The 57,671-nt window shown below is 47.8% G+C and carries 42 protein-coding genes (1 of these 42 running past the window's edge); 14 read left to right on the top strand and 28 right to left on the bottom strand.

Annotated elements, in window-relative coordinates; translation table 11 throughout:
• The 5 genes from Q4488_RS08090 to Q4488_RS08070 all read left to right on the top strand — a co-directional run.
• Window positions 1-859, top strand: the 3' portion of a protein-coding gene (locus tag Q4488_RS08090; protein WP_303579970.1) for an NAD(P)/FAD-dependent oxidoreductase. 506 nt of this gene lie to the left of the window's left edge; the window shows 859 of its 1,365 coding nt (coding positions 507-1,365); its start codon lies beyond the left edge, outside the window; the stop codon is at window positions 857-859.
• A complete protein-coding gene (locus Q4488_RS08085; RefSeq protein ID WP_303579969.1) occupies window positions 852-1,670 on the top strand; it encodes a DUF1365 domain-containing protein in 819 nt (272 codons plus the stop codon). Before Q4488_RS08090 ends, Q4488_RS08085 begins: the two co-directional genes overlap by 8 nt.
• A complete protein-coding gene (locus Q4488_RS08080; protein WP_303579968.1) occupies window positions 1,651-2,991 on the top strand; it encodes a cyclopropane-fatty-acyl-phospholipid synthase family protein in 1,341 nt (446 codons plus the stop codon). The genes Q4488_RS08085 and Q4488_RS08080 overlap by 20 nt, the downstream gene beginning before the upstream one ends.
• 398 nt (window positions 2,992-3,389) lie before the next feature.
• The gene (locus Q4488_RS08075; RefSeq protein ID WP_303579967.1) at window positions 3,390-4,298 is read left to right on the top strand and encodes a hypothetical protein; all 909 of its coding nucleotides are present in this window, start codon (window positions 3,390-3,392) and stop codon (window positions 4,296-4,298) included.
• 169 nt (window positions 4,299-4,467) lie between these two features.
• Entirely contained in the window at window positions 4,468-5,376 is a 909-nt protein-coding gene (locus Q4488_RS08070; RefSeq protein ID WP_303579966.1) for a LysR family transcriptional regulator, read from the top strand.
• Between the two features lie 153 nt (window positions 5,377-5,529).
• Here the strand turns inward: Q4488_RS08070 and Q4488_RS08065 are convergent, their stop codons facing one another.
• Genes Q4488_RS08065 through Q4488_RS08045 form a run of 5 tightly spaced genes read right to left on the bottom strand, consistent with a single transcriptional unit; the run spans window position 5,530 to window position 8,610 of the window.
• The gene (locus Q4488_RS08065; protein WP_303579965.1) at window positions 5,530-6,045 is read right to left on the bottom strand and encodes a nuclear transport factor 2 family protein; all 516 of its coding nucleotides are present in this window, start codon (window positions 6,043-6,045) and stop codon (window positions 5,530-5,532) included.
• A 19-nt stretch (window positions 6,046-6,064) separates the two neighbouring features.
• Window positions 6,065-6,895 (bottom strand): SDR family NAD(P)-dependent oxidoreductase, encoded by an 831-nt coding sequence (locus Q4488_RS08060; protein ID WP_303579964.1) that lies wholly within the window; start codon window positions 6,893-6,895, stop codon window positions 6,065-6,067.
• Between the two features lie 40 nt (window positions 6,896-6,935).
• The gene (locus Q4488_RS08055; RefSeq protein ID WP_303579963.1) at window positions 6,936-7,535 is read right to left on the bottom strand and encodes a DUF3833 domain-containing protein; all 600 of its coding nucleotides are present in this window, start codon (window positions 7,533-7,535) and stop codon (window positions 6,936-6,938) included.
• 51 nt (window positions 7,536-7,586) lie between these two features.
• On the bottom strand, window positions 7,587-8,096 hold the full coding sequence (locus Q4488_RS08050; RefSeq protein WP_303579962.1) for a chalcone isomerase family protein: 510 nt from the start codon (window positions 8,094-8,096) through the stop codon (window positions 7,587-7,589).
• Window positions 8,086-8,610 (bottom strand): DUF2878 domain-containing protein, encoded by a 525-nt coding sequence (locus Q4488_RS08045; RefSeq protein WP_303579961.1) that lies wholly within the window; start codon window positions 8,608-8,610, stop codon window positions 8,086-8,088. Before Q4488_RS08045 ends, Q4488_RS08050 begins: the two co-directional genes overlap by 11 nt.
• Before the next feature lie 229 nt (window positions 8,611-8,839).
• Here Q4488_RS08045 and Q4488_RS08040 point away from each other — a divergent pair, with 229 nt between their 5' ends.
• On the top strand, window positions 8,840-11,416 hold the full coding sequence (locus Q4488_RS08040) for an EAL domain-containing protein (RefSeq protein WP_303579960.1): 2,577 nt from the start codon (window positions 8,840-8,842) through the stop codon (window positions 11,414-11,416).
• 354 nt (window positions 11,417-11,770) lie between these two features.
• Here the strand turns inward: Q4488_RS08040 and Q4488_RS08035 are convergent, their stop codons facing one another.
• From Q4488_RS08035 to Q4488_RS08015, 5 genes are all read right to left on the bottom strand, one after another.
• Window positions 11,771-12,253, bottom strand: a complete 483-nt coding sequence (locus Q4488_RS08035) for a hydrogenase maturation protease (protein WP_303579959.1) — start codon at window positions 12,251-12,253, stop codon at window positions 11,771-11,773.
• Window positions 12,237-13,703, bottom strand: coding sequence for a Ni/Fe hydrogenase subunit alpha (locus Q4488_RS08030; protein WP_303579958.1), 1,467 nt, complete (start codon window positions 13,701-13,703; stop codon window positions 12,237-12,239). The genes Q4488_RS08035 and Q4488_RS08030 overlap by 17 nt, the downstream gene beginning before the upstream one ends.
• A 65-nt stretch (window positions 13,704-13,768) precedes the next feature.
• On the bottom strand, window positions 13,769-14,398 hold the full coding sequence (locus tag Q4488_RS08025) for an NADP oxidoreductase (RefSeq protein WP_303579957.1): 630 nt from the start codon (window positions 14,396-14,398) through the stop codon (window positions 13,769-13,771).
• Window positions 14,395-15,096, bottom strand: coding sequence for a 2Fe-2S iron-sulfur cluster-binding protein (locus Q4488_RS08020; RefSeq protein ID WP_303579956.1), 702 nt, complete (start codon window positions 15,094-15,096; stop codon window positions 14,395-14,397). Before Q4488_RS08020 ends, Q4488_RS08025 begins: the two co-directional genes overlap by 4 nt.
• A complete protein-coding gene (locus Q4488_RS08015) occupies window positions 15,093-16,925 on the bottom strand; it encodes an NAD(P)H-dependent oxidoreductase subunit E (protein ID WP_303579955.1) in 1,833 nt (610 codons plus the stop codon). Before Q4488_RS08015 ends, Q4488_RS08020 begins: the two co-directional genes overlap by 4 nt.
• A 440-nt stretch (window positions 16,926-17,365) precedes the next feature.
• Between Q4488_RS08015 and Q4488_RS08010 the strand changes: the two genes are divergently transcribed.
• From Q4488_RS08010 to Q4488_RS07985, 6 genes are all read left to right on the top strand, one after another.
• Complete coding sequence (locus tag Q4488_RS08010; RefSeq protein WP_303579954.1) at window positions 17,366-18,841, top strand: hypothetical protein; 1,476 nt, start codon at window positions 17,366-17,368, stop codon at window positions 18,839-18,841.
• Window positions 18,842-18,930: 89 nt separating this feature from the next.
• Window positions 18,931-20,028, top strand: a complete 1,098-nt coding sequence (locus Q4488_RS08005) for a DUF6765 family protein (protein ID WP_303579953.1) — start codon at window positions 18,931-18,933, stop codon at window positions 20,026-20,028.
• Window positions 20,029-20,233: 205 nt separating this feature from the next.
• The gene (gene zwf / locus Q4488_RS08000; RefSeq protein ID WP_303580017.1) at window positions 20,234-21,730 is read left to right on the top strand and encodes a glucose-6-phosphate dehydrogenase; all 1,497 of its coding nucleotides are present in this window, start codon (window positions 20,234-20,236) and stop codon (window positions 21,728-21,730) included.
• On the top strand, window positions 21,717-22,421 hold the full coding sequence (gene pgl, locus Q4488_RS07995; protein WP_303579952.1) for a 6-phosphogluconolactonase: 705 nt from the start codon (window positions 21,717-21,719) through the stop codon (window positions 22,419-22,421). Before zwf ends, pgl begins: the two co-directional genes overlap by 14 nt.
• A 51-nt stretch (window positions 22,422-22,472) precedes the next feature.
• A complete protein-coding gene (locus Q4488_RS07990) occupies window positions 22,473-23,141 on the top strand; it encodes a bifunctional 4-hydroxy-2-oxoglutarate aldolase/2-dehydro-3-deoxy-phosphogluconate aldolase (RefSeq protein ID WP_303579951.1) in 669 nt (222 codons plus the stop codon).
• Between the two features lie 47 nt (window positions 23,142-23,188).
• Entirely contained in the window at window positions 23,189-23,662 is a 474-nt protein-coding gene (locus tag Q4488_RS07985; RefSeq protein WP_303579950.1) for a methylglyoxal synthase, read from the top strand.
• A 94-nt stretch (window positions 23,663-23,756) separates the two neighbouring features.
• Here Q4488_RS07985 and Q4488_RS07980 read toward each other — a convergent pair whose 3' ends face one another.
• The 4 genes from Q4488_RS07980 to Q4488_RS07965 form a co-directional block, all read right to left on the bottom strand.
• Entirely contained in the window at window positions 23,757-24,656 is a 900-nt protein-coding gene (locus tag Q4488_RS07980; RefSeq protein WP_303579949.1) for a D-hexose-6-phosphate mutarotase, read from the bottom strand.
• A 182-nt stretch (window positions 24,657-24,838) separates the two neighbouring features.
• A complete protein-coding gene (gene edd, locus Q4488_RS07975) occupies window positions 24,839-26,665 on the bottom strand; it encodes a phosphogluconate dehydratase (protein WP_303579948.1) in 1,827 nt (608 codons plus the stop codon).
• 299 nt (window positions 26,666-26,964) lie between these two features.
• Window positions 26,965-28,485, bottom strand: a complete 1,521-nt coding sequence (locus Q4488_RS07970) for a sodium:alanine symporter family protein (RefSeq protein WP_303579947.1) — start codon at window positions 28,483-28,485, stop codon at window positions 26,965-26,967.
• A 42-nt stretch (window positions 28,486-28,527) separates the two neighbouring features.
• Window positions 28,528-28,965, bottom strand: coding sequence for a universal stress protein (locus tag Q4488_RS07965; RefSeq protein ID WP_303579946.1), 438 nt, complete (start codon window positions 28,963-28,965; stop codon window positions 28,528-28,530).
• Window positions 28,966-29,355: 390 nt separating this feature from the next.
• Between Q4488_RS07965 and Q4488_RS07960 the strand changes: the two genes are divergently transcribed.
• Entirely contained in the window at window positions 29,356-30,228 is an 873-nt protein-coding gene (locus Q4488_RS07960; protein WP_303579945.1) for a DUF1989 domain-containing protein, read from the top strand.
• Window positions 30,229-30,465: 237 nt separating this feature from the next.
• Here Q4488_RS07960 and Q4488_RS07955 read toward each other — a convergent pair whose 3' ends face one another.
• From Q4488_RS07955 to Q4488_RS07915, 9 genes are all read right to left on the bottom strand, one after another.
• Window positions 30,466-30,789 (bottom strand): hypothetical protein, encoded by a 324-nt coding sequence (locus Q4488_RS07955; protein WP_303579944.1) that lies wholly within the window; start codon window positions 30,787-30,789, stop codon window positions 30,466-30,468.
• A gap of 154 nt (window positions 30,790-30,943) precedes the next feature.
• A complete protein-coding gene (arsB, locus tag Q4488_RS07950) occupies window positions 30,944-31,960 on the bottom strand; it encodes an ACR3 family arsenite efflux transporter (RefSeq protein WP_303579943.1) in 1,017 nt (338 codons plus the stop codon).
• Window positions 31,961-32,292: 332 nt separating this feature from the next.
• Window positions 32,293-32,640 carry a metalloregulator ArsR/SmtB family transcription factor gene (locus Q4488_RS07945; protein WP_303579942.1) on the bottom strand — a complete coding sequence of 116 codons (348 nt, stop codon included), beginning with the start codon at window positions 32,638-32,640 and terminating at the stop codon, window positions 32,293-32,295.
• Window positions 32,641-33,122: 482 nt separating this feature from the next.
• The gene (locus Q4488_RS07940; protein ID WP_303579941.1) at window positions 33,123-34,868 is read right to left on the bottom strand and encodes a bifunctional diguanylate cyclase/phosphodiesterase; all 1,746 of its coding nucleotides are present in this window, start codon (window positions 34,866-34,868) and stop codon (window positions 33,123-33,125) included.
• Between the two features lie 25 nt (window positions 34,869-34,893).
• Window positions 34,894-37,779, bottom strand: coding sequence for a response regulator (locus Q4488_RS07935; RefSeq protein WP_303579940.1), 2,886 nt, complete (start codon window positions 37,777-37,779; stop codon window positions 34,894-34,896).
• Window positions 37,776-42,911: a DUF4347 domain-containing protein gene (locus Q4488_RS07930; RefSeq protein ID WP_303579939.1), complete on the bottom strand. Its 5,136-nt coding sequence runs from the start codon at window positions 42,909-42,911 to the stop codon at window positions 37,776-37,778. The genes Q4488_RS07935 and Q4488_RS07930 overlap by 4 nt, the downstream gene beginning before the upstream one ends.
• 212 nt (window positions 42,912-43,123) lie before the next feature.
• The gene (locus Q4488_RS07925; RefSeq protein ID WP_303579938.1) at window positions 43,124-44,527 is read right to left on the bottom strand and encodes an efflux RND transporter periplasmic adaptor subunit; all 1,404 of its coding nucleotides are present in this window, start codon (window positions 44,525-44,527) and stop codon (window positions 43,124-43,126) included.
• 102 nt (window positions 44,528-44,629) lie between these two features.
• Window positions 44,630-46,783 (bottom strand): HlyD family efflux transporter periplasmic adaptor subunit, encoded by a 2,154-nt coding sequence (locus Q4488_RS07920; protein ID WP_303579937.1) that lies wholly within the window; start codon window positions 46,781-46,783, stop codon window positions 44,630-44,632.
• A complete protein-coding gene (locus Q4488_RS07915; protein ID WP_303579936.1) occupies window positions 46,780-48,039 on the bottom strand; it encodes an efflux RND transporter periplasmic adaptor subunit in 1,260 nt (419 codons plus the stop codon). Before Q4488_RS07915 ends, Q4488_RS07920 begins: the two co-directional genes overlap by 4 nt.
• A gap of 925 nt (window positions 48,040-48,964) precedes the next feature.
• On the opposite strand from Q4488_RS07915, the gene Q4488_RS07910 reads away from it, so the two are divergent.
• Entirely contained in the window at window positions 48,965-50,899 is a 1,935-nt protein-coding gene (locus Q4488_RS07910; RefSeq protein ID WP_303579935.1) for an FAD-dependent monooxygenase, read from the top strand.
• A gap of 597 nt (window positions 50,900-51,496) precedes the next feature.
• On the opposite strand, the gene Q4488_RS07905 is transcribed toward Q4488_RS07910, so the two are convergent.
• The 5 genes from Q4488_RS07905 to Q4488_RS07885 form a co-directional block, all read right to left on the bottom strand.
• Entirely contained in the window at window positions 51,497-52,945 is a 1,449-nt protein-coding gene (locus tag Q4488_RS07905; RefSeq protein ID WP_303579934.1) for an NAD-dependent succinate-semialdehyde dehydrogenase, read from the bottom strand.
• A gap of 282 nt (window positions 52,946-53,227) precedes the next feature.
• On the bottom strand, window positions 53,228-54,178 hold the full coding sequence (locus Q4488_RS07900; RefSeq protein ID WP_303579933.1) for an electron transfer flavoprotein subunit alpha/FixB family protein: 951 nt from the start codon (window positions 54,176-54,178) through the stop codon (window positions 53,228-53,230).
• Window positions 54,179-54,190: 12 nt separating this feature from the next.
• Complete coding sequence (locus tag Q4488_RS07895) at window positions 54,191-54,943, bottom strand: electron transfer flavoprotein subunit beta/FixA family protein (protein WP_303579932.1); 753 nt, start codon at window positions 54,941-54,943, stop codon at window positions 54,191-54,193.
• Window positions 54,944-55,005: 62 nt separating this feature from the next.
• A complete protein-coding gene (locus Q4488_RS07890) occupies window positions 55,006-56,967 on the bottom strand; it encodes an FAD-dependent oxidoreductase (protein WP_303579931.1) in 1,962 nt (653 codons plus the stop codon).
• Window positions 56,968-56,977: 10 nt separating this feature from the next.
• Window positions 56,978-57,337: an ethanolamine utilization protein EutQ gene (locus Q4488_RS07885; protein WP_303579930.1), complete on the bottom strand. Its 360-nt coding sequence runs from the start codon at window positions 57,335-57,337 to the stop codon at window positions 56,978-56,980.
• Window positions 57,338-57,671 lie beyond the last annotated feature (334 nt).

Raw genomic sequence — 57,671 nt, 5'->3', positions numbered from 1 at the left:
TCTACTACCTATGGGTGCAGCGATCTGGTCCACGCCGGTTAAGCAGATGCTTGACTATCCGGCCTTAAGTTTCCTTCGGTTCTGTAAAAATCACGGTTTACTGCAGCTTAAGGATCGACCTCAATGGCATACGATTCCCGGTGGCAGTATCAGCTATGTTAATAAAATAGCCTCCGCCTTAACGGGGAATATACGTCTCAATAGCCGTATCCATAAAGTGATCCGACAGCCTAACGGCGTCATTATTGAAGACCTGCATGGCGCGCAAGAACGCTATGACGATGTCGTGCTGGCCTGTCATGCGGATCAAGCACTCACCCTACTGGCTAATCCGACCGAAGCCGAACAGCGGCTTCTCAGCCACTTTTCCTATCAACGCAATCAAGCCTTCCTGCATCTCGATCAAAGCCTACTGCCAAACGATCCTAAAGTTTGGTCAAGCTGGAACTATATGGCCACGGGCAGCGGTCGCGATGATCGTCAAGTGTCAATCAGTTACTGGATGAACCGTCTACAACCGCTCGCCACAGAACAACCGATCGTTGTCTCATTAAACCCGCTTAAAGCACCTGCGGCGGATAAAATGATCCGCAGTTTTTTCTACGATCATCCTGCTTTTGATCGAGACTCTTTCGTCAGTCAGCAAAAGCTTTGGAGTTTACAAGGGCAACAAAACACCTGGTTCTGTGGTGCTTGGTTTGGTTACGGTTTCCATGAAGATGGTATACAGTCAGGTTTAGCCGTGGCCGAACAGTTAGGTGGCATCCCCCGACCTTGGCAGCTCGAGAACCCTAACAGTCGTATTACGGTCACCTCAACCATCGCCAACACCGAGCCAAAGGAGCGCGCTCATGGCTGAATATGCTTCAGCAATATACAGTGGCAAGGTGGTACATCAGCGATTTACCCCAAAGCAACACCGTTTTGTATATCGGGTTTTTTCACTGTGTATTGATCTCGATGAATTACCTCGCCTGAGCAGCGCTTTTAAGTGGTTAGGTATTAATCGCTTTGGCTTATTTTCCTTCCATGAGAAAGATCATGGTCGCGGTGATGGGCAGCTCAGACAGGAGATCACCGCACTGCTGTCATCGCGAGGTCACGCCACCGCCACCGCCAATATAAAACTCCTCTGCTACCCCAGAATTCTCGGGTATACCTTCAATCCCTTAAGCGTTTACTTTTGTTACAACGCGGCACAAGAGGTCGAAGTCATACTTTATGAGGTAAGTAACACCTTTGGTCAGCGACACAGCTATCTGTTGAAAAATGCTTCCACTAACGACAAAACCATCAGCCAACACTGTCAAAAACAGATGTATGTTAGTCCCTTTATGCCAATGCAAACCGCCTATCACTTCAATATACGAGCACCACAAGACAACGTCACCGTGTGTATTCAGCAAAGCGATCAAGACAGTGAATTATCACAGCCGATCTTTAACGCCACGTTTGCCGGTCAACGACAACCATTGACCGATCGCAACCTACTGACGCTGTTTTTTAGTCGCCCGTTAATGACCTTCAAGGTCATCGGTGCAATTCACTGGGAAGCCCTACGACTATGGCTCAAAGGTATGCAACTACAACCCCGTCATACGTCAAAGAGTTATAGCATCAGTTGGTTAGATAGCCATGGAGAACATCATTATGAAAACCTGTCACTATAAGACCGCCACAACGGCTGATTCACAGGTAAAATCAGGGACACAACAGCACTACCCACTTAGCAGTGGCGTCAATCAACCCCGCTGGTTAGAACAACGCGTACTCAATCGCCTACAAAAAGCACTGCAACATACTCGCGGTCGACTGCACCTCATTATGCCCAGTGGCTATCAACAGACCTTTGGTGAAGTATTAGAGGCGCATCAGCACAACGCATCGAGCGAAGCGATTCATGTGAGCGTCAAGCTAAACTCGCTTCGCTGCCTACTGCGACTCCTTACCGGTGGCATAACCGGTTGGTCCGAAGGCTATATTGCGGGTGAGTGGGATAGTCCCGATATCACCGCACTGATACGTTGGGCGCTACAAAACGAAGCCATATTGGATGACTTATCTAAAGCCAGTGTGATTAAACAGCTGCTTGATAACGTCTACCACTGGCGTAATCATAATAGCCCTCGCGGTAGCCGCCGTAATATTGCCGCGCATTATGATTTAGGCAATGATTTCTATGAGTTATGGCTCGATAAGAGTATGTCTTACTCTGCCGCCTTATTTACCAACGAGACACAGACCGAAGCACACGCCAAACCGCTGTCTCTCGAACAGGCTCAGGCGGCCAAATATCAACAAATATTGCAATGGATTCAACCCGCCGACGATGATCATATATTGGAAATAGGCTGCGGCTGGGGTGGCTTTGCTACTGAGTTATTAACCAACCATAATGCGCGCCTACACGGCATCACCTTATCACAACAACAGCGACACTGGGCTCAGCAACAGCTATCCGCCAAGCACCTCGATGAACGGGCCGATATCAGTCTGACCGATTATCGAGATCTCCTACATCAGTACGATGCGGTGGTATCGATAGAAATGTTTGAAGCCGTGGGTGAGCAATACTGGGATACCTATTTCACCACCTTAAAAAACTGCCTAAAACCTGGCGGTACCGCCGTGCTGCAAGTGATTAGTATTGACGAGCAACGCTTCGATACCTATCGCAAGCAGGCTGACTTTATTCAACGCTACATCTTTCCGGGGGGCATGCTGCCGAGCATACCGCGCTTAGAACAGAAGTTTGCTGAGCATGGCTTTAGCCTGCAACACAAACAGCTCTTTGGTAAAGATTACGCTGAAACACTGAGACTCTGGCGGCACAATTTCACTCAGCAAACGGATGCCTTAGAAAAGTTAGGTTATGGCGAGCAATTCAGACGCTTATGGCTATATTATCTCTGTTATTGCGAAGGGGGGTTCGAAGAAGGTTCGATTGATGTTGGCCTGTATCACCTAGTTAACGAGAATCCCTCACGTTAACAAGCCAAGCGGCATGACGGTTGCGCGACATGACCGCTTGATCCCTCGTTTATAGTTAAGCGCAAGAGGCGCGGGGTATTCATACGCACCTTCCCTAACTTTAGTGATGCTTAGACTATTTTTTCGATCGCTGAGATTGAAATAATAACAACGAAGATAGCGCCTTAGTATCACCTCATGCCATTCCTCAAAAACAGTTTATAACTCATTGATTCACCGCTCTCGTTTCAGTGTTCAGCGGTGCATAAACGCACCATCAACCAACATCGAAATAATCGATTTTATCTATTTAAATATTTAGTTTTTCTATTGCTGCTTTTTTCACTAAATTGTTATCCATGGCTTTTGGCCAACAACACTTTTATTCACATCAATAATGATAAAAACCGGATACAACCATGACAGAAGCAATCAATCCTACTAAACAAAATGCTGAGCCTCTTGATGTTGCACCATCGGTCATACCAACACTCGAAGACTTTGTTGATCTGGATAGATATCCTATTCACGATACAGCATCACCGGTACGTCAGGCGCTGATCGAGCAATGCCGGCAAGAACTGGATGCCGTCGGCTGCTGCCGGATTTCCGATATCATTCGTCCAGAATCAATTGAAAGAATGCGTCAAGAGGTTGAACGTCAACGTGCCAATATTTACTGGTCTGAAGACAGTCATAACCCTTATATGACCAAGGAAGATCTCAGCCTACCAAAAGAACACCCAGCACGTTTTTTTGCGAAGCGTTCCAGTGGGTTTGTTAACTCGGATATCCTCGAAGAGTTTTCCGATCTACGGGCGATCTATAATAATGATGTTATGTTGCAGTTTATATCCGATTGTTTGGGTGTTGCGCCACTATATCGTTGGGCTGATCCTCTAGGATGCAATCCTTACAGTGTTATGGATGAAGGCAATTATTTTCCGTGGCACTTCGACGGTAATGAGTTTACCGTGAGCATCTTGGTTCAGGAACCCGAAAAAGGCGGAGAGTTTCAATACTGCCCCGACTTACGCACGTCTGACAATGAGAACCTTGAAGCGGTGACACAAGTCCTGAAGGGTGATCCTTCGTTGGTACATTCACTGGCGCTTCGCCCAGGTGATATGCAGATCTTTAAAGGACGTTTCTCAATGCACCGAGTGACTCCCGTTGAGGGCAAGCGTTCCCGCTATATTGCTTTACCAACCTATATGCGTGATCCCGATACCGTTAACCGTCCGGAGCATGCTCGACAGTTCTATGGACGTGCCTTACCGATTCATCACGAACGTGAAGCCAATCGTCCCGATAGCTTACTCGACTGATCTATAACGAGACTTTTTCCCGTGATGTTTCGAGGGCGGCTTAATAAAAAGGCCGCCCTTTTTCGTATTACCTAGAAGTTATCTGAAAACGACTCAATCGGCGACATCGATTGATCACCACATAAATATCATTATATTGAATATCACAAGAAATAAACGGTGATGCTTTATGAATATCAATCACATGAAGGCCTTTCTCGAAGTTGCTCGCAGTGGTAGTTTTCAAGTAGCCGCCGACAATCTCCATATTACGCAATCAACCGTTAGCGCACGCATCAAGGTACTGGAAGATCAGTTAAACACGAGCCTGTTTAATCGCAAACGGGATGGCTCAAAGCTGACCACATCCGGACATCACTTTATTCGCTACGCCACAACCTCCGTCAGAGCCTGGGAGCAAGCCAAGCAGGAAATCGCGCTGCCTGAAGAGTTAGATGCCATGATCTCCCTCGGGGTACAACTGAACCTCTGGCAGCAAATCACCCCCTTGTGGATCGATCAGATGCAAAATAATGCTCCGGAGGTCGGTACTCGAGTGGTCATGGATTATTCCGATAGTCTCTTAAGACAGCTCATTGATGGCGAGTTAGATCTAGCCCTCACCTATGTTAATCGTCAACAATCCGAACTCCGCACGGAATTATTGTTTGAGGATACCTTGGTACTCGTTGCCACCAAACCCCGTGAAGTACAACAAGGCTGGATTAAGGATTATGTGTTTGTCGACTGGGGGAATGAATTCCGTGAGGCTCATGCCATGGTGTACCCGGATACACAGGCACCGCGGTTATCGGTTGGTCTTGGAATGACCGGCTTAGATTATATTCTTAATTATGGTGGCGCAGCTTACTTCCCAGAACGCATGATTGAAAAGCAGGTGAAGGAGGGACGCTTATTTTTCGTCAAGCACGCGCAAACATTCAATCGGCCCGTCTATTTATCCTACCCTAAAGAACCAATAAACGCTGAACTCTTGGAAATGGCACGTAAGAATCTGCAGCAGGTGTTACACAACCCTCTTGAAGAAGAGAGCTTGCATTTCATTCGCCCTGAAATCCCGTGCGAAGAGCCAGTCTGATGAACCCGATGAAGGAGCCGTCTGAGGGATCTCCTCGTTTCAAGCTTTAAGCAACAAGCGTACGCAGGGCATTACAATCTAAGGAATAATATAGCGCCGCTTCGATGACTCACGCTAGCGAAACAATTCGCAACAACTCGTAAAAACGTCACATCATGCTCGATACGCTGCGCGTCTGCGAATATAGCGGATCACGCGACCTAACAGCGGAAATTGCTCCATTAACAAACTCGCATCCCAAAAATCCTGATGACTGACCACCCGCCCCTGTTGATCAAACACCAGTCGGCTAACACCTTCGGTCTTAAAAGCGCCAGCAAGGGGGGACGTGGCAGAGAAGCGCCAATAAAGGTAACCGACTTCGCCCTGAACTTGGCACTCGAACACCTCAAAACTCACCTGATCTAATTGCTCAAACATATCCGCCATAATCCCCAGAAAAGCGCTTTTAGACTGCACTCGGTTGAATGGATCGGTAAAGCAGATCGTCTCGCTGACTAACATACCAAGCTCGCTAATACGCTCTGGTTTGAGCTGCGATAGCAACATGGCATAACGCTCTAAATGCTCAACATAGGGCGAGTTAGTAACACACGGCTCAGCATTCAACGGCTCGATATTCGGTGTCTCACTCTTCATGTTCTCCTCATTGATGTGTGTCTCATTCACCTCAGCCTCCTGTTGAAACTTAAGTTGTCGATCCCGTTATGCGCTTTATCAGCCAGAAATAGAGGTTGTAGGGCAACACTCTGAATAGCTTTAATAGATAAACGAAACGCCGAGGAAAGACAATTTCAAATCGCTGACTCAACAGCCCTTTGACGATACGCTGCGCAGCCTCATCAGCTTCCATTAAAGCCGGCATTGGAAAATCATTCTTATCCGTTAACGGCGTGCGCACAAAACCCGGATTAATAAGCTGTAATTTAACGCCTTTGCCCTGTAGCTCAAGCCTTAGAGATTCACACAGATTAATCAGGGCGGCTTTACCGGCGCCATAAGCCGCCGCCGTGGGTAAACCACGATAACCCGCCACTGATGCGACCACGGCCACCTGCCCACGCCCCTTATGCAAGCCAGTTAACTGCTCAGCGGTGTCAGATTCACCCTGCTGCCCGACATGCAGATAACGGTATAATACGGGTTCGAGACAGTTTAGTGTGCCCTGCAAATTAATATCTAACAGCGCTTTACAACGCGCTGCCGAAAACTCAGTGGCGGGAAAGGCATCATGACTGCCGGCATTCAAAACCACTAAATCCGGCATAAACCCCTGCTGATCCCACACCTGAAACTGTTGCTCTACGGCATCATGATCACGAATATCCAAGGGTACAGGGATAAGCTTACCAGGGCTCGAGGCAAGCGCCTGTTGCAGTTGCGTCAATTGTTCCAGCGTACGAGCCGAGCCATACACCGTCACCCCGTCATCACACAACAAGCGAGTTAAGGCCGCGCCAATACCCCGTCCTGCGCCCGTTATCCAGACGTTTTTCCACGGTAATACATCATTCTTCATACAGACCTCCCCGTATTCTAGCCATCACTGACGGTCAAGCTTATACCGCCGTATCATCGATAACACAGCTCGGCGTCGCAGGCCGATCAACACCCACTTCTTCTGGCTTTAACTTGCGAATATGCAACGTTAACTCACCCACTGGTAAGCCGAATTTTTTCATTTTTGTTCGATTGATTAAATTATTCTCATCAATCAGATATAGCCAATCATCCAAGGCGATATTCCAGACGCGACCCTTCACCGGCACTTGCAGCGTGTAGCGCCAATTCAGCGCGTTACCCTGCACCTCGCCGACGGCTTCGCCCACAATATCCTCCGCCGTACCACGGTAATGATTTCCCTGTTTAATTAAATGCCAACAACGGCTTTGTTGCTCGCCATCGCTAAAGCTAAAGTGTTCATCCAAGATGCCATGATCGCCTTCCCAGTGAGCGGCGATATCCGCCCTGAATCGGCGAGTCACCTTGCCTGAAAAGTCCTGCACCATGCCATACGCGACTAATTGCCCATTAAAGAAATTATTTAATTCCAGTGCGGGCTGTTGATCGCGATACTCATCCACCGAACGAGTACACCCCGGTAATATTAATAAAACGGGTAAAGCTAACGCCAATAACGAGAGTGTTGTCTGTGTCATGCTGTCCTCCTAAATAGGCTATCGAATGTTATGAGATGCTCTGTTTGAGGTTTAACGTCTACCGGTTAATGCCCGTGTTAATTGCGGAAAATCACTGTTATCGGCTAACCAGATAGCCAGAAAAGCCTGACTAAAGCGTCGCTCATGGATGGAGCCGATATAGCGTCGATTGTGATAGAAGTGCCCATCACCTTGGCTATCTTGATAAAAACTGAGGGAATCGTGTTGACGAATATCGGGCCATAGTTGTGCTAACGACGATAACCATTGCGACTGTTGCTGCGGATCAATAGCAGCCCGTTGCCATTGAGACTGTGTCTCATCTAATAACTGCTGCCGACTAATATCTCGGTGGTAATGGAGATGCAGTAATAACGGCATCGCCATCGACACATAGCGTCCGTCGGTATTTTCAAGCCGCGCACTATAGACACGAAACCACAACACCTTTAGTTCGGCTTGCCCCACCATTTTCATATTCTCCGGCAAGGGGGTGGCAAGCGTGTGACTCACACCGGTAACCAACAACACGAAGATGATCAACAGTCGATTAACCATCATGATTAGCCCGACGCATAAAGCTCATCTCACTGAATCGTATTAACAACGGAAATAGCAGCATCCAGATCAGCATCAACACCAGTCCACTCGATAACCATGGAAACCCCAGCGTGACGACCCCCAAATGGGCGGCGGTTAGATAGGTTAGGCTGCCAAAAAAACCGCCGCAGACCGCTGCAAGTAACAGCCGCGAGTGGAAAAAGCTAAGACTCTGCCGCAATGTCGCCGAGAAACAAAACCATAATAAAAGCAACCAAAACGGCGGAAAGTCTGACGCTTCAAACTGAAAAAAACCGATAACCGTCAACATCACATCCACGGCAAAGCCGGTTAATCCACACAGTAACAGCACAGAGGTTTCTATCACCGGTTGACGATGAAACAGTAGATGCAAAATCAATAAACTGAATAAAATAGGCAGACTGTGATGCGTCATTAAAATGGCACACCACCAGGCTAACTGAAACCCCAGCAGGTTAAGCCAAATATTGTCTGATCCCACACGTCGCATCATTTCAACCTCTTTTATGATGCTTACGCAAGCCAGCCGCAGAGAGATCAGTGAGACAAAATTTATTCTTAAAAGGCACTAAACACGACACACATCAAAGAAACTGCATATTGTTTTAATATAACGATGACTAGCAACCACTCGACGCTTTTCTTATCTATCTCGCATTTAGAGCAACTGCTAGGATTGGACTCATTTTGCGTCTCAATTTCTGGTAAAAGGGTTCTTTTTGATGTCCAGGGCTTCTCAGGTTAACAATCGATTACTCGTCAGGCATATTGCTCAGCCGAACTTGATCACCTGTACTTCAGATGACAGTGCTGACAAGCTGATTAATCTCATGGACGAGAAAAAAATTGGCTCGATTGTGGTGTGTGAAAAACAACGCCCCATCGGTATTGTCACCCGCCAAGATTTAATAAGACTCTGGCTTGAGCATGACGCAACCGCACCCGCACACCATTTTATGTCCACCCCCGTGTTCACAATATCCGAATGGAAATCTGTCGATAGTGCGAGTCAACTATTCATCACCCATAAAATACGTCATCTGGTCGTCACGAAAAAAACGGGAGAAGCCTGCGGCATTATTTCTGAAACCGATGTCGTCAATAGCCATACCGTTGAGCATGATCTATTTATGCGTTCTGTGGAAGAAATTGCCAATCTAAATCCGGTCACCGCAGATGGCAGTCTTACGGTTATTCGTGCCCTTAAAATACTCGAAGAATCTAATGCTTCAGCCCTACTGATACGGCAAAACAATAAAGTCACCGGTATTTTGACCGAGCGCGATGCCATCAACCTGTTAGCTCAGAATCGACAGCATGATCTGCTCATCGATATCTGTGACAACACGCTGATAACCATTAAACAAGATTTGAGTTTGTACCATGCTCGCCGCGTGTTTCATCGCCATCAATTTCAACATCTTGCGATCACCGACCATCAGGGAACTATCACCGGCTTAATCTGCTATTCAGATATTCTCAAAACCGTCGAAACTAATCATGTAGGCCGCCTGCGTGAATTACTGCATGATAGAGACCTTGCCTTAGAAAAATCACAGCACAACCTTAAGTTAGTCGATAAGGTCATTGAAGCCTCAATGGAAGCAATCCTTATTTGCGATCATCACGCCCATATCGTGCGCATCAACCCATCATTTACGGAGATTACTGGTTATACCAGCGCCGAAGTACTGGGTAAAAATCCCAACATTCTGAGTTCGGGACGTCATAGCCCGCAATTTTATCTCGATATGTGGCATTGCCTGACTGAGCAAGGTTTCTGGCAGGGTGAGATCTGGAACCGACGCAAAGATGGTTCGGTTTTCCCTGAGTGGCTCAGTATCACCTCAATTAAAGATGATAGCGGCAAGATAACCCAATATGCCTCAATTTTTACAGACTTAACCGAAATAAAAAAATCTGAGGCGCGCATCAAACGCTTGGCCTATTTTGACGAACTCACTCGCTTGCCTAATCGCAAGCTATTTCATGATCGTCTCCAAGTCTCTTTGGGTTATGCCAAAGAACATGAACATCGAGTCGCCGTTGCCTACATAGATGTCGATTTTTTCCAACAGATCAATGACCTACACGGTCATGAAATCGGCGATAAGGTACTTAAAGAGGTCGGTCGGCGAATTGATGAACAGCTGGATGAGGGCGACACCGTCGCTCGCTTTGGTGGTGATGAATTTAATCTGATCCTCACGGATGTCGATAAAAGCCCTCAGATTAGTGAGTTTCTTAACCGCATACTGCACACCGTCAATCAACCGATACTGATCGATGGAAAAGAACTCAAGACGACTGTCAGTATCGGCGTCAGCTTCTTTCCTACCGATGCCAGCGACGCCGAATCGCTGCTCAAATGTGCCGATTCAGCGGTACATTTAGCCAAAGACTTTGGCCGTAACAGCTTTCGTTTCTTTTCGTCAGAACAGCACCGAATGATTCAGAGTCGCTATCAAATGGGCAGTGATCTGCAAGCGGCGATCGATAACCAGGAATTTCAACTCTATTATCAGCCCAAGATCTGTTTGCAGACGGGCAAGCCAACCAGTTGCGAAGCATTACTGCGCTGGCTTCATCCTCAACTCGGCTTTATCTCACCGGCGGAATTTATTCCGCTCGCTGAAGACCTTGATCTGATCAATCGCATCGGCCTCTACGTCATCGAAGAAGCTTGTCGGCAAATTTCCAGTTGGAATCAACAGGGCGATACCATTAATGTCGCCATTAACGTCTCCGCCAAACAATTTCAGCAAGGCGATGTTGTTAATCAAATACTCAATGCCCTCAAACAACATCAGATTGCGCCGCAGCAATTGTCTGTCGAACTCACCGAAACCAGCTTTCTGCACTGCCCTGACGAAACCAAACAAGCGATCAACCGCCTCCGTAGTCATCATATTCAAGTGGCCATCGATGATTTTGGGACCGGTTACTCTAGCCTTAGTTATATACGGACGATGTCGTTAGATATTCTCAAAATTGATCGCAGCTTCTTAATCAATCTAGAACAATCAAAAGTAGACCGAGCCATCGTCACATCCATCATTGAGATGAGCCATGTATTGGGTTTGCAAGTGGTGGCCGAAGGGATCGAACATCAGGCGCAACTGGATATTCTGAAACAGATGAACTGTGATCAGATGCAAGGCTTTCTATTAGCCAGACCGATGCCGGCGGAATCCTTTCTGCAGTGGTATCATCTGCAAAAAAATAGTCAAACACCTCAGCCGTTATCATCGCTCTCACAGCCAAAGCAAACCATGCTACCGACTAAGCTTATGCGTTAGGGAAGGTGCGAATAAGTCAATTACGCCTCTGGCTTACAGAGAAGCTGAAGATCAAGGCAACTGTTACAGGCATACTGATTGTACGTCGAAAAATGTTAACGCTGAGATCCTGCTTCTCTGAAAGCCCCAAAGGGCGGATATTAGAATAGTCATCTACTTTGTCAGCCAGCTTGAAAAGGTCCAGACATTTCGCTGCACTGGCTTTCGCGTATCTGGCCATTCTAATGTCCGCAGAGAACATAACAGACTTATTCGCACCTTCCTTAGCTATAAAGCGACGCTTTCCTAATTCCAAGCCCGCTATGTTAAGGCTGCAATCGATGGCTAACGGTTGTTAGCCTTGTTGACCTCGTCTTAATCTGATTTACTGAAGTGCAGCACCGCTTGATCTAAATTGACTTGTGCATGCTCCGTTAGGCCTTCCTGTAAGGCCCACTCATATCCTCTGATCGCCAATACATACACATCTGGCTGGCGATCAAAACATAACTGACAGGTTGCCATGATGGCGGCGATAGAGATCGCATGAGAGGTAAAACTAAAATCCAGTTTTGCCTGCTCTTGATATAAGGCAAAGTGCTCCACCGTCATATCTTTGGTCGCATCCACAAACAGAACCCGCTTCTTGCGACTGATTAGATCGGCATCCTCGAGAAATAACTGATAATTGCGCACCGTTTCAGCCTTTGAACATAGACCTTGCGCCTCAATCCAGTCGATAAAAGCCCAGCCCAGCCCATCATCCTGACGGCCGACATTACCAATACCGTAGATCAAACAATCAGCGCTATTAAAATCCGTCAGCGATAAGCGATTAACCTCAGCGACACAGTTCATCAATGATGTTTCCCCGAGCATCGAATACAGAGATTTTGAGTGGCATCTGACCCAACGCATGTGTCGCGCAGCTCAAACAGGGATCATAAGCACGAATGCCTACCTCAATCGCATTCAGCATCCCTTCGGTGATCTCAGCCTTACCGCTGATATAATCCTGTGCCACTGATTGCACTGTCCGGTTAATCACCTGATTATTTTGCGTGGTCGACACAATCAGATTGGCAAAGGTAATGTCGCCTGTTTTCGCCGCCCGATAATGATGTAATAGCGTGCCACGGGGCGCTTCGACAACACCGATTCCCTCACCGGTCCATGCCGTATCCGCCGGTATCATCAATAACTCGGTGTTCTGTAGATCAGTATCATTGAGTAGCGCTTTGATCAGTTCTGCGGAATGAATAATTTCAATGGCACGCGCCCAGTTGGTATGCAATGTCATGTTATTCGATCGACCATTCGTGTAAGCGTGAAATTTCTTCAGCGCCGCCTCAGCCAAGGGTGTCGATAGAGTTTTAGTGACATTTAAGCGTGCTAAGGGCCCGACCCGAACGGAGCCTTTTTCCCGACCTAACGCTTTAAGGTAGGGAAACTTCATATAGCTCCATGCCTCAGTCGCTTCAGAAAAATGCTGTAAATAATCATGATAATCAAATTCCTGCACGATGTGCTTATGCTCATCGATGATACGTATCCGCCCATGATAGTAATCAACATTGCCCTCATCGTTTACCAAGCACATATCCAGTGCTGGCACGACGGCAAACTGATCGACCTGCTCTCGATGCTGCTCATGAAACTGATAAAAAAGCTCCAGGCCTTCCTGTGCATACTCGATCACCTCATCGATGGAGAGCAAGCCTTCCTCCCCTTGGAGAAAACGATCCCGCTCTTCAATACTGATATTTTTACTCACCCCGCCCGGCACCGAGCTAATGCCATGCATCCGTTTACCTAGCACCGTCTTAATCAATTCCTGACCCCATTTACGTAGCGCCACCACCCGCTTTACCAAGGCGGGATCCTGTTCCACCAAGCCCAGCACATTGCGTTGTTCCGGCGGGGCATCCATACCGAATAGCATCTCGGGCACCACTAAGTAGAAATAAGCGGTCACGTGAGATTGCAACTGCTGCGCATAATGCCCCAACCGCCGAATTTTTTCTGGCCCTGGTAACAGTCGGATATGCTGACCTAAGCCGACTCCGATCATGTCATCCAATGCCTTGGCGCCGCACAGGTGGTGACTGACGAAGCAGATACCGCAAATTCGCTGCAGTAACATCGGCGCTTCCCAATAAGGATGACCTTGCACCAGTTTCTCAAACCCACGGAACTCAACCACATGCAACTTAGCATCGGTGACTTGATTGTCATCATCCAATTGAATGGTTACTTTTCCATGCCCCTCAATACGAGTAACTGGATCGATTACCAGTTTCCGACTCATCTTCGTTTCCTCTGCTCAGTCTAACGTTTGATTATTAAAACGACCCTTGAGCGCCATGCAAACCATTAATCGTAGCGATTCATCGTCGTTGGTAGATCAAACTCACGTCCATTAACTAAGTCATCTAACACTTTTAAAATAGTGCCGCCATCGGGTGGACAGCCCGGAATAAAATAATCCATTTTGACCACTTCATGACAGGGATATACCTTAGTCGTTATTCGTGGAATATCTTCATGATAGGGAATCGTGGGAATGGCATTAGCGACCGCGGTGATGGAATCAACATAGGCTTCTTCGAGACAACTGCTCAGTTCGACCTCATTACGCATCGCAGGCACGCCGCCCCAAATCGCACAAGCACCGACAGAGATGAGAATATCGCAGTGTTCACGGTACTCTTTCAGGGTTTCGATATTCTCCTCATTGGCAACCCCTCCTTCGATAAAACCAATAGCACAACGCTGGCGAATCCGCTTAATATCCGTCAGCGATGAACGTAAGATCGTCACCTTATCGAGCAAGCCTATTAACGCTTCATCCATATCTAATAAAGATAAGGTACAGCCCCAGCAGCCACATAAACCGATCATCGCTACCTTGATTTTTTGATCCCGTGACGCTTGTAAAGCCGGATCCATAGGCGTAGCCGGAAGATCATGAGAGAAGAGTGTTTTTTTATGGCTATTCGTCATACATCATCCTCCAATGCCCGTTGACGCACCGATTTAATCTCAAACTTACGCTCACCAATAGGTCGATTAAACCCCACCCCTTTTTCAATAATACAGCCTACCGGACAGAGTTCAGCGGCTTCACGTACCTGCTCTGCTGACATCTGATCGGCTAGCGTCTTATCTATTTCTATGCGCGCGTTACTGCCCCGTCCCTTGATCGTAAAGATTTTCTGGCCGCTGTGTTGATCATGAATATAGTCGACACAACGCTGACAAAAGATACAGCGATCACGCTCTAACCAAATACGTTCAGCACCCACCTCTCGCTGATGCGGCGTGAACCGATAGGGGAAGCGTGGCACCAGCATACCCACATCATAACCCACTGCCTGTAAATCGCAGCGACCACTCTTTTCACAACTAGGACAATTATGATTGCCTTCGATAAACAACATCTCAATAAGCGCCTTACGCATATCCGCCAGCGCGGGTTCATCTACCGCCACGATCATGCCATCGCTCACCGACACGGTACAAGCCGCCGCTATACGGCCATTGACGCTAACAGAACAGATACGACAGGTCCCTAGACATGGCTTACCTTTCAGATAGCATAGCGTCGGAATATACACACCATGCTCGGCGGCCACGTCGACCAAATTAGCCCCGGCTTGAGTACTCACAGGCCGACCATCAAGGGTTATCTGAATACTCATTTCACCACCTCCTTGCTTGGCTCTGACTCGATTTGCATCACTTTAATTCTCGCCTGTTCATGCCCCTGCAGCGCCGCTTTAACATCAAAAGAGGGCAACAACGTTCCCTGCGACGCGATCAGCTTCGCCTGATAGAGTTGGTTAAATTGCGCAAGCGTGGTGAGTATCGGATTGGGTGATGTGGCCCCTAATCCGCAACGACTCGTGCGGCGGATGATCTCACCCCAACTGAGTAGATCATCGAGATCTTGTTGACACCCCTTGCCCGCGATAATGCGCTCTATTTTCTGCCGTAACTCAACATTCCCCACTCGACAAGGCGTACAGATGCCACAGGATTCAGTAACAAAAAATTGCATAAATTGATGCACAATATCAAGTAGATCCCGCGAGCGATTAAAGATCATCAGCGAACCGTTGCACACCAGATCATCATAACCAAAACGCCGTTCACCACTGAGTTCAACCGCCACACATTCCCCTGACGGACCACTCACCTGTATGGCCCAAGGTTCGACTGCGCCGACCTGTTCGAGTAATTGATTCAGCGTAAGACCCCACTCCACCTCATAAATACCCGGACGCGCGCAATCACCCGAGACACTCACCAAGCGACTACCGGCAGATGTTGCAAAGCCCAATCCAGCATACCAAGCGGCACCTTTTTCCATGAGTCGAGTAACCGCCGCCAAGGTCTCAACATTATTGACCGTAGTTGGCATCCCTAAATAACCCTGTTGAGCCGGAAATGGCGGTTTGACGCGAGGCGTTCCTCGTTTCCCTTCACACGACTCTAGTAATGCCGATTCATCGCCACAAATATAGGCTCCAGCGCCCATCTGAATACGAATATCAAAACTAAAATCCTCGCGTCCCAAGATATGACGACCCAATAGGCCTGCCTCTCTGAGCTGCTGCAACTCAGTTTCAAGAAACTGCTTGAGATAGATATACTCTGCGCGAAGATAGAGGATGCCTTGCGCTGCGCCAATCGCCCAAGCCGCGATAATCATCCCCAGAAACACCTCCTTAGGTGAACGAATCAGTAGCGCCCGATCCTTATAGGTACCGGGTTCGCCTTCATCGGCATTACCAATCACATACTTAGTTTGACTCGCTGTTTCACGGCACAAACGCCATTTTTCACCCGTGCTAAAGCCAGCCCCCCCTAAGCCCTGCAACCGAGCATTCAGTACGGTCTTAATCACCGCATCAGGATCATGCGTCAAACACTGCTGTAACAGGCGGTGATAATCGGTTTCCTGCTGAAAAAAAACCGGTCCTGCCTGACAAATATGGGTTTCCACTAACTGATCTACATAAGCGATACTGTGTGTCGGTAACTGCTGCGGATTAGCAATCTCTGCTGCACTATAACCCTGCTGTAACTGAGCGATAATCCACTGTACTTTATCGACTGTGAGTCGTGTGAAAACCACGTCATCAATTAACATCGCCGGTTCTTGATCACTCAGGCCAATACAGGCGGTGTCATACACACCAAACGTACCGCTGACATCCATCGATCCTAGGGTGGCACCCGTAGCTTGCTCCAACGCCATTAACACCTGCTGATAACCATTCATTCTGGCAATCACCGTATTACTCAGATAGAAACGATGTTTACCGGCAGGTCGCATATGAAAGAAATGATAAAAAGAGCTTGTTTCGCGAATATCATTCACCGACAAATTAAGCTCATCGGCCAGCGTTAATATCGCGCCATGAGGAATATAGTCATACTGACGTTGTATCTCCCAAAGCATATCCAGCAGCCGTGTTTTATCCGCTTGATAACGCTTCACGATGCTCAGGACTTTTTTATTCATTTTATAATCCTTAGTGATATGACTGCGCTAGGCATACAAAACGGTCAATCGACAATACATTTTGATATCCCCTAGGGTCAATGCTACTCGACAATCATGCATATCGCCCTCGTAAAATTGTAGTACAGGTTAGCGGCGATTTGGTTGACTGATCAAACCCTTTGTCTACCCGCCCATCCTGTCAGTCGTCATACCTCGATATCACCGTCAAGCCATCCATCAGGCGCCCTCTGAATGCGTATAGGCACGCCTAACAACGTGTAGACTCGCAGCTCATATTCTTAACTTAGTCGCTCAGTTCAGTGAACTATTGATCGCTGAAGTGGCTAAGTTTCAGATCATTGCCTACATTGAAATGTGATCACGCTATTGAACTTATAGTCTTAAATAACCGACATCAGCGATCAAACGGACACTCAATTTACTCAGGGAATATAAACATGAGCGAAGAGATTATTACCAGTACCGGCCAGTGGTCTCTAGTCGTATTGCGAGTCACACAAAAGCGTGTGAAAGTTTGGGCCGGCACACTGTTCTCGACCTTAACCATGCCCGAGCATGCCCGTATAGAGTTAATCGACGCGGTTGACAATGTCAGCGTACATACCATCGTGAAAAGCGACTGGAATAGACCTTTTAGCAAGATTCGTAAACGCTTCTATATCACCGCCGAGTTTTCAGATCTTCAGCCCGGTTGTCACTATAAGGTCCGTTTTCTTCGGCGCATTGAAGCGATTCATGGTGTGCGTGAAGCCTCCTGGCAACTACTGCGCAGTGCACAATTCGATACCCTACCGTCACAGTTACCGCCGATAGGCGAAAAACCGTTCACCATCGGTTTTGGTAGTTGTTTCTATAATCACCGTGATGGTGGTCAGGCAGCAGGCGCTTACAAAGCCCTGTATGATCGCGGCGATCCGGCGGTTAAACCCGATATCACGTTTCTCACCGGTGATCAGGTCTATCTCGATATAGGCTTCGATTCACTCTCATTTGTGAGTAGTGAAATAAGACAACGGGTTGCCGATGATTACGCACTACATTGGCAGGCGTTGGGCAGTATTCTTAATCGGGGTGCCACTTGGATGTTGCCAGATGATCATGAATACTGGAATGACTACCCCTTTCATGATTCACTGATTCCCACCCTGTTAGCCTTAAAAATTAAAAAAGTCAGAAACACTTGGTCGAAAGCCTCCACCGATGGCGTTCGTCGGGTACAGCAAAGCCCTAACATTGAGACATTTACCATTGCTGATAAGCTCGCGTTTTGTCTCGCCGACCTACGCTCATTACGCCATGATCACGGTTTTCTACCCGCCACTGAATTTAAGCAATTAACCGATTGGGCCAAAGCATTACAATCACCCGGCGTGCTGGTACTGCCACAACCTTTAATTGTGGAACAAAATCCGACCGAACGAAATCTCCTCAGTTTCAAAACTCAATACCAACAATTGCTGCAGGCCCTAGGCAGCAGCGGTCATGATATTGTCTTGCTCAGCGGCGATGTGCATTTTGGCCGTATCGCTAGCGTAACCTTGGGACCACAAGGGGGCCGACTCATCGAAGTTATCTCCTCCCCGCTGTCGAACCTCACCGGTTTAAACGGTATTGCCACCGCTACCCCCAGCTTTAAGCCTACCCATTTTCCCGATCCAGCCTTGGTTAGCATGCCCGGCTGGACGGCAAAACCCGTACACTACGACCACTCATTTGCCGTTAGCACCAAACGTGGATGGTTATTATCAGCTTATCCCAAGTCACGTACCCGCGAACACTTTATGACCGCCAGTTTTCTGCAAGCCGATAACGGCAAGATCCGCTTGAAGGTGAATGCTTGGCGAGTCCGTGAACGCGACCACGACAACCTTCCCGTGCGAGATTTTGAGCCCTATGAGATTGACCTATCATGAGAAGCAACAAAAGAGAGACAGGCGGCCCTCGCATGAAGTTCATTATCAATCCTGCACGGCTAATATGAATCCGACAAAGGAGTCTCATCATGCAGATCGACTTTCATCATGGCGTCACTTACGTGGTCGCTCGATTATCAGGATTTAACCATCACCATGCCTCGGTCATCGCCCATGCGGCTCAATATGTGGATGATGCCACCAACGATGGTCTAATCCGCTTTGATAATCAGGCGATGTATCAACGTATCGCCTCTGCCCACAAAATGATCGACTACAAAAACATTCAAAAACTGGCCAATCATCAAGTCTGGATCCCATTTCATTTTTTGCCTGGGAATGAGGGCTTAGCGGCTGGCGAAAATCCTGATGCCGATTTCCGCCATAAAATCGTTTGTCGACCGAATAGTTTTGTCGCGCAAGATATGCTGCGTGCCTGTATCGCCGATCACCATAAACCGAATGCCCTGCACCGTCTGGGTATCACCATGCATGTATTTGCCGATACCTGGGCGCACCAAGGGTTTGCCGGTATCAATGATAAAATCAATCTCGTTCAAGATGTACTCGATGAAAATAATGATCCTGACCCAAGCCTACTCATACAGGTAAAAAACTACTTCCTCGACCGCTTCGATGCCGTCCAATCACAATTTGTCGGCGACCTACTGCCACTCGGCCATGGTGCCGCATTGAGCTATCCCGATCGGCCCTATCTTAAGTGGCATTACACCAATGGTGAGGGGCTGCATATCGAACGCGATAACCCCAAGGATTTTATCGAAGCCGCTGATCAGATGTGTAAAGCGATGCGCCGCTTTCAGCTGGGCGATGCTGACGCCAACGTGGCCGGACTGTCAACCATCAGCCGTGAGCAAATCGAAGCCATGTTACGCAATACTCGTGAAGATAGCGGTGATAAGCGTCATCGAGTATGGCTCGACGCTATCGCGAATGAACACTTTGGTTTTCCGGCGGAAAAACTCCACTATATCCCCAAAGGCGTGGGCTCTTGGAAGTATCAGGCCATTAAAGATAGACGTTCGAAACAGTTAAAACATCAGCTATTTACTTATCACGCTGCATTTCTCGATAGTGATTGGAAGCACTTCCATGATGCCTTACAAGCGCACCGATTCACCGTCATTCATGAAATTCTGCCTCGCTACGGCATCAGTGCAGCTTAATATTAACGCGACGTTGGAAGCGTCTGCCCGAACGACTGACAACACTCGCTATCACCGATTAACAGTCTTATGGGGCGACCTTTGATACTCAAAAAATTCATGCTGCAAAGCACAACATTGTTGTAATAATTAATTTTATGTCCTGTAGCATCAGTTGAAATAAACCGACGCCTATGCCTATTATAAGTCTCTGGTTGGCTGAATGATGACAACAACAGGTGCAATAATGGCGAGTGTAAACAGATCCAGCGATATCGTAATATTCGGTGCTTTGGGTGATTTAGCACAACGCAAACTGATCCCTGCCCTATTCCAACTCGATAGTGCCGCACTACTCGGGCAAGATACGCGTATCATCGGCGTCGCGCGAGCAACACAAAATAGTGATGCCTTTCGCCGTCGCTGCCAGGAGAGTCTCACTCAACGCATCAAACCTGACGAACTCGATGCCGCTGCATTGCAGCGCTTCCTAGCCAGAATAGAATATTGCATCATCAACTTCACCGATGCTGAAGGCTACCACTCCCTCAAAACTATCCTCGATATCAGTGCCGAACGAGCGCGAATTTTTTACTATGCCACCCCCGCCTCGCTCTATGGCGCTATCAGTCGTAACCTCACTAAAGGCGACTGCATCAACACCAATAGCTGTGTGGTATTAGAAAAGCCCATCGGTCATAACTTGAGATCGTCCAATGAGGTTAATGATCAGGTCGCCGAATATTTTGATGAAGCGCAGATCTATCGTATCGATCACTATTTGGGTAAAGAAACAGTACAAAACCTGATCGCCTTACGGTTTGCCAATCCTCTGTTCGGCTCACAATGGAATCAAAGCCATATCTCTCACGTTGAGATTACCGTGGCCGAAAAAGTGGGTATTGAAGGACGCTGGGGATATTTCGATCAAGCTGGACAGATGCGAGATATGGTGCAAAATCATCTATTACAGTTACTCTGTTTAACCGCCATGGACCCGCCCGATGATCTCTCGGCCGACATGATTCGTAATGAAAAAGTCAAAGTGCTCAAGGCGCTACGACCGATCTCCGCCGCCATGTGCAACACACATGTGGTACGTGGCCGCTATACCAAAGGTTTGGTTGAGGGGAATCCGGTACCCGGCTATATGGAAGAAGAAGGCGCCAACCCCAATAGCCATACCGAAACCTTTGTCGCCATCAAGGCGGAGATCAATAATTGGCGCTGGGCGGGCGTGCCCTTCTATCTGCGTACCGGCAAACGACTACCCGAGAAACTGTCACAAATAACCATTCACTTTAAACCACAGCCACACTTTATTTTTGATGAGAGTCAGCGCCACTTGGCGCAGAATAAACTGATTATCCGTCTACAACCGGAAGAGGGGATTTCACTCCAAATTCTCAATAAAGATCACGGCCTTAATAAAGGCATGCATTTACGTAGCGAAGCACTAAATCTCAATTTCTCGCAATCATTTGAACAAAATCGCGTGCCCGATGCCTATGAGCGATTACTACTGAAGGTGATGCAAGGCAATCAATACTTATTTGTGCGCCGTGATGAAGTGGAACATGCCTGGACCTGGTGCGATCAATTAATGCAACATTGGCACAACGAAAACAAACCACCGCTAGCCTATGCGGCCGGTAGCTGGGGACCCAAAGCTGCTGACTTGATGTTAATTAAAGATGGAAACTGCTGGTATGAAGATCAGTGAGCTGAGTCTACCCAAGCATATAACACTGTGTGATTTCAGCTCTCGTGAAGCGCTAACCCATACCCTAGCCGAACATATCGCACGTCAGCTCAGCGATGCAATCAACAGCAGCGGCAAAGCCTACTTAGCCGTGTCTGGCGGCACTACCCCGGTACCGCTATTTAAGCGTTTAAGTCAGATACCGCTGGCCTGGCATCAAGTCACTATCACTCTCGCGGATGAGCGCTGGATCAATCCCGATCAGCCTGATAGCAATGAATATCTCGTGCGCACCGCGTTGCTACAGCAATATGCGGGCAACGCCCATTTTATTCCCCTTTGGCAAGCCGGTATGACTGCCGCAGCCGCAGCGCAACATCAGACCGGTTGTCAACAGCTTAGCCAACCGTTCGATATTGTCCTTCTCGGTATGGGTAACGATGGTCATACCGCCTCACTGTTTCCAGATGCCGCTGAATTATCCGCCGCCTTACAGAGTCAAGCTGACAGTGTGGCTATTAACCCAACCCACGCCTCTTATGCCAGACTATCGCTGACGCCCTCAAGACTGCTCAACAGTCAGCAACGCATTTTACATATAGTCGGGCAAGACAAGCTGACAACACTGACTCAAGCCTTAATCAGCACACCGCAAGCGATGCCCATTAATCTGTTTTTACAACAGCCGTTAACTATTTTTTGGGCTCCCTGAGCATCACAGACTGCGACAATAACAGCCTACCCATTGCCAACAGGATAACCGATGAAGACTACATTATTGCCACCTGAGATGACTGCCAAAACCGATCAACTTTGCCGCTTAGCGCCGGTCATTCCGGTACTCACCATCAATCAACTTAAGGATGCGATCCCGATCGCCGAAGCACTCGTTGCTGGCGGTTTACCAGTACTCGAAGTCACTTTGCGCACGCCTCATGCGCTGGATGCGATTGACGCCATTGCTCGAGCGGTGCCCGACGCCCATGTAGGCGCAGGCACCATCATCAATCCGGCTGATTTTAAACGCGCTGTCAACAGTGGCAGTTCATTTATCGTTAGCCCCGGCATCACGGCCGAACTCTTAGACTACGGCACCACCAGCGACACGCCGTATTTACCCGGCATTCAAACCGTTTCTGAGCTAATGACGGGAATTCAGTGGGGCTATCAACGGTTTAAATTTTTCCCCGCGGAAATAGCCGGCGGCAGCGCCACCCTTAAGGCGTTCGCGGGGCCTTTTGGTAATATCCGCTTCTGCCCCACCGGTGGCATTCGCGCCCATAGCGCCAGCGAATATTTAGCCCTTGCCAACGTTATGTGTGTCGGCGGCACGTGGCTAACGCCAGCGGATAGCGTCGCCAAGCAAGACTGGCAGGCCATAACACGACTGGCACAACAGGCCGTTAACCTGACGGCTGATACCGCTCAATAATATTCATCAAAAGAGATCGATCATAAACAACGTTACCGGAAGCCGATATGGACATAGAGATGAAGCAGATAGCGATGCCAGCGCAAAAGCGTATCGCTCTGATCGCGCACGATAATATGAAACAAGATCTACTCGATTGGACTCACAAAAACCTATCGACGCTACAGCAACATACCTTATTTGCCACAGGCACCACCGGCCACTTACTCGAACGCAGCTTAAAAACACCGATCACCAAACTGATTAGCGGCCCGCTCGGCGGTGATCAGCAGATCGGAGCCCTGCTCACAGAACAAAAGTTAGATATGATTATCTTCTTCTGGGATCCCTTCGAACCGATGCCTCATGATCCCGATGTTAAAGCGCTGTTACGGGTCGCCGCGGTATGGAATGTCGCCGTTGCCTGCAATCGAAGCACCGCTGACTTCATGATTAGTTCACCGCTATTAAACGCGCAACATCAGTATAAAGTACCCGATTATGAACGCTATCTGGAAAAGCGTATACCCTCTAGTGCATAACGATTGTTGCGTGCTTAGCGAAGTGATTTGTATCATGCTAAATCGGCAAGCGCGAACAGTCACAGAATACGCTTGAACCACTCAACAAGCTTATTTATCTGGAATAAGGCAGCACGCGAAACGAAGTCGTTAATGTCTGAGTTTCGCCGGCATCGATCCATGGCCGATCGTAAAAACGGGTGCAAGCCGCTTCAACACAGACAAACCGAGACACTTGATCGATCCCCACATCCCCTATCTCGGCAGCAGCAGCGCCGGGATTCCAAACCACTGTCGAACGGCTGCCCTGCTTTTGAATACCGATGACCCGCTGCCAACCATGATCAATCAGTCTCACCGCTGTCTCACTGTCATGGCCGAAGATCACGTCGGTTGCCTCCGGAAACATCACCGCGCCATGATGTAGGCGTGCTTGCATCCCTTGTAACTTATCCCGCACAGGCAAACCATCTAACCCTTGCAGTTCGACTTGAGCGCTATCAGACACCGCAAAATAGCTATGTAACGCCTGTGTCATCGCGATCGGCTGAGCAGTGAGGTTATGTGAGGTTAATGCCAGACTAAGTGCGCCTGCCTCAACCGTCACCTCAAGTGCAAGGGTCAAGCCATGCCACAGTGATGGCGGTGGCAGCAAACGCCAGCAGCCACCCTCGGCATTCATCGAGACACACTCCAGTGTCCAACGGGCTGTTCGCGCAACCCCATGTTTAGGTAGCGAAGCATCATCGATAGGCTCAGCAAACCAAGGCCAACACAGCGGCACACCACCACGAATAGCACCCCCAGCCGCCGGTTGATCCGTGAGCCAAAGCAGCGGCTGTTCACCAGCGGGGCGAAACAACAGCACTTGCCCACCCTGCAGCGCAATAACGAGCTCACCCCACGACTGCTTAAACACACAGAGATCATAACCGTGCCACTGTAGCTCAGTCTGTCCGCGTGCATAGCCTGAGATCGTTTGCTCAAGATCGCCTTGCCACGCTGTCTCATTCATCAAATCCTGCCTCGCCTGGTTAGGCTCTTCTGCTGTGCTATTTCGCTGAGCTATTTCGCTGAGCTATTTCGCTGAGCTATTGAGTTATGCTTTTTTGTACTTGGATATCAACAGCCTTCGGGCTTACATATTTGAGCCTCTGAAGCCGACTCGTCAGTATCGGTGCTATTTAATCGATATCATTAATCGATAGCGGTAAACTTGAAGACACTGGCGCCTTGCTCGGCACAACTCACCTGTTGACGCAGGGGCGCAAACAATTCACGTCCCATGCCCTGATGATGTTGCGCGGCAGTCGCCGGCATTGACTGCCCGCGTGATAACCAAGCGTCATCATCAGCGAGCAGTTGCAAAACACCCCGCTTGGCATCCACGCGAATCATATCGCCATTGACGACCTGAGCTAATGGGCCGCCCAAGCTCGCTTCAGGCCATACATGAATCGCCGCAGGCACTTTGCCTGAGGCGCCGGACATCCGGCCATCGGTCACCAAGGCCACCTTAAAACCGCGATCTTGCAGCGTACCAAGAAAAGGCGTTAGCTTATGTAGCTCGGGCATACCATTGGCTTTCGGCCCCTGATAACGCACCACAGCAACAAAATCACGATTCAGTTTACCCGACTCAAACGCTTCTTTAACCTCATCTTGATCGTCAAACACGATCGCCGGCGCTTCAACCACTTGATTCTCTAGCGCGACCGCTGAGACTTTAATGACACCACGTCCCAGGTTCCCCTGCATCAGCTTTAAGCCGCCATCGGCACTAAAAGGCTCAGCAACGCGGCTCAACACGGAGCAATCAAGCGATGCGGTGATACCATCACGCCAGATCAATTGATCATTTTCAATCGCGGGTTCTTGAGTGTATCGAGACAAGCCGCGGCCAACCACCGTCATCACATCGTCATGCAATAAGCCCGCCGATAGCAACTCACGCACCAGATAAGCCACGCCACCCGCGGCCTGAAAGTGATTAATATCGGCATCACCATTGGGGTAAACCTTAGCTAACAACGGCACGACCGCCGATAGCTCGGCAAAATCATCCCAATTAATAATAATACCCGCCGCACGGGCAATCGCGATTAGATGCAGGGTATGATTGGTCGAGCCGCCGGTGGCCAGCAGCGCCACCAGCGCATTCACTAATGAACGCTCATTCACGATGTGATACAGCGGCGTGAATTCACCATTCTGCTGTGTCAGGCGCACCACCTGCTGCGCCGCCTCTCGGGTTAGAGCATCGCGCATCGACGTACCGGGATTAACAAAAGAGGCACCCGGTAGATGTAACCCCATCATCTCGACAATCATCTGATTGCTGTTAGCCGTACCATAAAAGGTGCAAGTACCGGCACTATGGTAAGAGTCCGACTCGCACTGTAATAACGCCGCACGATCCACCTTACCTTCGGCATACAGCTGTCGAATCTTCGCCTTTTCTTTATTCGGCAGGCCGCTTGGCATCGGCCCTGCGGGTACAAACAACGTCGGCAAATGACCAAAGCGGAGCGCGCCAATCAATAGCCCCGGCACAATTTTATCGCACACGCCTAAATATAACGCCGCATCAAACATATTATGAGATAAGCCCACCGCCGTCGCCATCGCGATCACATCTCGGCTAAATAAGCTCAACTCCATACCCGGCTGTCCCTGCGTCACGCCATCACACATGGCCGGTACACCGGCGGCAAACTGAGCCACCGAGCCCATCTCATGTACCGCTTGACGAATGATATCGGGGAACGTCTTGAAGGGTTGATGGGCCGATAACATATCGTTATAGGCGGAAATAATACTCACATTGACCGCATTAGTTAACGTCAACGCCTGTTTATCTTCGGTATCGCAAGCGGCAAAGCCGTGAGCTAAATTACCGCATGATAAGCGCGCACGATGAACACCCCGCTCTTCGGCAGCCTGCATCTGCCTTACATACGCGGCTCGACTGTCCTGACTCCGCTCGATAATTCGGGCGGTAACTTGCTCAATAACACTGTGCATAGTGGCTCCTGAATCAAACGTATGAAAAAACCTATCGCTAAAACGCGTACAGATAAACCAATATACCTGACAATAAATAGCCTAAACAGTCCGACAACGGTTGTTAGAGGGCTGAGGAGCTAGATTGGTAAATGGATCGTCAGCATCGCAGGCACTGTATCATTAGCGACTCGCAAGATCAGGGTCACATTAATCGAGCGTTTTTATTCACCGAGGCCGATATAAAAACGGGGTAAAAATTTCTTTTTACCCCGTTGAGTTGCCAACAGATAAGGCTGTAAACATTATCGCGTGACGCGTTAGTTCTTAAATTTCTTGATTTCACCCGACTGCAAACGTGACAGATAGGATTTCAAATCAACTTTAACCAAGCTCATCAAGAAGTACAGACCTATAATATTGACGACCGCCATAGCGAAGATGGAAGCATCGGAGAAATCGATCACGGGGCCAAGATTGGCCGCCGCACCGATGATGACAAAAAGACAAAAGATGACTTTAAATACAAGCTCAGCGGTTTTACCCTCACCAAAGAGATAAGTCCAAGCCTTTAAGCCATAGTAAGACCAGCTAATCATGGTGGAAAAAGCGAACAGGACGACGGCAATCGCAAGGACATAAGGAAACCAAGAGAAAGCCGAACCAAACGCTGCCGAAGTCAGTGCTACACCGGAAGAACCATCCGCTGTAATAATACGACCACTCTCACCCACCAGATACAAACCCGTTGCCGGATCAATGGTTAACTGACCAGTGATAATAATCACCAAGGCCGTCATCGTACAGATCACCACGGTATCGATGAACGGTTCAAGCAACGAAACAAACCCTTCGGTAATCGGCTCTTTAGTGCGCACCGCCGAGTGAGCAATCGCCGCTGAACCAACACCCGCTTCATTCGAAAAAGCCGCCCGTTTAAAGCCTTGAATCAAGGCACCGACAAAACCACCGGCGATCCCCAGCCCAGTAAAGGCCCCCTCAAAAATCTGACCAAATGCCCAGCCGACCTTATCGAGATTCATGAGAATGATCGCTAACGATGCCAGCACGTAAAGAATGCCCATAAAGGGCACCACTTTTTCTGTTACATTCGCAATCGACTTGATCCCCCCAACAATCACCGAAAACACGATGATTGAAAAAATAACGCCGGTAATCCAACCAGGATAATCGCCGACAATACTACTGATCTGTGCATGCGCCTGATTCGCCTGAAACATATTACCGCCACCGAGAGCGCCCAAGATACAAAAGATCGAGAACAACACCGCCAGTATGCCGCCCCCCGGAAGCCCCTTCTCCTTAAAGCCTTTGGAGATGTAATACATAGGGCCACCCGAAACCGTACCATCGGCATATTCATTACGGTATTTCACCGCCAGTGAACACTCGGTAAATTTCGAAGCCATCCCCATCAAGCCGGCTAAAATCATCCAGAAGGTTGCACCCGGCCCGCCAATACTCACCGCCACCGCCACACCGGCGATATTACCTAACCCCACCGTTCCCGATAGCGCGGTCGCCAACGCCTGAAAGTGAGACACCTCACCGGCATCATCAGGATCCGAATAATCGCCCTTAATCAAACCGATCGAATGCTTCACCGCCCGAAATTGAATAAAGCCAAAATAGAAGGTGAAGACCGTGGCCCCAGTAACCAACCAGAGGACGATCCACGGAAAACTCGTACCGGGTAAGGGCGCAAAAATTAAATTAACAAACCAACCGGTTGCTAAAGCAAACGCCTCATTGACAGTCTGATCGATGCTCCCCTCTTCGGCCAATACCGATGCGCTAGAGAAACACAACAAGAGAGTCATAAGGATACTGCTAAGTGTTTTTTGAATACGCATAAGAGAGCCTCAATTAACAACGGTGACTGGAACGCTCGCACTCATCACCAACTTGGCGGTGACACTGCCAAACAGTTTTGCCGCTAACCCACTCTCTGTCGAGCGAGCCACAACAATCTGCTGCGCCTTCTCTTTGATTGCCACTGAGTTCAATAATTCGGCAGCATCCCCATGTAATACACGTCCCCCCGCGACAAAACCTTCCAACTTCATCGCTTCTAATGCCGGTGTAATCACACGTTCCGATGCCTGTTTGATCTCCTGTTCCCGTCGCTGATGCCGCCTCGCATTTTCTTCGGCTGTTTGGAAACTATAAGGAGACCACTCAATGACATAAACCAGTTCGATCATACAGTCACCAATCAGCGTTGATAGCTGCTTGGCATACGTCAATGCACGCTCTCCAGGCTCACTTCCATCTAAACCAACAATCAATTTTGTTGACATGTTCATCTCCTTTATATTGCCTATATCAACATTGAGTATAGGCACCGATTGTCGATCATGTGAAAAATTAGGCCACAATAGCGATCGCGGGCTTAATACGTTCATGTCAGTCGGTGGTAGCATCAAAGGAACTAGTCACGTGAAAGTAGTCCATAGGAAAGTACATAGGAATCGTCGTGTTAATGCTATTCAAGCGCCCTAATACTCACGTCAGCAGCCATCACAAGGGGCACTAATCTCCGAATGAAAGCAGCGCATGAAAACAACGAATCGCTTCATGCGACAATGGGATGGATGCATAGCATTTTTGATCTCATGGCAATATGCTTGAATAGGCTTAAGTCAGCCTCGTTACCACTCTCCTAATAACATTCAACACGGAACTAAACGATGAACAGATCAGACATCAGCAATGCTCAAAATACACCGCCTACCGATGCTCAACAGAGACGCGCGGCTAAACCGGTCATCTGCTATGACGTGGACTGTTTACCTGCCTATGATGCTCAGCTATATCAACAAGCCAGACAAACCATGGAGAAAGTCGCTGAAGTCATGGTTGCACCGCGTGATGCGGCTTCGTTTCATGTCCCAGCTGGCCATTTCTGTCGCATCGTCAGTGTCGAAGGCCCACAGGTAGGCGATCTGAACCTATGGAATGCTACCGACCTATCTGAACGCTTCTATAGTGGCAAAACACGTCAGTTACACGCCAGCCATGTCACCACCGGCGACCGCTTATGGAGCAACCTTCCTAACCTACGCCCACTGGCAACCATCACCCACGATACCCTAGATTGGTATGGTTGGGATGCCGATGGCGCCGGTATTCACGATGTCATCGGCACCCGTTGCGATCCCTATACAAACAACCTATTAAAAGGGCTCGACTACCATCACTGCTGTCACTCTAATCTCACCCGCGCGTTAGCCAAACATCAAGCGCTACCCCTGAGTGAAGCCGAAGCCCATGTGCATGACGTACTCAATGTCTTTATGTGCACCGGCTTTACCCGCGATACCCATCAATATTTTATGAAAGCGAGCCCCGTGCGCCCGGGTGACTTCATTGAATTCTTTGCGGAGATAGACCTACTCGGCGCCCTCTCGGCTTGCCCCGGTGGCGATTGCGGCAGTAGCCATTCAGATGACAGTACGCCCTGCTATCCGCTGTTGGTGGAGATCTATCAACCAGCCGAAGGTGCTTTATGTGACTGGCAATCGCCTCCAACCAACGGCTATCGCGGCCAACATGGTTTGTAAGCGTATATCATCAAGCGGATTAAACAGCGCTGCTGCGATCTAGAGCAGCATTCGGTGACGCTTACTTTCTCTAACGTCTATTTCAAGTGCCGCTATTCCATCGGTAGCGGCGAAGATCCGCGATGGTAACCTCAGCAACGGCAATATAGACGTGCTAACAACATCAGAACAACACCATCCAGCGCTCTATTTAACTTGATGGTTGCTAACGAAACTGACCGACCCATCGAGCGAGGCTCAATGGGTCGGTGGGGAATGATCAGCGCAACGAGGAGTAGCCGCATGCGTCAACAAGGTATCATCTTGACGCAGTTTACCTACCAGCTGTAATCCCAGCGGCACGCCATTTTCATCGGCGATACCCAGCACATTAACAACGGGTAAACCCATTGCCTGCCAAGGCCGACTCATATGCGGCGCCCCCGTCGCATCATGACCTAAAGGCGCAATATCTGGTGCCGCGGGCGTCAGAATAGCGTCCGCCTCTGGCGCCAACGACCACAGCCAATCACGGCAGGCTTGTACCGCATCGAGTGAGGCGACATAGGTTGCCCGATCCATCGATAAGCCCTGCTCAATTAAGGCCGCTAGGGAAGGTGCGAATAAGTCAATTACGCCTCTGGCTTACAGAGAATATAACGGACTTATTCGCACCTACCTTAGCTGTACAGCCTTTGATGGCCAGTGAAGGCTAACCCTAGGCACTGCGAGAGCTTTAAGCAAACCAATGTCGCGTTCTATTGGCAAACCAAACCAGACTCAACATCACCGGCACTTCAACCAACACCCCGACAACCGTTGCTAACGCAGCACCTGAGTGTAAGCCAAACAATGAGATCGCCACAGCCACCGCTAACTCAAAAAAGTTAGAGGTGCCAATCATACATGCCGGTGCCGCTATGTTATGGGGTAAGCTTAATTTTTTAGCGATGAAATAAGCGATCGCAAAAATACCATAGGTCTGAATCAGTAAGGGAATCGCAATTAAGACAATCGCTTGCGGCTGATTCAGTATGGTCGGCGCTTGAAAACCAAATAACAGAACAACGGTTGTCAGCAAGCCGATCACCGACCAAGGCTTGAGTGTCGCTAATAATTGCTCGAGCGAGGTGTGATTATCCTTATGATCAACGAGTTTTCGCGTCATCGCGCCGGCCGCCAAAGGAATAACCACATACAACACCACCGAGAGTAGCAGAGTGTCCCAAGGAACTGAGATATCCGTCACGCCTAGCAGGAAGCCCGCAATCGGCGCGAACGCAAAGATCATAATAATATCGTTAACGGATACCTGCGCTAACGTATAGTTAGGGTCGCCTTTGGTTAGCTGACTCCAAACAAATACCATCGCTGTACAGGGAGCAACGCCCAATAAAATCATCCCAGCGATATATTCATTGGCGGTTGCAGGATCGACCCAATCAACAAAAATACCTTTAAAAAACAACCAACCTAAGAACGCCATGCTAAATGGCTTGAGTAACCAATTGACGCTCAGCGTCAGCAATAATCCCTTTGGTTTCTTACCCACATCTTTGAGAGATGAAAAGTCAATTTGCACCATCATCGGATAAATCATCAACCAAATCAGTAATGCCACCACCAGATTCACATGTGCATATTCCAACGCTGCGATGATTTCAAAAAAACCAGGCAACCCACTACCCAGCGAAACACCGCCAATAATCGCGATACCGACCCATACACTCAGGTAGCGCTCAAAGTTACCCATAGCTACTCTCCTTTGCCAATGATGTTAGCAATAAAAAATCGTTTATCTTTAAAACAACGGCCAACGGTATCAGCCTGCGTTAATCGGCATTGCTCTTATGTAGAAATAACAGAATCGAATACAGTATTTCATTGATTGACCATCGCGTTTATCAACCCACCACAACGCGTCAGCTGAATTTCAAGAGTTGAATATCCGTGACAGGCGCTCAGTGTCAATGATCCATACAGTTAGCCATACGATTGAAATGCAGCGCTCAGCTAAGGAAGGTGCGAATAAGTCCGTTATGTTCTCTGTCAGCCAGAGGCGTAATTGACTTATTCGCACCTTCCCTAACAACAGAATGAACGGGTTCGCTCGGGCCTATTGCCCATACGTTCAAGTCGCTGCAGGTTGTCCGCTATGAACGCTGCGTTATGCTGCAGAGTGTCGCGCAGCACGATTTTTGTCCATTCAGGCAGCGATTGATTAATACTGTAGAACACCCATTTCTCTTGCCGCCTATCGGTTAATAAACCGCAATTTCGCAAATGCGCGAGATGCCGAGATATTTTCGGTTGACTCTCATTGAGCGCTTCCATCAGCTCACAAACACACAGTTCTTGCTCTGAAGTCATTAGCAACAAACAACGCAGGCGTGTTTCATCTGCAAGACATTTATAAAACTGTAGCGGCGACATAGAGACACTCTCTTTTTCTGCAGGACTAACAAAGACATTTAAATCTATTTATTGAGTTCTTCGAGATCATTTCGATCGAAAGAGACGATCACACGTCTAGCAGGAGTGCGTCTCTCTAGCGTATCAAGCGCTATCTGAGATATCGCTCATGCGCTGCACAAGCTTCTATCGCTGACACGTCGATACCCAACGCCTATATATATGATATTTCATATGTAGACTATATATGAAATATCATATATGTCAACTTAAAAACGATCCGCACATAGACTTACCTTAGGGAAGGTGCGAATAAGTCCGTTATGTTCTCTGTAAGCCAAAGGCGTAATTGACTTATTCGCACCTTCCTTAGGCAAACGAATAGCCACTGATCACGGCCTAATCACATCAAAGCGGCGCCGAAAAAGCACTGCCGCTCGTCGGCAGCCCTGACGAAGCGATTAATCAAAGAGAAAGCAGTAGAAAAGCAGCTTCGATTACCATCATCCTTGATGATTGATCGAACTGCCGCCTTCGACAAAGGCCTTAAAATCTTTTGCCGTTAGCGGCCGACTAAAATAAAACCCTTGAATGAGATCGCTTTGCGTCGTTCTCAGCAGAGTCAATTGCTCCGTTGTTTCAACCCCCTCGATAACCACCGATAGACGTAACGCTTTTGCCATGGCAATGATCGCTAACACAATCTGCACCTCATCTTCGTTATCCGGTATCCCGATGATGAATGAACGATCAACTTTTAACTCATCTAAGGGAAAGCGTTTCAAATAACTCAGTGACGAGTAGCCAGTGCCAAAATCATCGATCGATAAACCAATGCCTAGTTCTTTTAAACTCGATAATAATGTAACACTGGCCTCAACATCTTGCATTGCTAGACTCTCTGTTAGCTCCAGCATGAGTAAAGAGGGTGTTAAACCCGTCGTCTTTAAAGCCGTTTTAACGTGCTCTTTATAATTGACCTCTTTAAATTGCTGACCCGAAACGTTAACTGACACCTTAATATTGCCCAGCCCTGAAAGCTCCCACTCGCGGGCCTGTCGACAAGCCTCATTTAAAACCCAATCACCGATATCCAAAATCAAACCGCTTTCTTCCGCCAGTGGAATAAAGACAACCGGTGAAATCATCCCTTTTTCTGGGTGTAGCCATCGCACTAATGCTTCGGCAGCACTCACTCTGCCCGTCATAATGTCAACTTTAGGCTGATAGAGTAAGATCAATTCATTATTTTCAAGTGCTTTATGTAAAGCCGTTTCTAATTCAATCTTTTCCTTCAAATCTTGACTGTTGGTTTGCGAATAAAAGCGGATAAGTTCAACACTGTCCGTTTTTGACTGACGCATCGCCGTACTGGCGGTATTGATCAAATCATCCCCCAACAGCCCATCATCAGGCGAAATAGTGATACCGATACGCGAGTTAACAAAGAGTTCATTGCCGTTAATATCGAACGGTTTTGAAATTTCACTGATAATCTGCCTAGCAATAGATGCCGCATGATTTCGCTCTCTGACGGAGGGAACCAACACACCAAACTCATCACCGGCAAGTCGGGCCGGATAAATTTCTGCTTCATGGAGGTCGACATGAAGTAGTTTATTACGACTGTCCACGACCCCTTTGATGCGTTGCGCTACTTGAAACAGGAGTGCATCGCCAAACTGTATACCGAAGGATTCGTTGACCTGACCAAAACGGTCCAGACCGATACTCAACAAGGCCGTTCTATTGTCATTGATCTGATCATACTTTAAAGCCCAGTCCATTTTTTCTCGGAGGGACTTTCGGTTAGCGAGCTTTGTCAGCGCATCGAAACTCGACAATTGATCGACATACGCTTTCAATGTCAGAGTATTTCGCAGTCTAAGTTTTAATTCACTCGCATCAACAGGTTTCGACAAAAAGTCTGTTGCTCCAAGCTCTAATGCTCTTAACTTAGAAAAAGAGTCTGATGATGACGTCAACACAATAACCGGCAGATATGCAAACTCTCGATGTGCTCGAATGCGTTCAAGCACATCAAAACCGCTAACCTCAGGCATCACTAAATCAAGAAATAGTATATCTGGCCGCTGATGGGTCAATACATCGAAGGCTTTTTTCGAATCCTCAACACTGATAAACCGTGAATAACCGGCCTCTTCCAGATGAGCCTGTACAATTTCCATCATAATAGGCTCATCATCGACCATCATGATAAGCGCATTATTGTCCGTTAACTCACTCATAAACCCATCTCAAATAACAAAACATTCACACTTTAATTCTGCTATTAATTTGATTAATTACCTTAATTATCGCTGCGCATTCAGACTGATTTTCCATACGCGCGGCGTTTTCTAAAGCGATGGCGATATCTGTGAATAGGTGAAATCCAACAGAGCCGCCAGACCCTTTCAACCAGTGCGCATCGTTTTTTAACGTTTCAAAATCAGTCTGCTTGACAGCAGACTCCATCTCTTGAATTTTAGGCCCCAATTTAATCACAAACTTGTTAACAATTGCCTTAAATTTTTCACCATGTTGAGCCAGTTCAGAGGTCACTTCATCTGGCACTGACCAGTGATGCGCCATCTCAGACTGCTCCGACGGGGTTGATGAGCGATCGTTAATTTGGCTTTTTTGTTGCGCCCCCAAATTAACCTGCGCAACAACTTTCTCCATCGCGGCCATCAGCATACTAATATCCGTAGCATTTTTCTCTCTCAAGGCTTGCTCAAGCTGCCTAGCTAAATCGGTTAACTTGGGGAAGCCGATCGAGCCCGCTGATCCTTTCATCCAATGCGCCTGTCGACTCAACGCCTCATTATCATTTGCCTGTAAAGAGGCCTGCATCAATGGAAAAGCTTCGTTTAAACGCGTAATAAAATGCGCAATAATTTCAGCAAACTTGGGGTTATTTGAGGGTAACTCGGAATAGAGCGGCGTTAAGCCACTCAATGCGGAAGCGACTAACTCGGGTCGGGTGTTGTGCTGCTCAACCTCAGAGTCACCTACAGCAATCTCTTCAACAAACTCTGTTTGTTTAACCGCCCCTAACTCTTTTACCAATAGCAATAGCAATTTATCAATGCTGATCGGCTTACTCATATAGCCGGAATATCCCGCATCCAAACACTGCTGTTCGATCCCTTTCATCGCATGAGCGGTCAAGGCGATCACCGGCACGTTAAGCCCCTGCTCTCGTATCGCTTTCACTGCACTATAACCATCCATACGTGGCATTTGCACATCCATCAAAATCAGATCATATTGTTGCGCGGCAATTTTAGCCAAGGCATCCATACCGTCAACCGCTTCATCGGTATGCAAACCCTGCTCTTCGACAACCAATCGCATCAGCTCTCGGTTCTCAGCACCATCGTCGACAACCAATATTTTAGCTTCTGGGAATATCCAGCGAGCGCCCTGCGCCATACTCAAGCGATCTTGCCAGTTGAGGATAGTCTCAGCATCAATGAAGGTGACCGGCCCTTCCGTGCGTATATCAAGTTCAAGAAAGAACTGACTGCCTTTACCTTCTTGACTAGTTGCGTAAACATCACCATTCATCGCGGCGGCGAATTTTTTACTGATGGCTAACCCGAGCCCTGTACCACCAAAACGCCGCGTAATACTCGCATCCGCCTGAACAAAAGGATCAAATACTGTGCTCGCTTGTGCGTCGGTCATACCGATACCTGTATCTGCAACCTCAATGATCAAGCGTTTTTTATTTTTACTCAGTCGGGTATAAACGGTTATTTCGCCCTGTTCAGTAAACTTAATCGCATTACCTATTAAGTTAGTGACGATCTGTCGCAACCGAGCAGAGTCGCTCAACATGGTCTCAGGAATACTGCCTTCTGGTATATATTTCAGCCCAACGTTCTTTTCTTTCGCCTTAACAGACAGTACCTGAATGACCTCCTTTATGATCTGATACGGTTTACACTTGACCGATTCAACGTCTAAGTGACCCGCCTCTACCTTCGATAGATCAAGAATATCATTGATCAGATTTAATAAGTGCTCACCATTGACCAATATCGTGCTGAGATAGTGATCGTTCTTCTGTTCATCTTTACCATAACCTCTTCTCAACGCCTCAGTAAAACCCAGAATGGCATTCATCGGCGTCCGTATCTCATGACTCATATTGGCCAAGAAATCACTTTTAGCCTGATTCGCCGCTTCGGCTTCCTCTTTTGAACGACGCAGTTCAATCTCTTTCTCTTCCAGCTCAGTGATATCATCGAAACTGACCAAAACGCCGCCGGCTTTTCCCTTATCCGCTAAAACCGGAGAACAGTTCACCATGAACGTGCGCACGTCGCCCTCTAAGTCCAAGCGTACGACTTTATTCATAATCGTTTCGCCGGTTGTCAGCGCGGTATGCCAAGGGAAATCAGTCTCCGCCTCTGCCGGATCGACTTGACACCAAGGCAAACGCTTCACTTCATAGCCCATTAATGAGGTTGCTGAGCGTCCGAGAAGATCAGAAAACGCCTTATTCGCTAACACCACCTGATATTTTCGATCGAGGACAATCAAACCTTCAGCCATGGTATCTAAAGCAGCACGCACCCGATCGGGTACCGCCTGTGATGGATCGAGCTGTTTCAACATTTTGCGTAAATACAAGAAGTACAATAAATAGAGAAGCACAGAGCAAAACAGTAAAAACTGCACCGTAGGCCGCTGATAGAAGCCTACAATTCCCTCGCCATAGAGCGGCTCAAAACTTAACTCCAAGGTACCCCATTGTTGACGACCCGCAAAAAGAGGCACGCCCATCTGTCGATCTATTTGCTGCTCAAGTTGATTTTGATGCCAGATCTTTTGATGACCTTCGACTTCAACAACGAGGCGCTGATCATTCGTACGAATACCCGCCGATAGAATATCAGCATTTCGCTCTACAACCAGTTTAAGTACTGACTCTAGCCTTAGCAGATCAGATTGAGTAATCAAAATTGAACTATTCGCTGCCACGGCTTCCGCTAATGCAACGCGATCTTTCAAACGCGTGGCCAAAAAATCAGGTAACACACCCATAATAATAGCGATCAGAGCCACACTGATAAACATACTCACTTGACCCAAAGCGATACGACTCGTGGTGCTGCGAGCAGAGAATAGCTGCTTAAACCAACTCATGATGAACCTCTCTTATCACTATCATCCTCTTCATCTTCATCTTCATCTTCACTATCGTCCAAGGATTCAGCATCACTTTTAACCATTGAATCAAGAGACTCATGATCGTCCTCGAAATCCTGTGAATATTCATCCTCTTCAGTCGAGTAAGTTGACAAAATAGGCATCGGGTCGATAAATCGCCAAGCTGGTAAAGAGGTTAATACGGTACTCAATAACACCCCACTGCGCGCCAACCAAATCACATAACCAACAGAAAGCCCTGAAGACAGCGCAACGGAACCGCCCACCAATGTTGTGTTCAATGCATGCTCATACCTTGCATCCGTCTGCAGCTGCTCAATCCCTTTAATGAATTGATCAATGTCTTGCAATGCCAAAGGCTGAATCATGTTATTGAGCAGCGATTCAAATTGCAGCGTATTAATCTGCCGAGCAATCGCTTTATCGAGCGTGTTTACACTCAACGGCTCACTATCTTGATAGGCCGTATCAATAACAAATGTGACTGGCTGATTAACAATGACCACACCATCAGAATCTGCCGTAACGGTGACAAGCGGCGGTGAAGGTTGCGAAACCAGCGGGTCTTGTACTGCCACTATCTCTCCGTTGTCATCGCCCTCAACGTCAGCATCCGGCGTAACAATCGTGTCCTGTTCAGGCTCAGTAACAGTCAATAAAATCATATTACTAGTCGCTGACTCCGCAAAGCCCTGCTGATCGATATACTCAGCCACCACATAAACCTCTTTACCGATATCACTCCCCGTGAGTAAATAATCTTGATTGGTTGCGCCATTAATCATCACGCCGTCCCGATACCATTGATAGGTGATTACATCAATGCCATCGGGGTCTGAAATCGTATTATTCAGTGTTAATCGTTCTCCAACAGCAACGTTGCCACCAATGGATAGGCTGCCGCTGTAGGCATCATTAATGGCGGTGACGGCCGCGGTGGCAGCGCTATTCAACGGCCCTTCATCGAAGCCCTGATCATCGGTGATACTCACGCTCACCCGCACCTGCTGACCCACATCGGGATCATCGAGCGTGTAGCTATTACCGGTGGCCCCAGTGATATCACTCCAGGTAACACCATCGACAGACCGTTGCCATTGATAGCTGAAACTATTGCTTAGGCCATCCACATCACTGATAGCGCTGATATCGGCGGTGAGGGTTTCATCTTCGGTGGCGGTGCCGGTGATACTCGGTAGGCCAGTAATTGGATCGTTAGTAGTGATAACGGCCGCAGTGGCAGCGCTATTCAACGGCCCTTCATCGAAGCTCTGATCATCGGTGATACTCACGCTCACCCGCACCTGCTGACCCACATCGGGATCATCGAGCATGTAAGTGTTACCGGTCGCCCCAGTGATATCGCTCCAGGTAACACCATCGGCAGACCGTTGCCACTGATAGCTGAAACTACTGCTCAGGCCGTCAGGATCGCTGATAGCGCTGATATCGGCGGTGAGGGTTTCATCTTCGGTGGCGGTACCGCTGATGCTCGGTAGGCCAGTAATCGGATCATTAATGCCAGCCACTGCCGCGGTGGCAGCGCTATTCAGCGGCCCTTCATCGAAGCTCTGATCATCGGTGATACTCACGCTCACCCGCACCTGCTGACCCACATCGGGATCATCTAAGGTGTAAGTACTGCTCGTCGCCCCGCTGATATCGCTCCAAGTGACACCATCGGCAGACCGCTGCCATTGATAGCTGAAACTACTGCTCAGGCCGTCAGGATCGCTGATAGCGCTGATATCCGCCGTGAGGGTTTCATCTTCGGTGGCGGTGCCGCTGATGCTCGGTAGGCCAACGATCGGATCATTCACAGCGGTGACGGCCGAGGTGGCAGCGCTATTCAACGGCCCTTCATCGAAGCCCTGATCATCGGTGATACTCACGTTCACCCGAATCTGCTGACCGACATCAGGATCATCTAAGGTATAGGTGCTGCTTGTGGCACCACTGATATCGCTCCAAGTAACACCATCGGCGGACCGCTGCCATTGATAACTGAAGCTATTGCTTAGGCCATCCACATCACTGATAGCGCTGATATCGGCGGTAAGGGTTTCATCTTCGGTGGCGGTGCCGGTGATACTCGGTAGGCCAGTAATTGGATCGTTAGTAGTGATAACGGCCGCAGTGGCAGTGCTATACAGCGGCCCTTCATCGAAGCCCTGATCATCGGTGATACTCACGCTCACCCGCACCTGCTGACCCACATCGGGATCATCGAGCATGTAAGTGTTACCGGTCGCCCCAGTGATATCACTCCAGGTAAAACCATCGGCAGACCGCTGCCATTGATAGCTAAAGCTATTACTCAACCCATCAGGATCGCTGATAGCGCTGATATCGGCGGTGAGGGTTTCATCTTCGGTGGCGGTGCCGCTGATACTCGGTAGGCCAGCAATCGGATCATTCACAGCGGTGACGGCCGCGGTGGCAGCGCTATTCAACGGCCCTTCATTGAAGCCCTGATCATCGGTGATGCTCACGCTTACCCGAATTTGTTGGCCGACATCGGGATCATCTAAAGTGTAAGTACTGCTCGTCGCCCCACTGATATCGCTCCAAGTGACACCATCGGCGGACCGTTGCCATTGATAGTTGAAGCTATTGCTCAGGCCGTCAGGATCGCTGATAGCGCTGATATCGGCGGTAAGGGTTTCATCTTCGCTAGCGGTACCGCTGATGCTCGGTAGGCCAACGATCGAATCGTTAACGCTATTAATAGTGCCAACAGCACTACTGAATAGGGGGCCTTCATCGAAACCGTCATCATCCGTAATACTCACCGATACCCGCATGTACTGCCCCACATCCGGATCATCTAGAATGTAGGTGTCACTCGTGGCGCCGCTGATATCACTCCAAGTGATGCCATCGGCAGAACGTTGCCATTGATAGGTGAAGCTATTACTCAGGCCGTTGGCATCGCTGATACCGCTTGTATTGGCCGTCAGTTGTTGGTTTTCCATGGTACTGCCATTGACCTGAGGCAAGCCGCTGATAGGATCATTCGCGACCGTCACAAGCCCCGTGCTTGCACTCATGACGACCTCCTGAGTGCCTCCACCATCGGTATAACTAACCAACGCGCTAATTGAAGCCCCAACATCGGCCGCCACCAGCGTATAGTTATCGCCTGTTGCATCAGCAATGGTGACCCCATCCCGCTGCCACTGATAACTAAATGACCCCAAACCATCGGCATCATCTAAACTACTGACATCCAATGTCAAAGTCTGATCTTCTGTTAATGTACCATTGATATCCAAACTCCCCGTGGGCGATGCATTCACCGTTGCAGGGCCTTGGAAGTCAGTGAACGTGATCGCATTCAGGCTTTGAACGTTTGAAGTCAAGCCGATGTCTGAGCCATCGAAAAACAGAGACACCGTGCCATCTGTTGATCCGCTCACTAACGTGGTTTGAGTTAGATTCACGGCTAACACATCCTGTCTTTCACCTAAACCAGCAACCCCGTTATCGCCATCGAATGTTAGCAGAATAGTGCCCGCCTCTAAGTCGACACCGCCCACTGAATAATCATTTTCTACTAGCTCAATGCCAACCGGTTTGTCGGGAAATATATCATCGCCAAATATATCTTCTTCAGTGCCATCAACCAACGTGGTGACGACACCATCGGCTGGGTCTACTGTCAGGTCGCCAGGGTCGAATGTGTAAATACCGTAATCACCGCTGCCGTCACCGGTGACAGTGAATAGAAATGAACCGGCTTGCAGGCTGGTATCCCCGACAATAGTGGTCTCTTCGACCAGCGTGATCCCTTTGAGGTCTTTACCTGACGGATTGGAAAATAATAATGAAAAAGTGCCAGCGCTATAGTCTCCGGCTACATCAGGCCGAAAGATGAAAACATCTTCATCTTTAACACTTAAGCTATTGGTGCTGGTCAGCGTTTTATCGCTAGAGAGCGACAGCAGTACATCGCCACTTTGAAGATCGATCGAGGTGCCGCTACCAACACTGATATCGGTGGTCACATAGTGTATGGCGTCTACATTGGTGTTGTCGGTGAAAGTCTCAATATCGAAAACACTTGTCACTATCTCCAAGGTACTCGTAGTAGAGCCATAGCCGATAAGTGGCGCCGGTTCAAAATCCAGCACGTCACTATTCCCCCAAGCAGAAGGAAGGAATGGATCGATTTCCCCACTGACATCACCATCAGTCGATATCCAGAGATTGCCTGCCAACACCCCCGTCCAGCTCTGTTGGGTCGCCAGATCAACCGAGATAACGCTGTCTATCTGTCCGACCTGATATTCGAGTTGCCAATCACCACTCAGCGTTTCATGTCCAGTGAGATCATCACTGGCGGCGATATCCGCCGAGGTTAAGCCCGCGAGCGCCTGTACAAACGCTTCACCGTCAGATGTCTGAGCGACATTACAACCATAAAGGAGAATATCGGCATCATCGGTCAATGAGGCTTGCCAGCTGCTCAGTTGATCCGCATATTGATTCAGCGTATCACTACTCAATAAGCTGCTGCCTAGTTGCAGCTCGCCGTCGTCACCATGACTGATTAAATGAATCGTTTCGATACCGGAGTATTCACTTAATGCTGTAGTGATGCTATCGATGCCATCCTTATCGGGATTGATGAAGAGAGTAATGGCGTCATCGTTGGAATTGATGCCCTCTAATAAAGTAGCGGCATCCTCCACTCGGCTATCGACAATAATCAACTCTGTCACCGATGTCGTTTCGTTCAACGCACGACTTAAATCAGCATTCAAATCAGCACTGATATCACTACCTAGATCACTATCCGCCGCATCATTAAACTCGTTAGCAGACGAAAGCGCCGGAGGATACGACATATCACTAGCGTCATTAACGTCAGCAGCAGATAGACTCGGCATCAGGTTTTCGGCTGAGTGAGCCGAAGCAGGTTGAGGAAACGCTGTCAGGGTGAGTTGATCTAGGCTGACAATGCTATCGTTATCGAGCTCATCAGCGTAATCCATGGCAACAGACAGCATAGTGGAAACTGGGTCGGCCGATAATAACAAGCGTGGCTCTGCTCGTTCCAGCAAAAGCACTCTGTCTGAACGACTCTTAATATATGACTTTGACATCAGACCTCCAGTCTATTCCTTGCATCGTCATGACGATCAAACTCTCACGCTGCTAATCTCTCAAACATCAAGCTATCCATAGCCATTAAACGATCAACACGAGCTGTTTGAAAGCCCGTCATTGGCTATCTAAGCTCTTAAAATCTAAACCCTTAAAATCTAAACCCTTAAAATCTAAACCCTTAAAATCTAAACCCTTAAAACTTAAGCCATTATAACAGACCTAATGTGCGTAACGTCTGATCTCCTTCAGATCGATGAGTATAAATGCTGATCCGCTTATTGCTTCGATAACGGGTTACCCTCTCTGCCTGATAACCTAATTCTGCCGCGAGTCGAATGCGATTGTTAGCCGATGTTGTATTATCAAATACACCTAACGATACCGTTCCTTTGTATGCACCATAACCTATATATTCGACATTCTGCACGTTTTGCGCTCGCATATAGTTAGCTGCTTTTTTAAGGGCCTTAATATCCCCTCTCAACAAAACAATATAACCGATATTCTCTTTGATCTCTTGAACCTCAGTCTGAAATTCAATCGATGCCAATTCTAATTGTTGAATAATCTCTTTGGCCTGCTTTTCACTGAAATCACCAAGCAATACGGGTGATGCCGCTTCTATATCGTTTGGCGGCAGGTTTACAGGCTCAACCTTGTCTGTAATCACATCAGTATCATCAGCGACCATTAGTGCCTCAGACGATTGTTTATCATTAATCGACTTATCGCTGTTGTCGATCGGTGATAATGGCTGCGCTTCTATTATTGACTGCGGTTCTATTGATGCTTGCGGAGCCACTCCTGCATCACTCTCATTCGCATCCTTCGCAGCCTTCACGACGGTTTGACCGGTGAACTGAATATCACATTTAATACCCGCGGGCACCGCTAGCGAAGGGTTATCCATTTCTAGCTGTACACCAAATGCGCTACTACCCACATCCCCTACCGGGTCGATCGCAACGACTCGGGCAACCCTTGCATGCTGATCGTCGACCTCAGGATACACATCCGCGAGGTAACCCAGCCTCAACTTACCAAAAAACTGCACCGGCACCATGGTCTCGATATGTAGAGGATTTAAGGCAACCAGTCTCACCACTGGGTCGGCATCAATGTATTCACCCTGATACTTAAAATTTCGCTGCACAACGCCATCAATAGGGCTAGTAATAATACGTTGGTTTAATAAGGCTTCTGCTCTCTGTAGCTCTAAGCCTCTGATTTCTCGCTGCTCTTTTGCCTGTTTGACTGACGCCGAGGACAATTTAACCGAGCGTTCGGCCTGTTCATTTTCTTGAGAAGACACCGCCTTGGTGACAAACAGATCGCTCACTCGCTGCAGCGCTAAACGATCATAGCTAAGGTTGATCAAGCCACCGTCTAAATCAGATTCAATGGCCGCTCGCGCTTTCGCCAATTGCACAGAAGCCAACTCGACGCGATCATCGAGCCTAGCGATGGTTTGCCCTTTTGTGACTTGCTCACCCCGCTTTACCAACAGTTCTTTAATAACGCCTGGAGAGGAAGCACTCAATTCAATACTTTGAGAAGGGTTAATAATGCAATCCAAAGCCGGCAATGAATCATGCTGCTCAGAATCAGCCATCACGGGCGTAAACATGCCCCCAAAACAAATAAAAAAACAGATCAACGATCTCAAATCAGATTCCTTCCTATTGTTTTGCTTCATATTTTCTATCACCCGAGACTAAAGCATTTTTTCAAACAAAAATTCACGCAACCTATAGACTAACTCGCCAGCAAAACTGTGAGGACTATGATTGAACTTGATCAAAACCGTCTTTGCTGGCACGCGGTTATCAAACGCGTCATCAGCCAAAAGCTCATCTGCACTGTCGATGGGCAGTTCCAGATTGAATTGAATCATAGGATGTATCATTTTTACTTTAGAATCATCCGTCATATCAACTAATAAATCGCCACCGTAAGCCGATCCCAATACCGCGTCAGGCAGATAATGTATCGCTTGAGGCACGGCTCTTATGTTTTTCACGGTAATGGTGTGATCCGGATAGCTGGCAAAGCGCACTTGCGCCGTGACCCCCTCTCTCTTCAGCCGCTCGGCTTGAGCAACAGAAACAACCACCTGCACCTCAAAGGCACCCGGTTGATAGACAAACCCCAGCAGTTCACCCTTGTTAACGTAACGTCCCTCGAAATCCTGCCAGCGATCAATCACTAACACACCGGATTGAGATGCGTGGATTGCTAACCCTGCAACCTTGTCATTCACATGATCAAGCTCTTTCTGCAAAGAAGCGATCTGCTCAAGCAACAAAGGAGCTCGTTGAGGTTCACCCAGCAACGCTGAATGACGTATATTCTCCTTAATCTTCAATTCAGCCCTAAGCTTATCCCGCTGCGCCAATAAATCGGGATTACGTAAGGCCAACACTAAATCACCTTGATTAATATGACGCCCCGACGGCACATGTAACTGAGTAACCGTGCCCTCTGTAATCGAACGTAATTGCGATCGCTCAGGTAATACAATAACTCCTTTAGCGATTAACGTCATTTGAAAAGGTATAAATAAAATGCCCATAACCAGCATGAATGCCACTAACATCGCATAGACAACGCGTTGAACCCGTCTTTGATGACGCGCCGTTTGCCAAAGGTCATAAGCAAAACAACCTAATGGTTTGAATAACTGAACCCAGAGCGCCCAAACGGCGATACAAACGCCTAACCACAACAAGTAATCACTCACTAAGGCGGCGATAACCATAATGATAAATAATCGATAGCATAGCGCGGCGGGACCATACAGCAGCAGCCACTTCATCTCTCGAGGTTGATAATCGATTGATTTCTCAACCTGCAGCCCAAATACTCGAGTAAACAAAATATAGCGTAACAACAGCTGCGCCCGAGAAGCGAGATTAGGCACTTCAATCCAATCAGAAAATAAGTAATAGCCATCGAAGCGCAATAGCGGATTCGCATTAAACAAAACAGTGGATATCGAGCCTGTTACCGCCACGATAAACCCAATTTCTTGCAATATAGCCTGTTCACTCATACACCAAACCAGCAAACCAACAGCAGCAAGCAGCATCTCGGCCATCATACCTGCCGCCGCCACCAACATACGTTGTCGTTTGCTGGAAAAGTGTGAACTATCTGAGGCATCTACAAAGGGAACGGGAATAAAAACCAGTAACATCAAACCGGCTTTCCTTACTCGGCCACCGCCCTGCCAGACCGCAAGCCCATGCGCCACTTCATGCACCGCCTTCAAAATAGGATAAACCGCCCAAAACCAAAAAATATACAGCGGATCTGCTGCCCGCATCGTCAGATATGCAGAGAGTTCAGTGTGATGATCCAGCCATAAAAAAACACCTAAGCCAATCATCACGCACCAGATCACGGCAAACAACGGATTAAACAGAAGACGACACAGCGGTGACAGTTTTCTTAATAGCGGGTCGGGATTAAAGGTAAAAAAAACAAAACCTGTAGGATTAAATGATCGTTTAGCCGGCCTCGGCTGAGGTTCTTCAGGCGCTGCTATCCCGTTGCTAACCGGTCGCACGATCCCTATTTCGATTAAGCGAGAAAACTGCTCTGCCAACTCATGCTCAGAGACCGTCAGTTGCTCATTCAAACAGATTTTTTCTAAGCTAATACGTCCATTAAGGCGCTGTAGAACCGCATGTGTCAGATCATCGATACGGTATTGATTTTCAGCGCCCGGCGCCTGAATTAACCACCAAGAAGCACCGCCATCGGTGCGATGCGTACATTTAATCCCCGGCACACACACTAACTGAGCATTTTTCAGCTGTTGCCATAAACCATCAACAGTGGCTAACCCTAGCGCATTTTGATTCATGGTAACCATTGCCAACTTTTAAGCCGCAGCCAATGCATTAATGGGCCAAACAAGATCTCTCCGAGCCGCTTACGGCCCACGATAAGATCAGCTACACCCTTCATACCCGGCCGAATATCCTTGCTAATATCGCCCTCTATATGCCCCTCAACACGATAAAAACGCTGCCCTGGTTGCGCCGTAAACACCGATGACACCGTATCTAAGACCACCGGATAGGCGCGATTTCCCAGCCCTGTTAAGAGTATCTCGCCTGTATTTCCCTTACTGACATAACGAATATCCGCTTCATCCACCTCAAACACGATCCGATACTGTCCAACGGGTGCCATTTCAAATAACACCTGCCCCTGTTTAACAACGGAACCCATGGCGCGGCCCATATCACCACTAATAATCTGACCTGTGATGGGGGCGCGTAACGCTAAGCGGCTAAGTTTCTGCTGCAACAGTTGCATATCAATATTGGCGATATCACCTTGCAATGAAAACTGCTGAGCTTCTGCATATTTCAGTTGAGCCAGCGCTTGCCGATGTTGTTTTTCAGCCACCGCGACATCATTTTTCAGTTGATCCAACTGCAATCGGATCTCGGCATCATCGAGAGACGCAATCAACTGTCCTGCATTGATAATATCGCCGGCCTGCACATCAATCGTCTTAATAACACCATCGACGGGGATTGTAATAGAGCGCTGAATGCGCCCCTCCACCACCACCGGCGGCTTGATGGAGTGATCCACCGGCAAGAATAAGCAGAGCATTAAGAAGCATAACGCGATCAACAGAGATACTCGAAAAGCACGTAACTTATCGCCTATCCATAACAAGATAGGAGTCCGCTCGCTCGCCTTTGCATCTGATGCTATCGAGGCAGAGGATGCAACGGGGTCTGAATGTGCGTTTTTAACTAATAATCGATACCAAACTAAGCTCCAATCGATCAGTGACAGTTGATATTTGGGACTAACACCTGAATCAGGAAAACAAATCAGCACGACAAACGTTTGATCATCGGGGCCAGTAAACTTTTTAGTAATAACACAAACGCCCTCATCGATGGAGAGATAGCTAATCACGGGGTTATCACTGGTGATTGCTAAATCGACTTGGGCGACAAGCGGACTCACCGCGCCACCTTGATCTTGTGGCCAGCAGCAAAGCATATCCGGCATGCCTTTAGACACATCAAATACGGCCGCCAATTTAACCTTACTCAACATTAAACAAACCGTTTTTAGCCAGTCATTTAGCATTCACTCTCCACCTCAATTTCAACAAGAAGTCAAAATCTATCCATTCCCCTACCACTGACAATCTGAAATCGCGAATACGTTGATTCTCAAGCTATCATGTTCTAAACAACCTAAACTCATAGCATACAGCGCGTACCAATGATGATCTATTAGGGAAGGTGCGAATAAGTCCGTTATGTTCTCTGCGGACATTAGAATGGCCATTCTAATATCCGCCCTTCGGGGCTTACAGAGAAGCAGGATCTCAGCGTTAACATTTTTCGACGTACAATCAGTATGCCTGTAACGGTTGCCTTGATCTCCAGCTTCTCTGAATTGACTTATTCGCACCTTCCTTAGCATCCTCAGGATAGCGCTCATGCCGCTTATCATCGACGCAGGGTATTACATCACACCGCTCTCCATCATTTTATGATGAATGTTAACCCGCCTCCGCCATATTACATCGTGCTTATCTGTTGATTCATCACGTCAACGCTTTTCTGCTGTCGCCAACGTACCACTGACAAAGTACCACTTTTTAGGGGCTTTCGGTACACCTAGCTGAATCATCAATCAATTTAACCTATTGAAAAATAAACACTCTATGCTTAAGTAGATAGCAAGCTTCACCTTATTAGCTTATAACCTGACGTATCATCATGAACGAAAAAGTCATAAAACATGCAAAAATAACAGCCCTTTTAATACTTCAGCTATCGCCACCCATAGCAATCAAAATCCCCTGTAAAATCAGCCACAGAAACAGCGAATCCAGCAAACATACCGGCACTTATCACGACCACCGCTCTCACCGTGACGCACATTATTTGGTACGTCACGGTTAAAAATTTGCTTGCATGAACAGCATTCTCTGAATATGATTAACATATTAAGTAATGACCAATACACTAATAACAGGTTCATAAACTAGGAGGATCGCGTAATGCAATATCATCTAAATGGCTTCAAACCCGGTAATTACCAGGTTCCCGATGAGGCAAGAGAGCCTTATCCAGAACCGCCGGTTTTGGACCTACCTAGTGAAGTGGATGTACTGATCGTCGGTACCGGACCGGCAGGGTTAACCATGGCCCGACAGCTAGCTGAGTTTCCTGACATTAAAACCTGTATTGTTGATATGGCTTCCGGCCCGTTGCTGTTCGGCCGCGCAGATGGTATTTCTTGCCGCACTATGGAGATCATGGAAGCCTTCAATAGCAGCGAAATGGTTGTGAAAGAGACCTACCAACTGAAACAGAACACCTTCTGGGAGCCGGATGCGGCCAACCCTGAGAACATCAAGCTTACGCATAAGGTTGCCGATGCCCGCGCGGGGCTTTCCGAATTTGTCCACGGCATAGTCAATCAAGCACGCCTGCATGAATTACTGACTGATGGCATGGAAAGAACCGTCACCCATCTCAAACCTCACTACAGTCGTCAACTGGTTGAGATGAAGATTGATGATAATCTCACCCAAGATCTGAATGCCTACCCGATTACCGCCACCTTTAAGCGAGCCGATGAGGCAGGTGCAGGCAAAACAGAAACCGTTAAAGCCCGCTACATCGTCGGCTGCGACGGCGCCAGAAGTAACGTTCGCAGAAGCATGGATATCCCGCTAGAAGGTGATTCCGCCAACAAAGCCTGGGGCGTCATGGATATTCTGCTAAATACAGACTTCCCAGACATTCGCGTCAAGAGCTTTATCCAATCAAAAGACCACGGCGCGGTGATGACGATTCCTCGCGAAGGCGGCTATCTTTGCCGCTTCTATGTTGAGCTGGATCTACTTGGCAAAGACAAGCGTGTTAGAGATGTTAATCTAACCGAACAAGACCTTATCGCCAAAGCCCAGAAAATTTTTCATCCCTATACACTGGATGTGAAAGAAGTCGCTTGGTGGTCGATCTATGAGGTTGGCCAACGTATTGCAGAACGCTTTGATAATCGCCCAGTGGGCAGTTCAGACGACATAATACCCCGCGCCTTTGTCGCCGGTGACGCCTGTCATACGCACAGCCCTAAAGGCGGCTGGGGGCTAAACACCTCACTGCCAGACACCTTCAATCTGGGCTGGAAGCTGGCCGCCGTGTTGCAAGGCAAGAGTCACCCTAAGTTGCTGAGCACCTACGGCACCGAGCGACGTAAAGTAGCGCAACAATTGATCGACGCTGATCGCGAGCTGTCTAGGCTCGTGGCGACACGTCCCACCGCAGGCGATGACTCACAGCAATCAACCGTTGATACGGCCAAAATCGAAGCCTTTATGAAACGACAAAGTGGTTTTGTCTCCGGCACATCGATTGAATACTTCCCGTCATACATTTGCACACATCAAGAAAACCAACATTTAGCCAAGGGCTTTCACATTGGCCAACGTATCCACTCGGCTGAAGCGACACGTGTCGCCGACGGTAGAAGTCAGCACCTAGGTCACTTAGTCAAGGCCGATGGTCGCTGGCGGATCTTCCTGTTTGGTGATGATCAAGACCCGAGAGAGTCGTCATCGGCGGCGTATCAATTGATCGACTTTTTGGCCAACGATGAAACATCACCGGTGCAAAAATACACCCCGACGGGCGCTGACATCGATTCGGTAATTGATACCTATGCGGTGTTTCAGCAACAAGATTTAGCCATGCATGATCTGCCTGACTACCTCTGGCCAGCCAAAGGAAAATATGGCCTGCGCGACTATGAAAAGGTATTCCAGGCTGATCCAAGCAACGATATCTATGACCTACGCGACATTAATCGCTCGGCTGGCTGCATAGTGATTGTCAGACCCGATCAGCATATCGCATCGATCTTACCCGTAACGGCACACGAACAGCTTAAGCAATTCTTCGATGAGTTTATGCTGGAACAAAACTAAGCCCACATAATCAAACGCACGACACCGCCCATCAGGTAAAACTGATGGGCTTTCTTGTCTCTAGCAAAGCTCGATTACGCATCCGTACACTCCGCTCTAAAACAGACAACGCCCAGGCAGATCTTCATAACATCGAGTTTTAACACCGGCTTAAAAGAGGCGCATGAGCAACATATTCAAACCTTATGCGGCATGGGCATGGGCATGGGCGAGAAACATCAGGGCTGACAATGACTCAAACTTGCGTGAAGAGAAAATGATCGCCGATGCACTCAATAGCGATTGTGACGACAGAATATCTAGAAAGGCTTAGAGAAGGTGCGAATAAGTCCGTTATGTTCTCTGCGGACATTACGCGAAAGCCAGTGCAGCGAAATGTCTGGACCTTTTCAAGCTGGCTGACAAAGTAGATGACCATTCTAATATCCGCCCTTCGGGGCTTACAGAGGCGTAATTGACTTATTCGCACCTTCCCTAAACATCGATGCCTATGAAGAGAGATCGCCAACTTGCAAAATTAAGTCGATGTAACAGGGTGAGGTTCGAAGCTTAAAAATAAAGTGCCTCATGAAAAGGACTTGTTCGCATCTTCCGTAATCAAAGCCCTCCTACACAAAGATATTTTACTTCCATATAATCATCAATTCCATAATGAGACCCTTCCCGCCCTAAGCCTGACTCTTTCACGCCACCAAAAGGAGCAACTTCTGTAGATATCAACCCTGTGTTAATACCGACCATTCCATACTCTAACGCTTCAGCTATCCGCCAAACTCGACCGATATCTCGCGAATAAAAATACGCAGCTAAACCAAAAGGTGTCGCGTTAGCCAGTGCTACAACATCATCTTCACTCTCAAATGAGACAATGGGTGCGACCGGACCAAAAATCTCTTCATGAAGAATAGCGGCTTCAGGATCCACATTTTTCAAAATCGTTGGTGGGAAAAATCGCTGATTATCATCAATAGGAGAACCGCCTAAGATAACCTCGGCTCCTAGGCTTACGGCATTATCAATCAGTTGACTAACCTTAGCGACCGCCTTGCTATCAATCATAGGCCCTATAGATACACCGACATCAAATCCATCCCCTATTTTCAGTTCCTCTACCCGCTTAGCCAAACGCTGACAAAAGTCGTCATAAACTCCTGACTGAATCAACATCCGATTGGTACAAACACATGTCTGCCCGGCATTACGGTATTTTGATACCAACGCTCCTTCAACTGCAGCCTCAATATCCGCATCGTCAAAAACGATAAATGGTGCATTTCCACCTAACTCTAACGAGATTTTTTTGACATCTTTAGCACACTGTTGATAGAGTAATTTACCGATCGCCGTTGAACCGGTAAAGCTTAACTTCCTGACGTCTGAGTTAGACGTTAATTCACCACCAATGGCGACCGGATCACCGATTACAACATTAAATACGCCTGCTGGAACACCTGCCCGCTCAGCTAATTCCGCCAGCGCCAGTGCGCAAAGAGGTGTTTGTTCCGCAGGCTTAACCACAATGGTACAGCCCGCTGCCAATGCTGGACCCGCTTTACGCGTAATCATTGCGCTAGGAAAGTTCCACGGTGTGATGGCAGCACATACCCCGATCGCTTCTTTAGTTACGATGATTCGCTTATCTTGGCTGAAACTAGGAATAACATCCCCATAAACTCGCTTAGCCTCCTCACCAAACCACTCAAGGAAAGAGGCTGCATAACGAATTTCACCAACCGATTCAGACAAAGGTTTTCCCTGCTCTAACGTCATAATTTTCGCTAAGTCCTGCTCATGCTCTAACATCAAGTTAGCCCACTTAATCAGAATTTTTGCTCTATCCTTAGCCGTTAGTTTTTTCCAACCAGGCAATGCTGCTTTAGCCGCCTTAACTGCTAATCGAGTTTCGATCGCACCCAATTTCGGTACCACAGCAATAACTTTTCCAGTTGAAGGGTTATCTATCTCCAACTGTTCAGTAGCGTCAACCCATTGACCATTTATATAGCATTGTTGACGTAGTAGTCCGGTATCATTTAAGTGCAGCATAGCTCAGCTATCCTTTTATTTTATTAGTTTGATCCAAAGATCACATTGTCGAACCTAAACACTCTCTAGGTCCTAACCAGCTTGAACAATATATACTAGCTTTCTACAGATAATCTCAGTCTCTAAACCATTTATTACAGGCCAGATCAAAGCATTACTTAAGGAAGTTTCAATGATCTTCCATGTCGGAAGATAAATCGGGTTGTTTAACAAAACATTCATTTTGCCGGTTGCCCTAGAGGGAGATAAACGATCTCCCCCGATGCAAGACACTGCTGTGGCTTACAGTTCTTGCTCAAACAATGGCAGTGCTTCAAACAAATCGATCACCACACCATAATCAGCAACAGAAAAAATAGGCGCGTCTTCATCCTTATTAATCGCGACTATGACCTTTGAGTCTTTCATACCCGCCAAGTGCTGTATCGCGCCCGATATACCTACAGCGATGTATAATTCAGGCGCAACAATTTTACCGGTTTGCCCTACTTGCATATCATTCGAAACAAAACCAGCATCAACAGCCGCACGAGATGCTCCCACAGCCGCACCTAACTTATCAGCAATACCATCTAGCAATTTAAAGTTATCGCCATTAGCCATACCTCGGCCACCAGAAATAACGACTCGGGCTGAAGTTAATTCAGGTCGATCCGTTGACACTAATTCATCAGCCACATGCCGAGAGCCTGTGTTCTTTTCAACATCCGGCGTTTCGACGCCAACGATCTCAACAATAGAATGTTCATTTGAATCAACCGGGTTAAAAGCCGTACCACGAACCGTCATAACTTTTTTCGTATCGCCGCTCTGAACGGTCGCTATCGCATTCCCTGCATAAATGGGCCGTTTAAACGTATTCTCACTTTCGACAGAAATGATTTCAGAAATCTGAGCGACATCCAATAATGCAGCAACTCTAGGCATAAAGTTTTTACCTGAAGTACTCGCTGGCGCCAAGATGTGGCTATATTTAGCCGCTATTTTTATAATTAGAGAGCTCATGCTCTCCGCTAATTGCGATGAATAAGCTTCGTCATCTACCAGTAAAACTTTACCAATGCCATTCGCCTTGACAGCTTGATCAGCTACCGCCCGACAATCAAAACCAGCAACTAATACCTCTATTTCTTTACCGGTAACCTTTGCAACTTCCGTTGCCGCCTGAATAACATTTAAAGTAACCGGTTTAAGCTCGACATTATCATGTTCAGCAATAACTAGAATTGTCATCAAATTTCTTCCTTATCCGATTACTTTAGCTTCGTTCTTTAGTTTTGTAACAAGCTCACCAATAGACTCGACAACAATACCGCTTTGACGCTCAGTAGGCGGTTCGACTTTAATTACTTTGAGATAGCACTTAAGATCAACACCCAATGCTTCGGGCGTTTTCACGTCTAACGGCTTACGCTTTGCCTTCATAATATTCGGTAATGATGCATAGCGAGGCTCATTCAATCGAAGGTCTGTAGTGACAACCGCTGGCAAATTCAACTCAAGCGTTTGCAATCCACCATCGACTTCTCTGACAACAATAGCCTGGCCATCTGCTATTGTTAGCTCTGAAGCAAAGGTTGCCTGAGGCATTCCAGCCAACGCGGCCAACATCTGACCTGTCTGGCCATTATCAGAATCAATCGATTGTTTACCCAAAATAACCAACTCTGGTTTCTCTTCGAGGACCACTGCTTGTAACAATTTAGCGACAGATAGAGAATCAACAACCTGTTCCGTTTCAATTAAAATGCCTCTATCTGCACCTAGCGCTAATGCTGTACGAAGCTGCTCTTGACTAGCCTTATTACCGATGGAAACAACAACCACTTCGGTAGCAACACCCTTTTCTTTTAAGCGAATAGCTTCTTCTACAGCAATTTCGCAAAATGGATTCAAACCCATCTTCGTATTCGCCAATTCCACATCCGTCAGATCAGCTTTCACTCTGACTTTAACGTTATAATCTATGACACGTTTTACTGCGACCAGTATTTTCATGCTATTAAACCTACCTATAATATATATCTAGCGCACTGCTTCGAAGCTAACAACTAGTCGACTTACAAATTCCAAGCGACCTTCAAACCATCATAAACAGCCTCTTCTGCCGTACGCGCAGCCAAAGCATCACCAATGGTATGCACTTCGGCTAAATCAGAAATCTCTTCAGCCAAAGTAGAGGTGGGTTGCTGACCATAACTCAATACTAAGGTATCAACTTCCTCCAGCATCACGGCGTCACCACTCGCGGTATGTTGCATATAAACCGTGTCATCATCACAGCCAAACAAGCGCATATAGGGAATAACCTCAACCTCAAGACGATGCAGCGTTGCGATCATTGAAGTACGTACATAAGACTGAAGTAACTCACCAGCACAAACCCCATTTACAGCTAATCGTACTTTGTGCCCATTGCCTGCGAGTTGTTGCGCTAGCCCCATACCAACCCAGTCACATTTCCAATCAGCAATGACCACGCTAGCACCCGGCACGACCTCTTCATTGAGTATTTGCCAATTATTAACGACTTGCATCTCACCGTAGTTTTCAAACTCAGGTATATAGGGGGTCGCTCCAGTGGCAATAATGACGACATCGGGTTGTTCACGCTCAACCAAAGAACGATCAACTTTGGTATTGCGAACAACATCAACTCCTGCGATCTCACACTCACGAGTTAAGTTTGTTGCTAACCCACCGAACTCTGCCCGCCCAATTACTTTCTGTGCAATATTAACCTGACCACCTAACTGCTTAGATGCTTCATACAGTGTTACTTTATGCCCGGCACCTGCCGCAATACTGGCGGCTTTTAATCCGGCAGGCCCGCCACCAATAATCATCACTTTTTTCAGCGTTGTCGCTTTTGGAGCCCCGCCAAATCCATAAATCAACTCGCGGCCGGTTTCCGGATGTTGGATACAAGAAATAGGTAACCCTCGGTGAAAATGCCCAATGCAAGCCTGATTGCAGCCAATACAGGCCCTAATATCGTCAAAACGACCCGCGGCAGCCTTTTCCGGCATATTAGGATCACAAATAAGAGCACGGGTCATGCCAACGATATCCGCTTCTTTTTTAAGCAACACCTGTTCTGCTTCCTGCGGCTGATTGATCCTACCGGCAACAAAAACAGGGATATCCAGCTGTTCTTTATAAAGCTTAGAATCTGACGCAAGATAAGCATTATCAGTCGTCATGGGCGGCACAATATGCACAGCGCCAACGAGAGTAGCCGAGGTGCCCGCAATAATATTGATAAAATCTAAATCAACCGATAAAACCTTGCAGGCGGCTAGCGTATTTTCCAACTGTAACCCGTGCTCATCCATTTCACGGCTGGAAATACGTAAACCAACAGCGAAATGGTCGCTGGTTGCATTGCGAACCTCAGCGATCACTTCTTGCAAAAAGCGCAACCGATTTTCATCACAACCGCCATATTGATCGGTACGCTTATTCACACAAGGGTTAAGAAACTGAGAAGGCAAGTAACCATGGCTAGCGACTATTTCAACACCATCTATACCGGCAGCCTCCATCCGTTTAGCAGCAGATGCATAACCAGCAACAATCTCGCTAATCATATCAACCGACATCGTTCGTGGCATAACATGGAATCTTTCCTGATGAATCGCCGAAGCAGAATAAGCCACTGGCGCTAAGCCATCCGCAGTTTCCATAATTTCACGACCAGGGTGAAATAGCTGCGCATAAACAACCGCATCATGCTGATGACAGGTATCGGCCATTTTACGATATCCCTCAATACAACCATCATCCGTAGCCATCAATACATGAGAGGAATAGCGTGCAGAATCATGTACCGCTGATACCTGCAAAACAATTAAACCTGCACCACCCAATGCTCGCGCTTCTTGGTAAGCGATATAAGCGTCGTTGATATAACCATCATCCGGCAATGTTGTATCATGCCCTGTAGACATAATACGATTACGTATGGTTTTGCCTGCAATGGTGAGTGGTGAAAACAAGTTAGGAAACTGTGCTTGGTTCATTGCCTTCACCCTAAACGTCTTGTTTATAACGAGTTTCAGTCCAGTCGACCGGATAAAGTGTGTAAAACACCTCGGCGCCCTCACCTTCATAAACCACAGGGGTATATTCCGGAATCCAAATCACATCGCCAGGCTCAGCTTCGATTACGTCATCCCCTAAACGAAGACGAAACAAGCCTTTTAAACAGATAATGATCTCATCATATAAAACCGTCCAGTTGACAGAAGTCTGATCAAAGGTCGCTATCCCTGCACCAATCGTTTTACTGACTTCAGGGCCAATAATCCGAGCAATACTCGCCCGGCCAGGATCCGAACCATAGGGATCGTGTATCATTTCTGACTTTTTATACAGAATTGCGGTTTTCATTTGCTTTACCCTCTCTTGTTGTTTTCAAGCAAAATAAAACAAAACAATGAACAAAAAGTTGCTTGAAGTAAAATTTATACATCTTTTTTTTACTATTTAAAACATTTTTTTGGTTTATTTTACTTTTTGTTGCGAGATCCGGTGTCCGATCAATGGGAAATTGATCGCGTAGATGAGTGGTCAAACAAGGAAATCAAAGTAGCTATCGGGCGATAGCTACTAAAGAAGGTGCGAATAAATCAATTACGCCTCTGGCGTACAGAGAAGCTGGAGATCAAGGCAACCGTTACAGGCATACTGGTTGTACGTCGAAAAATGTTAACGCTGAGATCCT

The sequence above is a fragment of the Amphritea sp. 1_MG-2023 genome, from assembly GCF_030547545.1.
GTDB lineage: Bacteria > Pseudomonadota > Gammaproteobacteria > Pseudomonadales > Balneatricaceae > Amphritea.
Note: the sequence above shows the minus strand (reverse complement) of the source record. Positions and strands in the feature narration are given on the sequence as shown.

Coding starts and splice junctions, on each gene's coding strand:
- Q4488_RS07990 (WP_303579951.1), top strand. CDS start 22,473: ATGAAGACTACATTATTGCCACCTGAGATGACTGCCAAAACCGATCAA.
- Q4488_RS07970 (WP_303579947.1), bottom strand. CDS start 28,485: ATGACTCTCTTGTTGTGTTTCTCTAGCGCATCGGTATTGGCCGAAGAG.
- Q4488_RS07885 (WP_303579930.1), bottom strand. CDS start 57,337: ATGAAAACCGCAATTCTGTATAAAAAGTCAGAAATGATACACGATCCC.
- Q4488_RS08075 (WP_303579967.1), top strand. CDS start 3,390: ATGACAGAAGCAATCAATCCTACTAAACAAAATGCTGAGCCTCTTGAT.
- Q4488_RS07965 (WP_303579946.1), bottom strand. CDS start 28,965: ATGTCAACAAAATTGATTGTTGGTTTAGATGGAAGTGAGCCTGGAGAG.
- Q4488_RS07935 (WP_303579940.1), bottom strand. CDS start 37,779: ATGAGTTGGTTTAAGCAGCTATTCTCTGCTCGCAGCACCACGAGTCGT.
- Q4488_RS08045 (WP_303579961.1), bottom strand. CDS start 8,610: ATGATGCGACGTGTGGGATCAGACAATATTTGGCTTAACCTGCTGGGG.
- Q4488_RS07910 (WP_303579935.1), top strand. CDS start 48,965: ATGCAATATCATCTAAATGGCTTCAAACCCGGTAATTACCAGGTTCCC.
- Q4488_RS08040 (WP_303579960.1), top strand. CDS start 8,840: ATGTCCAGGGCTTCTCAGGTTAACAATCGATTACTCGTCAGGCATATT.
- Q4488_RS08020 (WP_303579956.1), bottom strand. CDS start 15,096: ATGAGTATTCAGATAACCCTTGATGGTCGGCCTGTGAGTACTCAAGCC.
- Q4488_RS08070 (WP_303579966.1), top strand. CDS start 4,468: ATGAATATCAATCACATGAAGGCCTTTCTCGAAGTTGCTCGCAGTGGT.
- Q4488_RS07955 (WP_303579944.1), bottom strand. CDS start 30,789: ATGGATCGGGCAACCTATGTCGCCTCACTCGATGCGGTACAAGCCTGC.
- Q4488_RS08060 (WP_303579964.1), bottom strand. CDS start 6,895: ATGAAGAATGATGTATTACCGTGGAAAAACGTCTGGATAACGGGCGCA.
- Q4488_RS07900 (WP_303579933.1), bottom strand. CDS start 54,178: ATGACAATTCTAGTTATTGCTGAACATGATAATGTCGAGCTTAAACCG.
- Q4488_RS08025 (WP_303579957.1), bottom strand. CDS start 14,398: ATGACGAATAGCCATAAAAAAACACTCTTCTCTCATGATCTTCCGGCT.
- Q4488_RS08035 (WP_303579959.1), bottom strand. CDS start 12,253: ATGAACTGTGTCGCTGAGGTTAATCGCTTATCGCTGACGGATTTTAAT.
- Q4488_RS07915 (WP_303579936.1), bottom strand. CDS start 48,039: ATGCTAAATGACTGGCTAAAAACGGTTTGTTTAATGTTGAGTAAGGTT.
- Q4488_RS07985 (WP_303579950.1), top strand. CDS start 23,189: ATGGACATAGAGATGAAGCAGATAGCGATGCCAGCGCAAAAGCGTATC.
- arsB (WP_303579943.1), bottom strand. CDS start 31,960: ATGGGTAACTTTGAGCGCTACCTGAGTGTATGGGTCGGTATCGCGATT.
- Q4488_RS07930 (WP_303579939.1), bottom strand. CDS start 42,911: ATGTCAAAGTCATATATTAAGAGTCGTTCAGACAGAGTGCTTTTGCTG.
- Q4488_RS08030 (WP_303579958.1), bottom strand. CDS start 13,703: ATGAGTCGGAAACTGGTAATCGATCCAGTTACTCGTATTGAGGGGCAT.
- Q4488_RS07905 (WP_303579934.1), bottom strand. CDS start 52,945: ATGCTGCACTTAAATGATACCGGACTACTACGTCAACAATGCTATATA.
- Q4488_RS08080 (WP_303579968.1), top strand. CDS start 1,651: ATGAAAACCTGTCACTATAAGACCGCCACAACGGCTGATTCACAGGTA.
- Q4488_RS07895 (WP_303579932.1), bottom strand. CDS start 54,943: ATGAAAATACTGGTCGCAGTAAAACGTGTCATAGATTATAACGTTAAA.
- Q4488_RS07980 (WP_303579949.1), bottom strand. CDS start 24,656: ATGAATGAGACAGCGTGGCAAGGCGATCTTGAGCAAACGATCTCAGGC.
- Q4488_RS07960 (WP_303579945.1), top strand. CDS start 29,356: ATGAACAGATCAGACATCAGCAATGCTCAAAATACACCGCCTACCGAT.
- Q4488_RS07940 (WP_303579941.1), bottom strand. CDS start 34,868: ATGAGTGAGTTAACGGACAATAATGCGCTTATCATGATGGTCGATGAT.
- Q4488_RS07920 (WP_303579937.1), bottom strand. CDS start 46,783: ATGAATCAAAATGCGCTAGGGTTAGCCACTGTTGATGGTTTATGGCAA.
- edd (WP_303579948.1), bottom strand. CDS start 26,665: ATGCACAGTGTTATTGAGCAAGTTACCGCCCGAATTATCGAGCGGAGT.
- Q4488_RS08050 (WP_303579962.1), bottom strand. CDS start 8,096: ATGATGGTTAATCGACTGTTGATCATCTTCGTGTTGTTGGTTACCGGT.
- Q4488_RS07890 (WP_303579931.1), bottom strand. CDS start 56,967: ATGAACCAAGCACAGTTTCCTAACTTGTTTTCACCACTCACCATTGCA.
- Q4488_RS08010 (WP_303579954.1), top strand. CDS start 17,366: ATGAGCGAAGAGATTATTACCAGTACCGGCCAGTGGTCTCTAGTCGTA.
- Q4488_RS08055 (WP_303579963.1), bottom strand. CDS start 7,535: ATGACACAGACAACACTCTCGTTATTGGCGTTAGCTTTACCCGTTTTA.
- Q4488_RS07945 (WP_303579942.1), bottom strand. CDS start 32,640: ATGTCGCCGCTACAGTTTTATAAATGTCTTGCAGATGAAACACGCCTG.
- Q4488_RS08085 (WP_303579969.1), top strand. CDS start 852: ATGGCTGAATATGCTTCAGCAATATACAGTGGCAAGGTGGTACATCAG.
- pgl (WP_303579952.1), top strand. CDS start 21,717: ATGAAGATCAGTGAGCTGAGTCTACCCAAGCATATAACACTGTGTGAT.
- Q4488_RS07925 (WP_303579938.1), bottom strand. CDS start 44,527: ATGGCTGATTCTGAGCAGCATGATTCATTGCCGGCTTTGGATTGCATT.
- Q4488_RS08015 (WP_303579955.1), bottom strand. CDS start 16,925: ATGAATAAAAAAGTCCTGAGCATCGTGAAGCGTTATCAAGCGGATAAA.
- zwf (WP_303580017.1), top strand. CDS start 20,234: ATGACAACAACAGGTGCAATAATGGCGAGTGTAAACAGATCCAGCGAT.
- Q4488_RS08005 (WP_303579953.1), top strand. CDS start 18,931: ATGCAGATCGACTTTCATCATGGCGTCACTTACGTGGTCGCTCGATTA.